Origin of the sequence: Kitasatospora sp. NPDC085895 (assembly GCF_040702125.1) — a bacterium.
In the GTDB taxonomy this organism is placed as follows: Bacteria; Actinomycetota; Actinomycetes; order Streptomycetales; family Streptomycetaceae; genus Kitasatospora; species Kitasatospora arboriphila.
The window spans coordinates 1-55963 of sequence record NZ_JBFBJY010000007.1; the positions used below are offsets into that span (position 1 = coordinate 1).

A 55963-nucleotide genomic window follows, 5' to 3' on the forward strand; every position below is an offset into this window, starting at 1 on the left:
GTCCTCGTACTGGACGTACTCGGACTTCCGTCCGGTGCGGCGAGAGTGCGTGCCGGGCGTCGCGACGGGGCGAAGGTTGCCTGACGCGGCACTAGTCCGGCGGTGGGGAGGTCGGGCGCCACCGACCGCTCCGGCCGCGCCGGTCCCGCCCCGAGCGGGCGGGACCGACGCGGCGGACGCTCCCGGCCGGACGGCCCGCGCGGCGCCGGCCGCACTCGCCGCGGCCACCTGCTACGGCCTCCTGCAGGCCTGGTGGGCGCTCGGTCACGCACCGTCCTTCGGCCGCTTCGGCACCGACCTGCTGGTCTTCCCGGCCTGGGGCGCCGTGGTGCTGCGCCGGGGCGCGCAGGCGTGCGCCTCCGGCACGGGCAGCCCGTCAGCGCGGGATGCCCGGGGTGCTCGTGGGGGTCGCGCCGCGCGTGTCGTCCTTCTTCCACGCGCCGACGGCGAGCCGCCCCGTGGTGCCCAGGTCGAGCTCCGGGATCACCGTCACGGGGTCGGCACCCGCCTTCGCCCGGACCCTCAGGTACGGCGCGTTCACCGACTCGCCCGTTACGGACTCCACGGTGTTGCGCCAGACCAGCCCGGCGTAGGCGTGCTCGCCGGGCGCCAGCGTGACCGGACCGGGCGGGTCGTCGGTACCGGTGCCGGTCGAGAGGGCGTTGCCGCCGTGCAGGATCTGCACGCTGCCGACGGGCCTGTGCTCCTCGTCGATGACCTGGAGTTCCGGATAGCCGTTCAGGTGGACGGTACCCAACCCGCAGTTCTCCAGGTGGAGGCCGACTGCGCGCAGCCCCATGGCGGCATCGCCCTCGTCGGCGTAGACCCTGGTCCCGGACGGCGGGCAGGCCCCCGACTCGGCCGACGCCTCCTTGCTCGGAACGCTGCGCACCTTGGTGATCCGCACTCGCCCGCCGTCCGCGGAGGCGGACGCACTCGCTCCGCCGGGTACGGCACCCGGCAGGTGCTGTTCGGTCAGGCGGGGCGAGGGCGATGCACTCGGCGCGACGGTGCCCGACACCGTCCGGCCGGGAGCGACGTCCGCCACCGTCCGCTTGCCGACCCACATCGCCTGCCCGGACGGTGACAGGTGGGTGAACGTGATCGTGTAGGTGCGGGCCTCGCTGCCCCGGTTGGTGACCTCGAACTCGGTGCAGAGCGGACCCGAGCCGGTGATCCGGACACCACCCACCTCCCGCTCGGCCGGACCACCGGCCGACGCCGACGCCGAAGGGCCCGTCGGAACGCCGCAGGCGGACGTGGCACCCGACGGGACGGGGGCCCGCGAACCGGTGACGGCCACCGAGCCGCACGCGGTGAGCACCAGGAGGCCCGCGGCCAGGAGGACCGGAGAGATGGTACGGGAACGACGCATCCCCAGAGCTGACCATGACCGGCCGTCAGGGGCCGTGACAGCGGTCACACTTCAGGCAACAGCCCTGTCACAGCCGCGGGTCCGCCCACCGACCGGCGCGGGATCAGGGTGCAGCAGCGCGCACGACCCCGACGCGGCCGGGCCGGTCCCGCCACGCGCGCCGGCGGCGCAGCAGGTCGGCCGCCGGGCGCGGCGGGGTGGCTACTGTGAGCCGCATGAGCCTGTGGTCACTGCGATCCGCCCTGCCGCGACTGAACGGAGCGCTGGTCGCGGGAGCGGCGGTGGGCGTCCTCGTCTGGCAGCTGCGCGACCTGTCGATGGGCGTTCTCGCCGGCATCACCGCGGCCCAGACCTTCTTCGTCGCGGCCGGGTGGATCGCGCTGTGGACCATGGACGCCGAGGCGACCCGCCGCAACGCCCGGCGCGAGGACTTCCGCCCCCTCCTGGAGGAGCTCGTCGTCGTCTCGGCGGCGATCGGCGGCCTCACCGGCATCGTGCTGCTGCTCCTGCTCGGCAGGTCCGGTGACAGCCACGCCGCCGCAGCGACCGCACTCGGCGGCGTCTTCATGGGATGGGCCTCGCTGCACCTGATGTACGCCGCCCGCTACGCCGAGCTCTACCTCGCACCCCCGACCGGCGGAATCGACTTCAACTCCGACGAGCCGCCCTCCTACAAGGACTTCCTCTACTTCAGCTACAACCTCGGCATGACCTACCAGGTGTCCGACACCAGCGTCACCACCACCGCGATCCGTGCCGTCGTGCTGCGCCACTGCCTGCTCTCCTACGTGTTCGGCACGAGCATCCTGGCCACCACCATCAACCTCGTCACGGGCATCGTGACCGGCTAGGAGAACTGCCGTCCGCGTCCGCCGATGACGGTGAGGGTGAGGGTGACGGTTCAGGGTGCGCCGCCGGTGCGGGTGGGGTGCCAGCGCCTCGCGGCCGGCAGGCAGAGGATCCGCGCCAGCAGGCGGACCGGCGGCAGGGCCAGAAGGCCTCCCGCGTAGGGCCACGCGCCGCCCGAGCGCATCAGCACGCGGGCAGCGGCCTCCGGGCCGCCGTAGACCTTGCCCGAGGGGGTGAGCCACAGCGGCCCGTGCTGGACGCGTTCCGCCGTCACCAGTCCGCGCCCGCCCGCACAGGCGTCCAGCGCGCGGAGGTCGACGAACTGGCAGGCGACCGCCTCCCACTCACCGGACGACCGGACCGCTCCCGGGTGGCGTTCCGCCCATGCCACCCAGCCGGTACACATCGCGCAGTCCCCGTCGAAGAGCAGCACGGGAACCCGGAGGACCTCCGCCATACTCCCGATTCTCCCCCCGAACCGGGCCGAGCGACCCGGGACGGGGGAACCGGATCGGCGGGAAGCGGGCCGGACGCAGCTGCTCAGGTGCGCAGGCCGAGGGTGGTGCTGGGCGTGGTGCCGTACGCCTCCCGGTAGTGGGCGGCGAACCGGCCCACGTGGGCGAAGCCCCAGCGCATCGCGATCCCGGTGACCGTCGCGGTGGCGGGATCGGCGGCCAGCAGCTCCCGGTGCGCGGCGTCCAGGCGCACCGTGCGCAGATGGGCGAGCGGGGTGGTGCCGAGGTGGCGGCGGAAGGCGTACTGCAGCGCCCTGGGGGTGACGCAGGCGGCGTCGGCGATCTCGGCGAGGGTGATGTCCCGGTCGGCGTGCGACGCGATGAACGCGGTCGCCCGCCGCACCGTCGCGGGGGTGGCGTCCGTCTCGTCGGCCGGTGCGGGGTCGGGCGCCACCTGGGCGGGGAAGGCGGCGAGCGCCGCGGCGGCGAGCAGCCGGGCGGTGTTGGAGACCAGCAGGGCCGGCAGCGTCTGGTCGCGGCCGAACTGGTCGGCGGCCAGGTCGACGGCGGCGCGCCACAGCCGGGCCGCGGCGGGCGTGGCGGGGGCGACCGGAGCGGCCGCGTACCGCAGTGGTGCGGTCCGCCCGCCGATCGGGACGCCGGCGGTGTCGCGGACGACCCCGGCGGCCAGGCTGGCGCTGTTGATCGTGCAGCTGTTGCTCTGCGCCGTGTACGGCACGCCCGCCGGGTTGAGGACCAGGCTCCCGGCGCCCGCGCGCTCCTCGCTGCCCTCGGAGTCGACCTCCAGCCGCCCGGCGCGGACGTCGTTGACGATCATCGCGTCCAGGGGCTCGCAGGCGAAGGACAGTGTCCCCGGCAGGGTGATCCGGTCCACCGTGAACAGGCCGGCGTCGATCCGCTCGTACCGCAGGCTCACTCCGCCGCCCAGGCCCGACAGGCGCAGGCTGGAGCCGTACGCGGCGTCGAGGAAGTCCCGCGCCTCGTCGGCGTCCCGCGTCGCGAAGGACGTGCGGAGGACCGGCACCGTGCCGCCCTCGACCGCGGAGGTCATCGTCCTCACCGCCCTCTCACTTCGGAACACCCGCCCTGTCCCCGCCGACCCTACGCGCCTACCCGGGAAACGCAGGCACGCACGGTCCCCGACACCCACCGGCCCACGAGCGGCCGGGCCCCTGCACCGGGACGCACACGGGCGGACCGGCACATCTTGAACGCGTTCAAATTCTGTGCCGGGCCGCTCCCGTCCGGCGGCGCTCCGCGTGCGACCCGCTCGGTCACCGCGCTGCGCGCGGTGTTCGGGCAGGGGCTGGGGCAGGGACTCGAACATGGGGGAACGTGGCAGAGGAACGGCTGGAGGGCGACGCCGCCGACGGCCCGGCCGGTGGCGCAGTCCTGCCGCAGCGGCGCCCGGAGCGGACTGAACCGGACAGGCCGAACCCGGACAGGCCGAACCCGGGCTCGGCCCGGGCGTCACCCGTCCGGCGGCGTGTCCCAGACGATCCGCTGGACAGCGCCCGCCGAGATCCACATCTCTCCCCCGTCGTGCGGCCGCACCCGCACCCACCGCCCGGTCACCCGCACCTGCCCGCCCACGTGCGCAGCCGCCGTCTCGATCCCCGCGACCGACCCGGGCCGGCAGTGCACCACCGCGGAGGCCCACCGCTTCTTCGTGCTTCCCATGTCCACCAGACTCGGTCCCCGCCCGGCCGTCCACCACCGCAGCGCGGCCGTTCCGCCGCCGTGTCGGAGGTCCACGACACAATCCGGACCGTGGACCCGAGACCCGAACCGATGCCCCCGTCCGTCAGCCGGCAGCGGTCGGACGAGCTCTGCCGCGCGATCTCCCGGATCTCCGACCTGGTGCTCTCCGGAGCCGGGAACGCGGACGAGGAGATCAGAGCCTTCAACGCGAGCACGGGCCACGACTACGGTGCCCCGGACTTCGCCGAGTACGACGGCAGCCGGAGTCTGCACGACTTCGCGCGGGAGGCCGCCAGGCCACCCCGGCCGCGGATCGCGGACATCACCGTGGACGAACTCGTCGGGATCGTCCGCAGGATCCTCCACGGCGATCCGGAGAGCGACCACTACCTGGCACTCTTCGAAGCCAACGTGCGGCATCCCCGGGCCAGGAGCCTGATCCACCAGCCCCCGGCCGAACTGCGCGGCGCGTCGGCCGAGGAGATCGTCGATGCGGCACTCGCCTACCGGCCGATCGCCCTCTGACCTCCGCCGGGCGGGGCCGACAGGCGCCCGCCGCCCACGCCCGTTGCGGGCCGGCCGGTCGGTGAACGGCGGCTGCGGCTCACCCGCCGCGTCGACGCGGGAGTTCGGGCGCGGTGAGGACCTCCGCGAGGGGGAGGCCGGTGCCGGCCGCGGCGGCGAGGCGCTCGCGGATCTCGCGCGGGGTGCGCGGCCGCCATCCGGGGCCGCCGCAGCAGGAGGAGTGGAAGGTGACGCCGGCGTTGAGCAGGGCGGTGAGGGTGCGCCAGGCGGCCGTGTCCGCGCGGCGGGGGACCTTGAGGTCCTGTCCGGCGTCGACGAGCCGGCCGCGGCAGCGCGGACAGACCGTGGTCGGCGTGCGGCGCTTGACGGAGGCACGGCACGGCAGGCACACGTAGTGCCGGTTCGGGGTACCGCCGCGGAAGCACATGACGGTCAGTATGGTGGCCGGCCCACCGGTGCCCCAGCGGATTTCGCCGCCCGGACCGGGAGATCGAATCGCAACCGTGCGGCACTGGACCGGGCCGTTGCGGTACGACCACAGTGGACCGGTCGGTTCGGGACGGGGGGACGGGGGGCGGCGTGGACCGGGTCAGGTACGTCGACTTCCTACGGGGAGCGGCGATCGTGATGGTGGTGCTCGGGCACTGGGTGATCACCGCGCTGGTGCGGCACCCGGACGGCACGATCGCGGCGCCCGAACTGCTCGCCACGGTGGGGTGGACGCAGTGGCTGACGCTGCTCTTCCAGATCATGCCGGTGTTCTTCCTGGCGGGCGGCCACGTGGCCGCCGGGTCCTGGCGGCGGCACCGGGAGGGCGGCGGCGGGGCGGCCGGATGGGTCCGCGCGCGGGCGGTGCGGCTGCTGCTGCCGACGGCCGCGTACGTGGGGACCGCGGTGCCGTGCCTGGCGGTCGGCCGGGCGGCCGGCGCGGATCCCGGGCTGCTGGGCATGGTGGGCTGGGCGCTGGCGATGCAGTTCTGGTTCCTGCCGGTCTACCTGGTCGTCAGCGCGCTGACGCCGTGGCTGTACGCGGCGTACCGGCGGTGGGGGCTCGCCTCCACCGCCGCGCTGGCCGGGCTGGCCGTGGTGGCGGGCCTGGTCGACCTGGCGGACCGCGGGAGTCCGGTCGGTGCGGCGGGCTACGTGCTGGTCTGGGCGGTGGCCTACCAGCTGGGTTTCGGCTGGGAGGACGGCCGGCTGCCGGGGCGCCGGCCGCTCCTGTGGGCGGTGGCCGGTGGCGGGGCCGCGGCGTTCGCAGGGCTGGTGGCGTTCGGGCCGTACCCGGTCAGCCTGATCCGGGTGAGCACCGAGGAGGTGAGCAACACCGACCCGCCGTCGCCGGCGATGCTCGCCTGGGTGCTCGCGCAGTGCGCGCTGTGCCTGCTCGCCGCACCCGCGATGGAACGGGCGCTGCGCGCGGAGTGGCTGTGGCGCCTGGTCCGCCCGCTCGGCCGGGTGTCGATGACGCTGTACCTGTGGCACATGGTGCCGGTGCTGGCGGCGGCTGCCGCGTTCTACCTGACGGACCTCGCGCCGGAGCCCGTGGTCGGTTCCGGCGGCTGGTGGGCGTGGCGGCCGGTGTGGATCGCCGTGCTGACGCTGTTCCTGTTCGGGCTGCTCGTGGCGCTGCGGCCGGTGGAACGGGGGCTGCTGCGGGTGGGCGGCGCGGTGCGTCCGCAGGCGGAGGTGCGGCAGCCGTACTCCGTGCTGGCGGGGCTGGCCGGACTCGCGGCCGCCGTCTGGACGCTGACGGTCTGGGCGGGCGAGGGGCTGGCCAGGACGGGCGCACCGGCGGGGTGGACGGTGGCGGGCTTCGCCGCGGGGACGGCGCTGGTGCTGCTGCCTCCGCCGCGTGCGGTGGTCGCGCCGGAAGCCTCCGAGGCGGGCTGAACCGGGCGGGCGATCCGGGGACCTGTCGGTTCCGGCACCGGACGAGGCCCGGGAGAGAGCCGGAAGGCCCGGCACCTGAGGTGCCGGGCCTTCCGGATGTGGTAGCGGGGACAGGATTTGAACCTGCGACCTCTGGGTTATGAGCCCAGCGAGCTACCGAGCTGCTCCACCCCGCGTCGGTGGACACGACTGTACGGCACTGCACCTGAGCTTGGGAAATCGGTTCCGACTCCGGTCCCCTGCGCGTGACCGGGCGGACCTCCCCGAGGGGCCGCTCAGGCCTCCAGGGCGGCCCGGACGAGACCGCGCAGCTCGTCGTCGGTGATGCCCGCCGCGTCCTTCGGCCGCAGCCGGACGGTCCCCCGGCCGCTGACGAGCTCGGGGTGCCGGGTGGTGAAGCCGCCGTCGCGGTCCTTCCCCCAGCCGTAGATCGAGATGCCGTGCTGCCAGGCGCCGACGTGGAGCCTGCGCTCGCCGACGCGGTAGGTCGGCATTCCGTACGACAGCGTCGGGCTCGTCTCCGGGAACGCCTCCAGGATCAGGCCGCTCACCCGGTCGAAGAGCGGGCGGTGTTCCGGGGCGATCGCGTCGACGTACTCCTGCACGGCGTCCATGCCGCCCATTCTGACCGTGCCCGGACCGGAGCGCCGCCTGCCGCGGCGGGTTCCCCCTGCTCGGGCGCGGGTGTCCGTCATGGCCGACGGGGCCGTCATGACCGTCATGACCGTCATGACCGGCGGGGCTCGCGGGTGAAGGTGAGCATCCTGCTGCTGAACGGGCCGGCGGGGAGGTCCGGGTCGATGCCGCGGGCCATGAGCGCCGCGCCCGAGGACAGGGTGTGCGGGCCGTCGGGGTGCGTGTCGTCGGTGACGCGGTAGAGGGCGTCGCGGTCGAGTCCGTGCAGGTCCAGCTCGGGGGTGGGGCAGGACGCGGGTGCGGATGCAGGTGCGGGAGTTTCGGCCGCCCCCACCTCGATCTCAAGATTTTTTCGCGCCCGGGAAGCATTCACCACAGCGCTATCCCCCCACCGCGACCTGGCGGACCGTCAGATGGTGCAGCCCGCCGCCATCACCGCGCCCGCGGATACTGCAGGCGCAGCGGTCCTGACAACTGGCGTGCAGTGAGGAGCAAGTGAATCCGTTTCACCGAATTGCCCCTGTGACAAATCTTTCAGCCCGGACACGGCGCCGCTACAAAGTTACCGCCGCGTCAAGGTGACGCGGGTAGACCGGTGGAGGTCCCATGCGGCCGCGCTTCGTCCTGTCCTTGTCCGGCACCGTCCTCCTGTTCGCTTCGAGCCTCTTCCTCGCCGCACCGCCCGCCGCGGCGGCGGCGGCGACCGGGAACTACGTCGCCCTCGGCGACTCGTACTCATCCGGCGAAGGAACCGGCGACTACATCGGCTCGGCAGGATCGTGCAACCGCAGCCTGCACGCCTACCCCGCGCTCTGGGCCTCCGCCCACTCCCCCGCCTCTTTCGCCTTCGTCGCCTGCTCCGGCGCCACCACCGCCGACGTCATCGACAAGCAGCTGTCCTCCGTCAACAGCGCGACCACACTGGTCAGCATCAGCGTCGGCGGCAACGACGCCGGCTTCGCGAGCGCCATGCAGACCTGCGTCCTCAACGGCACCAACGCCTGCCTGACCGCCGTGAACAACTCCAAGAACTTCGCCACCAGCAAGCTCCCCGCCCTGCTCGACCAGGTCTACGCGGGCATCCGCAACCGCGCCCCGTCGGCCCGTGTCGTCGTCCTCGGCTACCCCCACCTCTACAAGATCGGCGGAAGCTGCACCTTCGGCATCAGCGACACCAGCCGCAACGCCATCAACGGCGCCGCCGACACCATCGACTCCGTCATCGCCGGCAGAGCCGGCGCAGCCGGATTCGCCTTCGGCGACGTACGCCCGGTGTTCACCGACCACGAGATCTGCTCGTCCGACTGGTGGCTCAACAGCACCCGCGTCATCGTCCACGAGAGCTACCACCCGAACGCGACCGGCCACGCCAACGGCTACCTGCCCACGTTCAGCGCCAGAGCCTGATCCCCCCCTCCCCGCGCCGGCCCCGTCCGACCGCGAGCACGGTCGGACGGGGCACGGTCCGCGCCGGACAATCATGGTTCGTGTCGCAACAGATCCGACGATCCGACGGCCGCCCGCAATGCCACCACCACGGCCGGACGGAATGCGTTCGCCCCGACGACGGCGAGACCGAATGCATCACTCCGGAGGAGCAGCAGTGGTCGCCGGGGTCCGCAGACGGTTTCGCGCGCAGGCTCCGCGGCCGGATGCCGCTCGACCGTCGGCAACGGCTGCGCCGTCTCCCTCTGACCTTGTCGGATCGGCGTGCGGCTCCCCCGGCCTCCGGCGGATCACACGCACGCCTGATCCGCCGGACATACCCTGGAGGATCCGTTCCCAGGGGTGCCTGCGGAGGGTGTGGGGTGGGCGGTCAGGCGTCGGGGTCGACTTCGGGGTGTGTGAACCGCACGGGCTTGCCCAGCGACCGGGCGTAGGCGATTTCGGCCCGGGTGCTGTCTCCGATGTAGTCACCGACCACGAGCACCTCGTCGGCGAGCCGGATCTTCGCCCGGTGCAGATCGTCGAGTCGCGCCTTCAGCGCCTCGGCCTCGACGGGATCGGACCAGAGTTCGTGCGGCGACTTCATGTCGCAGCCCGGCTTGACGACGATCCTTCCGGCTTCGGTCTCCCGCAGATCGGCCTCGGCCATCTCGGCCATGAAACGGGTGGAGCCGCAGATCACGACGATGCGCGGGAGGCGCAGTTGCCCCTTCGCGTCGGCGAGTTTCTCCTCGGGGGTGAGCGGTTGCGGGTGGGACACCGGTTCCTCCTGGTGGTGTGGGCCCGATCCAGGCCCTCTCCTTCGGATCTTGTCGGATCAGTGCGCGGCGGTGGGTGCTGATCCGACAAGATCCGAAGGAGAGGGCCTAAGCGGGCGCGCCGTCCTCGTCGGCCCGGATCTCGGTGCCGAACCGCCAGGCCTCGATGTCGCGGTAGCGGATCGGCCCGGGGCCGCGGCCGATGTTGCTGCCCACCAGGTGGAGGCGCTCGGCGTGCCACGGCCGGCCCACGAAGCCGGAGAGTCCGGCCGCGGCCTGCGGCACGCTGGTGGGATCGTCGCGGCGGGCCCGCGCCAGTGTCAGGTGGGGGCGCAGCGGGCGGTTGTTGAACTCGATCCCGCAGGACCCGACCAGTTCCCGGACGTCGGCGGCGAGGAGGTGCAGTCCGTCCAGGTCCCCGTCGATCCCGCTCCACAGCAGTCGCTCGTCGAAGTGGCCGCCGCCGCGCAGGCCCAGGTGCAGGGCGGGGTGCGACGCCGCCCGGCCGGCCAGCACGGAGCGCAGCAACGGCACGGCCGTGGCGGGCAGTTCACCGAGGAAGGCCAGGGTGATGTGCCAGTCCTCGATCCGGTTCCACCGCAGCCGCGGGTAGCGGGCGTAGGCGGGTTGCAGCGCCCGGGCCAGCTCGTCCTTGGCCTCGTCGGGTGGAGCCAGCGCCACGAAGACGCGCAGGGTCGAGGGCTCGGGGTCGTCGTTCACCAGGGATTTCTAGCACGGGCGGCTGATTCCCGGCCGGGCCGAGGGTGGCATGATCCGGGCATGAGCCTCACCGGGCGGCAGCTCGCACTGGCCGTGCTGGAGCGTCAGTTCCTGCTCGAGCGCCGGCGCCTCGACGTGGCGGAGGCGGTTCGCCGGCTCTGCGCTCTGCAGGCGCAGGAACCGGCTTCGCCGTACCTGGCGCTGTGGAACCGGGTGCAGGACTTCGCGCCGGAGGATCTCGACGCGGCGTTCACGGACGGCCGGGTCGTGAAGTCGACGCTGATGCGGCTCACCCTGCACGTCGTCCATGCCGAGGACCACGAGCCCTACCGCGCCGCCATGCTGAGCACGCTGCGGGCGTCACGGCTGTACGACCGCCGGTTCACCGCAACGGGGCTGGCCCCCGCCGACGCCGATGCGCTGCTGCCGGAGCTCGCCCGGTTCCTGCAGCAGCCGCGCACGGGCGCACGGGTGGAGCAGGAGGTCGCACGGAGGCACGGCGAGCACGCCCACCGCGTGTGGTGGGCGCTGCGCACGTTCGCGCCGGTGCACCATGCACCGACCGGCGGCCCGTGGTCGTTCGCCCGGCCGAACAGCTACCGTGCCGCCCCGGCGGCCGCGGCGGTCGAACCGCGGGAGGCCGGCGCCGGGGTCCGGCGTCTGCTGCTCTCGTACTTGCGCGCGTTCGGGCCCGCGTCGGCCCAGGACTTCGCCCGGTTCACCCTGCTGACGCGCACCCCGACGGCGGAGGCCCTGCGGGCGCTCGGCGACCGGGTGGTGCGGGTGCAGGGGCCCGGCCGCACCGCCCTGTTCGACCTGGCCGACGCCACCGTGCCCGACGACGACACCCCGGCGCCGCCCAGGCTGCTGCCGATGTGGGACAGCACGCTGCTGGCGCACGCCGTCCCCGGACGGCTCGTGCTGGCCGAGTACCGGCCGCTGGTCGTCCGGCGCAACGGCGACGTGCTGCCCTGTCTGCTCGTCGACGGACAGGTCGTCGGCGTGTGGCGGGCCGTCGACGGCGGACTGGAACTGACCGCCTTCCGCAGGCTCGGCAGGGTTGCGTGGCAGGGCCTGACCGAGGAGGCGGCGCGGCTGTCGGTGCTGCTCGCCGACCGCGATCCGGCCGTCCACCGGCGCTACGGGCACTGGTGGGACAAGGGGTTTCCCGCGGTCGAGCGGACGGTCGTCAAGGGCTGACCGGGCCCTGCACGTTCGGCCTGCGGACCGGGCCGACGGGCGTGGGCGCAGGGCGCGGGCCGGAGGAGGATACCGCCCGCAGCCGGTCTGCGGGTGCCGACCCTTGGGATTCCCCTGATCCCGGGCGACGGCCTTCCCGCGGGGTGGCGCGTGGCCTATCGTCGCGTCCGCCCGCCCGCCCTGCGGCAGCCACCCGGGACCGCCGGGGCCGCCGGTCGCGTTCGGTGCCCTTCGTCCCCACCGACTCGGTCGCCCCGTCAGGAGCGCCGGGTCGGCCACCGTTTGGAGAACGACAGCAACGTGAAGAAGACCCTCAGCGCACTGGCCCTCGCCGCCGTTCTGGCCCTGGCCGGCTGCACACCGGAGGACACCCCCACCACCCGCACCGCCGCCCCGGCGGCCTCGGCGGCCGTCGCCTCGGCCGTGAACTCGCCGTCCCCTGAGGCGGTGTCACCGACCCCCATAGCCAGCCAGGACACGGCCACGGCCACCCCGACGGCCGCCCCCACGCCCGTCGGCACGGTCGCGGCGGCCACCCGCACGCCCTCCAGCCCCGCCGTCCGGCACACGACCTCCACTCCCACCGTCCGGCGCACCACCGCCGCCCCGGTTCGCACGACCGCGGCACCGACCGGCTGCCACCCCCTCTCCAACGCGGGCAACTGCTACCAGGCCGGTCAGTACTGCCGGAACTCCGACCACGGCGTCCACGGGACGGACGCGGCCGGCCGGGAGATCGTCTGCACGGACAACAACGGTTGGCGCTGGAAGCTCGTCTGACGTCCACCCGGCTCGGCCCGGTCCACCACCGACCCCGCCGATGCGGCCGGCCCCCACGGGAACGTGCGGGCCGGCCGCCGTCGCACGGACCGGCGGCGCCGATCACGGCACCAGCCGGCGCCGGCGGGGCCGGACAGGACGACTGCCGCACGGGTCTCCAGCAACCGCCGCGCCGTGGCGAGTTCCCCCCGCACGCCCGACCAGGCCGTGCTCACCCACAGCGGAACCCCTTGGTGCACGTCACGCCCAGGCCGCACAACGCTGGCCACCCGGAGTTCCGAAGGCAAACCCACCCCGCGGGCCCGGCCGCGACGGGGTCGGCCGCAGCGGGAGCGGACCGGTCGTCGATCTCGCCGTCGACGCCGCCCTCCCGGTCGACGACGGCCCGGCGGGCGTCCGGCCGCCGCAGCCGTGATCAAGCGGACCCGGGCGCGCCGGAGGGGATGCCCGGCGGGAACCCGCACGAGTCGATCAACTCGAAGACCAGGTCCTCGACGAACGGGTCGGCCCGCCGGACCAGGATCTCCGCGAGCGCCGCCGGGTCGGCGCCGCAGCCGGCCTCGGCCGCCCGGCGGGCGATGAGCGCGGCGGCTCCGGGAGGCGGCTCGGGGATTCCGTGGTCGGCGGCCATGACCGGGTCCAGGTAGGTCGACCAGCGGAGCCCGGACGGCGCCGGACCACGGACCTGGCACACGTCACTGTCCATCACGCTCGCGAACAGGACCGGGGCACCGGTGGTCTCCACCAGCTCCGCCAACGCCCGGCGCGAGTCGTCCCGGACGCCGTGATGGACCTGCGGGGTCTGCCAGCCGCCGGGACGCGGCCAGCAGGGGGTGACACATTCGGCGTGCCCCTCAGCGCAGCCCGCCGCGAACGCTGCCAGTTCGCGCAGCGGTCGTCCACTACGTGCCAGGACGAAGTCCCCTGTGAAGCCCACGGCCCCTCCTCGTGATCGGCCAGAGGCTATGCGGTGACAGTCCGCCCCGTCGGCGCTCCCGGCCCGTGAGCTGGAGCATCGCCACGCGCTACCGGGCCGCTACTGCGGCGATACGGCCCGAGGCGAGGATCGGCACACGAACGGCGCCCCGGTTCCCTCGGGGGTCGCCTTCGCGCACCACGCGGTTCCTGCTCCACCCGCAGGGGGGTTGGGCCCTCCCTGCAAACGGACGCCGGACGTTCCGGCGCCGTCGAAGGAAGGAACGACATGCGCGTCAAGAAGTTCGTCGCCGCGGCCGCCGTGGCCGGAAGCGTCCTCGCCGTCGGGCTGTCCACCGCGGCACCGGCGATGGCCGCGCCCGCACAGGACTGCACCTACGGCCAGGTCTGTCTGTACTACAACTCCAGCAGCTACGGCTACGGCGCGGTCTACATCCAGACCGGCGACGTCTCCAACTACGCCGGCAAGTACTTCAGCGGCGGTGCGAACGGCTCCAGCGGCTCCGGCGTCGAGGTGAAGAACCACGCCGCCGCGGTGGACAGCTGGATCGCCAGCAACTTCCGCGTCTACTACAACAGCGGCTACGACTGCAGCGTCGCCTGCCAGACCGTCGCCCCGTACGCGAGCGTGAACCTCAACTCCTCGCTGAAGAACAACAACGCGTCCGGCCGGGTCGTCTGACCCCGCCCGGCAACGCTCGATCGTTCTCGTCGGTCCCCGGCCCGGTGCACCCGGCCGGGGACCGGCGCGGCTCCCCGCCCGCCCAGCCCGCCCCGCCGACCAGGAAGGCCCTCGCTCCCGTGTCCAGCCGCCGGCGCCGCCGCCCCGCCGCTCTCCTGATCGCCCTGCCGCTGCTCCTGGCCGGCTGCGCGAGCGCCGCAGCCTCGAACCCCGGCGTGGACGGACCGCCGACCGCGCCGGTGACGCCGCCGCCGGTCTCCGCGACACCGACCCTCACGTCGGCGAACGACAAGCCCCTGCCGCTGGACGCCTACCTGCTGAACCCGCAGCAGGCGTCCGAGGTCGCCAAGGCGCAGCAGGAGCTGGTGTCCCGTTGCATGAAGCGGTTCGGGTTCACGTACACGCCTCCCGGCTCGGCCGACCAGCAGCGCGACAGCGACGCCCCCGCCAGCCGGGTGGACGGGCGCTACGGGCACCAGAGCGCCGCGTTGATGGCGAAGTGGGGGTACCACCCGGAGGGCGGGATCCGCGCCACCCCCGACGTACCGGGCGGCGGCTGGACGACCACGCCGGAGATGGCCGCCGCCGAGCGCGGCGTGTCCGACCCCAAGCAGCGGCTCGGTCCCGGCGGGCAGGTGGTGAACGGGCAGACGGTGCCGGAGCACGGCTGCGTCGGGGAGTCGGTGAAGCAGCTGACCGGGGCCGTCAACGGCCGGGTGGGCGACGCGCAGACCGCCGACGACATCAAGTTCTCGACCCTGAAGAACTCCCAGGAGGACGCCCGGACACGGGCGGTGTTCGCCCGGTGGTCGCAGTGCATGAAGGGCAGCGGGTACGACTACCCGGACCCGCTGGCGGCGGTCGGCGATCCGGAGTGGCGGAGGACCGCGCTGCCCACCGAGCGCGAGGTGCGGGTGGCGACCGCGGACGCGGCCTGCCGGGCGGAGTACAACGTGGTCGGCGTCTGGTACGCGGTCGACTACGCCTACCAGGAGCAGGCGATCAAGGCCAACGCCCCGGCCATGGCTGCCGCCAGGACGGCCCTGGAGACCCAGGTCCGGGCGGCCGCCCGGGCGCTGGCCGGCTGACGTCCCCGGACCCCGGACCCGCGGCTGTCGGCGCCCCCACTGCCGACAGCCCGGTCCACGCCGGCGGTCCTCGGCCGTCGTCCTCGACGGTGCGACGTTCTGCGGCGCGTGGTCAGTCCCAGGCCTCGGGGTCGCCGGGGCTTGGCGGGGGTCCGTTGCGGAAGGCGTCGATGCCGAGGGCGGTGCTGACGAGGCCCATCAGTGCGAAGACGGCGGGGACGAGCAGCCGGGACCAGCCGAGCCGGCTCGGGAGCAGCGCTGGCCGGGGCGGCCGAGGACGGTGACGGTGTCGCCCGGGACGAGGCCGTCGGGGGCGGAGCCGAGGTCGTCGAGGGGGACGGGGTCCGGGGCGGCGACGGTGACGACGCGGGCCGTGGTGCCGCGGGCCGTGCGGTCGTAGGCGGCCACCAGGACGGTCGCCCGGACGTGCGGGGCTCCGGCGTACTCGACGTGGGCCGCGATGCCCGAACCGCCCACGAGGACGGCGGCCAGGAGGAAGACCGGGCCGAGCACGATGTGGAGCTTCGGATCCTTGGCCGTGTGCACGGTCCCCCCTGACTCCTCCGGTTCCCGCGTGGTCCGGGCCGCCCGCGCCCACGCGGCGGAGCCGCCGGTCGACGGAGTCCCCGGTCCCCGTCCCGGGCGGTGGCGTCCCGGCGCCCACGGTGCGTCCCGCGCTACGACGGCGCTACCGGGGCGATACGGGCCGTCCCCATGATGGGGCCGCAACCGCCCGGAGACCACAGACGGGACCGCTCTGACCGAACGCCGGAGGTGCCGGCGTCGCAAGGAGGAACGAGATGCGCATCAGGAAGCTCCTCGCCGCGGCCGGCGTGGCCGCCGCCGTCGCCACGACCGGCCTGGCCACGGCGGACACCGCCTCGGCGATCAACTACGACTGCAACGGCGAGACCCACGCCGTCTGCCTCTACTACAACTCCAGCGCCTACGGCTACGGCGCCTACTTCCAGCAGGGCGGTGACATCCACGACTACGGGGCCTACTGGTTCCAGCCCGGCCTCAACGGCAGCAACGGTGTCGGCAACACGGTGAAGAACCACGCCGCGGCCGTGGACAGCTGGTACGGCGGCAACTTCGTCGTCTACTACAACAGCTGGTACGACTGCCGGTACGCCTGCCAGACCATCCCGGCCTGGAAGACCGTGGACCTCAACAGCACGCTGAAGAACAACAACGCCTCGGGCGCCTTCCACTGAGCCCGTCCGAGCCCGCCCGGGTCCGTGTCCGGGCCCGGGCGGCTCCCGCGGTGGTCCCCGGCCGTCCCCACCGGCCGGGGACCACCGCGGCCGCCGATCCGCCGAGTCCTCCTCGCGAGAGAGATCCCACCCGTGTCACGACGCCCGCGCCGCACCGCCCTGCTGATCGCCCTGCCGCTCCTGCTGGCCGGTTGCGCGGGCGCGGTTGCGGAGCCGAAGCCCGGCACCGCCTCCCCGTCGCGCACGGACCCCGTTCCCTCGGTCTCCGCCGTGCCGGCGCTCGACTCGGCCAACGACAAGCCGCTGCCCCTCGACGGCTACCTGCTCAACTACGAGCAGCAGACCCAGGTCGAGCAGGCGCAGGCCAAGCTGGTCACCGCCTGCATGACCCGGCTCGGGTTCACCTTCGCCTTCCCCGCGTCGCCCGGGGAACTGCGCGGCAGCGACGCTCCCACCACCCGGATCGACGGCCGCTACGGCCCGCAGAACGCCGCGACGATGGCGATCTGGGGCTACCACCCGGAGGGCGGCGTCCCCGCCGAGAAGATGCAGCCCCGGTCGGCCCCGGCGCCGACGTCACGGGAGGAGACGATCGCGGAGACCGGCTCCTCGGACCCGAAGCAACGGTTCGGCCCGGGAGGCCAGCTCGTCAACGGCCGCAAGGTGCCCGACCACGGCTGCTTCGGCGAGGCCAACCAGCGGCTCACCGGTGCTGCGGACGGGCAGATCGGCGACCCGCAGACGGCCGTCACCCTCAAGTTCCGCACGCTGAGCGAGTCCCAGCAGGACACGCGCACCCGGGCCGCGTTCGCCCGGTGGTCGCAGTGCATGAAGGGGAACGGCTTCGACTACCCGGATCCGGTGGCGGCGATGGGCGACCCGGAGTGGAACAGGACGCCCATGCCCACCCCGCACGAGATCCGGGTGGCGAAGGCGGACGCGGCCTGCCGGCACGAGCACAACGTGGTGGGCGTCTGGTACGCGGTGGACTACGCCTACCAGCTGGAGGCGATCGCCGCCGAGGGGAAGGCGATGGCCGAGGCCAAGGCCGGCCTGGAGACCCAGGTCCGGGCCGCCCGCCAGGTCCTGACCTCCTGAGGAGCCGTCCCATCGGGGCGTGCGGGCTGCTCGTGTGACGGTCGTGGATCGCCCGGTGCCGGACGGGTCGCGGAAGTCGTTCCGGGGATGACTTCCCGGGGGACGTCGGGGACGTCGTTCCCGGCCGGGGCCCGGGGCCGCCGCGCCGGGGCGGCGCCGGGAGACCCGGTCACCGCCCCGGTGGCGGTCAGACGGTCGCCACGCCGTTCGAGTAGCCCTTCATGAAGTAGGTGCCGAATCCGTTCTGCACGGGATCGCCGCTGTTGTTGACGCAGTGCAGGATGCCTCCGCCGCCGGGGCCGTTGAGGCACACGGTCATCAGGTCGGTGAGGACGACACCGGGGGTGTCGGGAACCTCGTAGGCCCGGTCGGCGTAGATGTCGGCCTGCAGGTTGAAGAAGCAGTAGCTGCCCAGGCCCCAGGCCCGGTGGTCGGTGACGGAGTCGGCGACCTTGTACGCGGCGTAGCCGCGGGTGCCGTGGTGGACCCAGGCGGACTGGGTGGGGACGTCGTAGGGGTGCTCGTTCTGGAAGAAGTAGGTGCGGCCGTGGTTGCCGTTCCAGAGCACCTCGTACTTCTGGAAGTGCTCGGCGAACAGGCCGTAGGTGGTGACCCGGTCGCCGTTGACGAGGAAGCCGGTGCCGGCGGGGTTGACCGACCAGCCGACGCTGCCGTCGAGGCCGTGGTCCGCGCGCCAGACCCAGATGTGGTCGACGATCACGTCGTTGCTGTCGATCCGGATGGCGACCTCGGTGCCGCCGGCCACGACGCCGCCGATCCGGGCGAAGACGTCGAAGAGCGCGGTGGGGCGGCCGGAGTGGTTCCGGCGGCTGCGGCCCTCCCCGACCCGGAGCAGCACCGGGGAGCCGGCCGAAGCGGCCTCCAGGAGCAGGCCCGCGACGGTGACGTCGTCCACGTCGGCGACCTCGACCAGCGAGTTCCCGTTGACGGCCTGCAGGGTGGCCAGGCCCAGGCCGAGCACGACCGTCCCGGGCCGGGTCACCCGCAGCGGGGCGGAGAGCGGGTAGATGCCCGGGGTGAACAGCAGGTGCCGTCCCTGGGAGAGGGCGCGGTTGAGGGTTCTGGCGGAGTCGCCGGGCCGGGCCACGTGGAACGCGGACAGCGGGATGCCGTGTCCGGCGGTCTTGCCGGAGGCCCAGGTCGTCCCGGTGGAGTCGCGGCGCAGGGCGGGGACGAAGACGTGGTACGAGCCGTGGGCGTCCACGGTGAGGAAGGGCTTCTCCCGGACGACGGGGGTCCGGTCGACGGTGGTCATCGGCGGGCTGGGGAAGCTCTGGGCGGGAGCGCCCTGGGTGCCGACGAAGACCATGTTCCAGTTGGCGCCCGTCCAGCTGCCGAAGGTGTCGTTGCGGGACAGCCACTGCTGCTGCGAACCCGACTCGACCTGGCCGTCCACCACGCTGTCGGCGAGGAAGCCGCCGCTGGACCAGCGGTTGCCGGGCGGGCTGGGCCACAGGGTCATGTTGCCCTTGACGTGGGTGCGGCGCATCGGGGCCGCCTGCGAGACCGCCCACCGCTCCAGGCCGTCCGGCGGGACGATGCAGAGGTTCTCGGCGGCCCGCCAGAAGTTCTGGGTGCCGTTGCCCTGGAACCACTGCGCGTCGGCGGTGACGTGCCCGTTGATGACGACGTCGTCGGGGCTCTGGCCGAGGCCCAGCACGTGCGTGTAGAAGCCGACGTTGATGTCGACGTTGTAGGTGCCCGGCTTGAAGGCGAGGGCGTACCGCTCCGTGCCGAACTGGTTGGACTCCTGGATCTTGAACACGGCGTCGACCCGGGCCTGGATCGCCGCGTCGCCCATGGAGGGGTCGAAGACCAGGACGTTGGTGCCCAGGTCGGTGGTGCCGCGGGCGTCCGGCGCCGCGGAGGCCGGGCCGGTCGCGAGAGTGCCGGCCACGGGCAGTGCGGCGGCGACCGCTGCACCGCGGAGCACGGTCCGGCGGGTCGGGGTGACAGACATGACTCTCCCTGGCGTGGATGGGTGGGGAGGGGTCCGGGACCGGCCCCCGATGCCGTGAGAGCGCTCTCTCACTCGCGGTGGAGAGTGAAGCACCGGGGCGATGCGGCGTCAATAGGCGGCATTCGTGGGACGGTTCGGACGTGGAGGTGCCCGTGGGACGGGACCGGCGGTCGCTCGGGGCGGCCGCTCGCCCCGGTGCCGGCCCACCGGCAGCGGGTGCGCCCGCGCCGGGTTGCGGCGGACGCGGGGCCGGGGCGTCATGTCAGGAGGGCCACGCCGACCGTCGCAGGAGGTGCGGCGCCGTTCCGTGGCGACTCGAGAATGTCGGAGACCTTCGTGCAGACCGTACGCACCTCGCAGCAGATCACCCAGGACGTCATCGCCTACATGGAGCCCGCCCTGCGGGCGGCGGTGGCCCGGCTCGACGAGCCGGTCCGGCGGATGACGGAGTACCACTTCGGCTGGGTCGACGCCGAGGGCCGGCCGACGTCACCGGTCGGGTTCCGGCGGCGGCCCGCGCTGGTCGCCCTGCTGTGCGCGGGCAGCACCCCGCAGGCGTGGGACGCCGCCCGGACGGCGGCCCTCGCCGGCACCCTGATGTCGGCCGCCGGGACCGTCCACGACGACATCGTCGACCGGGAGATGCTCCGCAAGGGCCGGCCCACCCTCTGGGCGGCCTTCGGCGCACCGGCCGCGATCCAGGCCGGGGTCGCCGTGCACTGCCTCGCGTTCGAGCTGCTCGCCGAGGTGGGCGACCGGGTCTCCACCGAGCTGATCGGCCGGGCCGCCCGCGCGATCCGGGAGTGCTGCTCGGGACAGGTCCGCGACCTTGAGTCCGAGGGCACCTCGCGGATGAGCCCGGACCTCGCCGTCGAACTGCTGGAGAAGACGATCGCCCTGCCCACCGCCGGGGTCTGCCTCGCCGGCGCCCTGGTGCGCGGCGCCGGTGGGGACGAGCTCGCCGCCGCCGAGCGGTTCGGCTACCACGCCGGGATGGCGATGGCCTTCTTCGACGACTGGGAGGGCGTCTGGGGGACCTCCCGCGACGCCCTCGAGGACCCGCTGGCCGACCTGCGGCGACGCAAGTCCCGGGCCTTCGTCGCCGTCGCCCTCCAGGCCGACGGGCCGGCCCGCGACCAACTGGCCGCCTTCTACGACGACACCGCCGAGCCCACCCTCGACCGGCTCCGGCACGTCGCCGACCTCGTCGAGGAGTGCGGGGGCCGTGCCTGGCTGGAGGAGCGGATCCGGGAGCACGTCCGGCTGGCCCACGCGGCCCTGCCGCAGGCCGTGCCGGACCCGGTCGCGCAGGCCGAGCTCGCCGCGTTCGTCGCCGCCCTCACTGACGAGCTGACCTGACCGGTCGCCGCCGACGGCCCCGGCACCACCGGGGTCGGCCGGCCGCACCGGTGCCGGTGCCGGGTGGCACGCCGGCACCGCGTCCAGGAAGGCGAGCACCCGGGGCCAGCCGGCGGCCTGGGCGGCGGCGTTGCCCGCCCGGGTGCCGCCGAGCAGGTCGATTCGGCCGCTGGTCGGGTTGACGAACTGCGTGGGGGCGGGCAGGTACGGGAAGGTGCCGACTCCGTGGCCGGCGTCCGGGTACACCAGCGCCTGCCGGGGCTTCGCGCCGGGCATCGCCGCGCCGATCGCCCGTGCCCAGCCCGGCGCCGGCCAGAGCTGGTCGGACTCGCCCGCGACGGCGAAGATCGGGCCGCTGACCCGGTCCAGCGGGATCGGCTGCCGCGGCACGGCCCGGCCCTCGACCGTCCAGGCGTCGCCGCCGTTCGGCAGGCCGGGATTGACCTGCGCGGAGGGCGAGTGGACCACGGCGCCCCGGACGAGGTCGGGGTAGTCCTGGGCGAGCAGCAGGGCGGCCTCGCTGCCGCGCGAGTACCCCATCACGACCACGGGCGCCGACGCCGCCGCGGGCTGCGCGGCGAGCAGGCGCGCGGCCGTCCGGAAGTACTCGAGCGGCACGTCGTGCAGGGTGGCCGGCAGCCCCGGCTCGGCGAAGTAGGCGACCGCGAGGGCCGGATGGCCGTGCGAGGCGAGCAGCGCCGCCGTGTACCGCTGGCTGTCGCCGCCCCCCGAGCCGCCGAAGACCAGCACCGCCGACTTCACCGGGGTGCCCGGCGGCGGGAGGAACAGCCGGCCGTCGACGTGGTCACGGGCCACGGTCAGCCGTTCGGTGGACACCCCGGCGCCCGTCCACTGCCGGGTGAGCGTCCGGCCGGCCGGTTCCCAACCGTGCACCGTCACGGTGATCCGCACGTCGAAGGAGGGCCGTGTCTCGGGGAGGAGCGGCAGGAATCCCGTGCGGTCGGCGGGCCGGCCGACCGGGTCCATCGACCAGAACAGCCCCATGCCGTCGGCGGCGGCGTACGACCCGCCGGCGAGCGGGGCCGCCGTGTCGAGCGCCACGGTGCCGTGCCGGCCGGCGCGGAACACCGCGTGGGCCTGCCACTGCTGCCCGCGGTGGTCGTCGGCGGACGAGGTGACGGTGACCTGCTCGCCCCCGGCGAGGCCGGTGATCCGCAGGTGCACCGGCGCGTCGGCGAGGGTCACCGCCTCGGCCTCGACACCGGCGTACCGGTCCGCGCCCGCGGAACAGCCGGCCGCCACCGGCCCGAACAGCACGGCCAGCGCCACGGCGGCGGTTCGCACCGTTGCCTTCATCCGCCCCCGAACGAGTGATGGTCACTCATTCTCGGCCCCGGGAACCGCCGTTGGTCAAGGGATCGGCCGAGCCGACCGCGGACCACCGGGCCGGCGGAACCCGGCCGTGCTCCCCGGGCGGAAGACGACGATCCGGGCGGGAGTACTCCGCGGCCGTGCGGGCACGTCCTGCAGCAGACGTCGGTTCACGCCGGCTGCCGATCACGACCGCATCCACCGGTCGGGAGGGGAGCTCCGGTGGACATCCGCAGCACCGCCCACGCGACCACCGCCCGGGGCCCGCAGCGACGCGTCCGCGCCCGGATCGGGCTGCCGCTCGCGGCGGCCGGGGCCGGCATCGGACTCGCGTCCCTCCAGGGCTGTGCCGGCAGCGTCCCGGAACCGAGGGCGCCGGCCGCGTCCACCGCCCCGGCACCGGGCACGCCTGCGCCGTCCGACGCCCCGGAGTCCGGACTGCCAGGAGTACCGGGAGTACCCGGTCTCCCGAACCCGCTCGACAACGTCGGCACGGCGGGCAACACCCTCGCCGTGAAGATCGACAACGTCGGCGCCCGGGCCCAGTCGATCCAGCAGGGACTCGCCCGCGCCGACGTCGTGTACTGGATCCAGGTCGAGGGGGGCCTCTCCCGGTTCCTCGCCGTGTACGACGCGAACCATCTGCCCGCCCTGATCGGCCCGGTGCGCTCCGCCCGGCAGACCGACATCCCGCTCCTGCAGCAGTACGGGCACCTGGACTTCGCCTACAGCGGCGCCATCGGCGGCCTCCTTCCGCTCCTGGAGCGGGCCGACGTGCAGAACGTCACCCCGTCGAACGACCCCGGCGCGTTCACCCACGACGCCGTGGACCCCGCCTTCCTCGACCCGCACCAGGCCCTCGCCCGGTTCCCGTCCGTACCCGCCCGCTCCCCCGGTTTCGTGTTCGGCGCCGCACCGGACGGCGGCAGAACGCTCGACGCCATGACCTGGCACCTGCCCTCCGCGTTCATCGGCGTGCGCTTCGACGGCAGCACGTACGGCGTCGCGGTGGACGGCCACCCGGCCTGGTCCGGGACGGCGACCGTCGTCGTCCAGCACGTCAGCACGGTGCCCGGCCTCTTCACCGACTTCAACGCCGGTCATCCCGACAACGAGGTGTTCACCCGGACCACCGGCGCGGGCCGGGCGGAGGTGCTGCGCGACGGCCGGGTGTGGGACGTCCACTGGAGCCGCCCGGACCCCGCCGCGGGCACGTCGTTCACCCTGCCCGGCGGCGGCGCGATGACGTTCGCCACCGGTCCCGTCCTGGTGCTGCTGGTACCGTGAGCGGCCCACAACGGCCGGCCGACCCGCGCCGCGGTCGGCGGCGGCAGTTTTTCCGTGAACATTCGCGCGATTTCCGTTATCCCCGGCCCGGATGAGGGTCTCCTGTCCGGAAGGGCAGTCGACCGGTCGACGGAGGAGAGCAGATGACGGAGTACCCGAGCGGGGAGCCTGCGGACCGGCACGGGCCCGGCCCGTCCACGCGCCGGGCGGGCGGCGGGTCGCACCGGCGGGCGGTGCCCGGCAGGCACCGGGCCGGGTCCGGGTCTGCCGCCAAGCCCCTGCTCGCGGTGGTCGCCGTGGCAGCAACGGCCACCACCGCGGTGGTCGGCGGCAGGATGGCGCTCTCCTCCGGCCCGCAGGACACCACGACGGCGGCCGCACCGGAACCGCAGCTGCCGACCGTCGACACGGCGGGGACGCCGAGCCGGTCGGCCGTGCCGTCGGCGGCCGCGTCCCCGCAGACCACCACCGGCCCGACCCGCCTGCCCGGCGCGTCCGCCATCCCCACCGTCCCCGTCCAGCAGCGCGTCACGGCCACGGCGGCCCCGACCAGGACCCGGGCGGCCGCTCCCCCGACAAGGACGGCCCAGCCCACCACCACCGGCTCCGGTTCGGGTTCGGGCTCCGGCTCGGGTTCCGGCTCGGGCTCGGCCGCGGACGCAGGGGCGAACCAGGTGCTCAACCTGATCAACCAGGCGCGTGCCGCCCAGGGCGTCGCCCCGCTGCAGATGCTCGCCGGTCTGCAGACCAGCGCGAACGCCCACAACCACACCATGGCGGCCGGCTGCGGCCTCCAGCACCAGTGCCCGGGGGAGGCCGCCTTCGGAGACCGCGAACACGCCGGCGGCGTGCAGTGGAGCACCGCGGGCGAGAACATCGGCGACGGCGGCCCGGTGGCCGACACCACCGACGGCATGGCCGGCATGGCACTCGGCCTCACCAACGACATGCTCGCCGAACAGCCGCCCAACGACGGCCACCGCCGGAACATCCTCAACCCGGCCTTCCACCACGTCGGGATCGAGCTCCTCCGCGACTCCTCCGGCACCGTGTGGATGACCCAGGACTTCTCCGACTGACCCCGTACGCGGACCCCGCACCGGCCGGCGGCACGCCCGCACCCCGGCCGGTGCGGGCGTGCCGTGCTGCTTGACACGGCACCGTCGTGGCGACAGAGTTCCGATGCGCGCAACAACCCTTCTCCTCAAGGGAGTTCACCGCACGCCGCGTATCGCGGACGCTGCGGTCCACGCCGGTGCCGCAGGCCGAGGACGGACCGCCGCCGTCAGCCGGTGAGAGCGTCTCCCCCGGCCCGACAGGCCGCTCCCCCGGAGGAGTTCACCGCACCCTGCGCAGCGCGGGTGGCGCGGTCCCCACCGGTGCCGCAGGCGGCCCACCCGGTCACGGCCGCCACAGCCGCCCGGACGGACACCGCCGAACCGCCCCGCGCAGGAACAGCGCTCCGGGGACGGCACCCTCCGGCAGCCCGGCGGCGACACCCGCCTGCTCACCGGCGCGGGTGCATGCCGACAACGGCACCGAGGCGACGCCGTCGCTCTTTGCGGACATCCTCGGCGACCGGCGCGAGGAGATGGCCTGGCCCACCACCGACAACACCGCCCTGCGGATCTGCTCCACGGCCGGTGCACCGATCGGGCCGTCCCGCGCGTCGCCGCGTTCCGCAGGCGGTCCTCCCGGGGCCGGGCCTGCCGGGTCCGGGCCGGGACGGAGTCGGCAGGCCGCGGGGTCTAGCCGGCAGCCCCGGTGCGCGGGCGCCCGCCGGTGGCCGGGCCCGCCGCCGTCCCCAGGCCGGCGCGGGCCCGTACCAACAGGGCCACGGCGCAGCGCAGGTGGCGGTTGACGACGGGCAGGAGGGTGCCGCGGAAGCGGTCGGCCGCGCGCAGTTCGGCGGCGACATCCTGCAGGAGGGTCGCCGCGCGGCGGATCCCCTCGCCCCGGTCGCTCGTCCGGTACTCGCCCGCCAGGGCGGCCGCGGTACGGGCGAGTTCGCCGGTGCCGGGATCCTCCAGCGGGTCCGCACCGAAGTACACCAGCAGGACTGTCAGTTGGGCCAGCAGATCGTCCCTGCGCCCCACCCACCATACGCTCACGCTGCGATCATCGCCCATCACGCAGGGTGCAGGGTCGAGAACCGGCCACCCGGGGCGATGCCGCTCCCGGCGCCGGCCGGGTGACGACCGGCAGCGCGGGGCGGTTCGACGTCCGGCGGTCACGCTCCTCGACGGGTCGGGCCGGCCGCCGTGAGTGGGGCACCCGCCCCGGAGGCCCGATGGCCGGCTCCGTGATCTGACGTGATTTCGGCGCCCGCGCCGTGGACGGCGGCGGTGGACGGCTGCAGGCCGGCTCGCCCGCTTCCGTCCCGTGTCGGGCCCGTCAGTCGCAGTCGCCGGCCGACGGGTTGCACGGCTTCACGTCGTGGATGCGGGGAAGGGCGCCGATCCGCTCGCGCAGGATGCCGAGTTCGGCGCGCGGGGTGCCCGGGGAGAACTGGACGGTCATCCACCCCTCCCGCCTGCCGCCCTCCTCGTGGAAGAAGACGGCGGTCGCGCCGTGGCCCAGCGCTGGGATCCCGGTCAGGGCGCCGTCGCGTTCCCGGGCGACGACCGGCGGGGGCGCCGTCCGCGGTGGCCGTGAAGGCGGCGGGCTCGCGGAAGTGCGGAGCCACCACCTGCTCGAAGAGCATGGTGCCGAAGCCGGCGAGGGTGAGGAACGCGACCGCGCCCCCGAGGACGGTCGACAGGCACTCCGGGCGGAGGCCGGACCGGGCGCCCGCAGCCAGCAGGACCAGGGCCGGCGGCACTAGCAGGAACCAGCCGAGCAGGACGCCCACCACCGAGGCCGCGAGCAGCAGTCCGGCGAACAGCCGGCAGGCCCAGCGGAAGTCGCGTGCCCGGGTGGCGAGCCGGGGCAGCAGGGTGAAGAGCGTGCCCATCACCAGCCCGCCGTCGAGGCCCGCGCCGACCGACGTCCACCAGGCGGCGAAGGGCAGTGCGCAGGCCGTGGCCAGTCCGGCCGGCACCCGCGCGCCCGCCGGCACCGGCGCGTCGTTGACGGCCACCCGCTCCATGACGCCCCCCTCGCCCGACCAGGACTAATTGAACGCGTTCAAACAATGGCGCGCAGAGATCCGCCGGTCCACCCCGGGGCCCGGGGTGCGATCCCCTCGCACCCCGGGCCCTTGACGGTGGATCAGAAGCGGCGCGTCATTCCCCCGGCGCGGCAGCCAGGAGGTCCTCCAGGGCCGCGACCACCATCGGCCATGCCGCGGAGCGGGGGTCGACGAGGTCGAAGTGGCCGCAGTTCCCGGGGGTGAGGAGACGGGCACCGGCGGTCTCGGCGTAACGCCGGGCCATCCCCACGGGCAGGTTCTCGTCCTGCTCGCCGTGCACCACCACCGTCGGCACCTCGACCCCACCCAGGGCGGCCGGGTCGGCCGCGGCGTAGCGTTCGGCGAACTGCGCGGGACCGCCGCCGAGCAGGTCGGCCACGGCTCCGCGACCGGAACCGAGGTCATGGGCCCACCGCAGGTCCGCGGCCGGAGCCAGGGCCACCACGCCGGTGAGCCGGGGCACGTCGGCGGTGTGGCCCGGCGATCCCTCGGGCAGGCGGTGGCGCAGGCCCGCCCACAGGGCCAGGTGTCCGCCCGCCGAGTGCCCGAGCAGCAGCACGCGGCCGGTGTCCACCGTCCCGCCGGCGATGCGGCCGACCTCCTCGGGCAGCACGTCGACGGCTCGGGCGACGTCGAGGAACGTCGTCGGCCAGCCGCCGTCCCCGCCCACCCGCCGGTACTCCACGTTGGCCGCCGCCCAGCCGCGCGAGGCCAGGTCCGCGGCCAGCGGCGACAGTTCGGCACGGCCGTACGGCTCGCGCCAGAAGCCGCCGTGCAGCAGCAGGACCAGTGGTGCCGGCGCCCCGCCCCGGCCGGCCGGTGGCAGGTGGAGGTCCGCCACCCGGTCCGGGTGCGCTCCGTACGCGACGGTCGTCATGACCGGCTCTCCGTTCGTCGAGGAGGATGCAACCAGGCCATGGTCGTCCAACACGGCGCCGCGGGCCGCCGGTTCGCGATCACCCGCTCAGTGGGCCCTTTCCCGACGTACCGTCACAGTCCCTGGCGGGTGGCGAACCGCCGTTGACCGGTGATCGGCCCCGGGCGGATCGGAAGCTGCGCATGACGTCACTTGCGACCGCCGGGCAGCCGGACGGGGTCCTGCTCGGGTGGAGCCTGTTGGCGAGACACCCCGCCGGGTCCGGCGCGGGGCATGAGCGCCCTGTTCGCCGTCCTCGGCCTGGCCCTCCGAGCCTGACGGCCGGGCGTCGAAGGGCGCCGCCCGGCCGTCCGTCTCCGCCCGGGGCGACTCACATCATCCGCTCGGCCGTCTCCGCCCGTGCCCGCAGCGCCGCCGCTTCCGCGTGCGCGCCGCGGGCGTCGAGGAGGCGGGCCCGGTACTCCATGGCGTAGGCATCGCCCAGTGACTCGGCGCGCAGGAAGGCCTGCACGGCCCGGTCGGGGTCGCCGTGGTCCCGGAAGGCCACGCCCAGGGCGGTGACGGGGTAGGCCTCGTCCTGGTCGAGGATGAGCGGGGCCCAGCGGTCGACGGTCGCCCGGTCGCCGCGGTCGAGTGCCTGGCGGACCAGGCCGAGCATCGCGTCGGGGTCGCCCAGGGCGGCGCTGCGTTCCCAGATCACCTGGGCGCGGTTGGTGTCTCCGGCCAGCGAGTGCAGGGTGCCGAGGTTGAAGCCGGCGCCGACGTTGCCGGCGTCCCAGGCCCTGGTCAGCCAGGTGAGTGCCCGGGCGCGGTCGACCGCGATCAGGGCCGCGCCGAGGTTCGCCATCGCCAGGACGTCGCCCGACTCGGCCTCCGTCTCCAGCTCGGCCAGTTCGGCGGGGACGGGCCGTCCCACCGAGGCCATCGGGATCCGGCGCGAGACGATCTCCTCGCCCCTGCCGCCCTCGGTGCCGCGACGACGGCGGAACCGGCCGAGCATCAGCGACCGCCCGGCAGGTGGGGCAGGACCGGCCCGCGGAGGTCGCGCACAGGGGGAATCGTCATGGGCCGATCGTGCCATCCCGGCCGTGGGGGCCCCGCAGTCGGGTGGGGGTCCGGGCATCCAGTGCTGTTTCGGACCCGTCGTCGGTTCGCGGCCGGGACGGGGCTCGCCTCCGCGCGGTCACCACGACCGCCGTCTCGGCGAGGAAGAAGCGTCCCCGGTCCGCGGCGAGCCGGATCGCGTCGTGCCAGGCTTCGACCTCCGCGAGGGACACGGCACCGCGGCCCTGCGATGCGGCACTTGTCAGTGCCCGCCGCATGCCGTCGATCCGGCGGGCGGCGTGGCCGCTCGGTTCGGTCGAGCTCGTCACCCAGGGGTGGGCCCGTTCCAGCGACAGCCGTGAGGATTTCACCAGGCCGGGCAGCTTCCGTCCGATCCTCCCGTCCGCGTGGTCCGTCCAGGGCTGCCGGTCGTCGGTGAAGGCGTGGCAGATCCGCCGGTCCAGCTCCCGGCCCGCGCCCGCGACCACCAGGGAGTCGAAGTCGACGTGCGCCACCACTGCCCGACCGTCCGGCCGGAGCACACGGGCCGCCTCCACGAGGAACGCGGCCGGGTCCGGCAGGCACTCGAGGACGTTGTACGAAACCACGGCGTCGACGCTGCCGTCCGGAAGCGGGAGCCGGCCTGACAGGTCCGCCACGGCGACCGCGGCGCCGCCCGGATGGTCCGCCAACAGCTCCCGGGCGGCCCCGACAGCCGCAGCCGACCGGTCGAGGCCGATCAGCCGGGCACCCGGGAACCGGCGGGCGAAGGCCGCCAGCGTGGGGCCCCTGCCGCAGCCCAGGTCGGCGACGCGGCCGTCGGGCCGCAACGCCGCCGAGTCCACCAGGTGGTCGTGGACCGGTTCGTCGGCCTCCGACATTCGTTCTCCTCCCTGCCCGCTCGACGTCGTCACCGGCCCCGCCCCGTGCCCCGGCTCCGTACCCGGGGCACGGGGCGGGGCGCGGGTCCGGGCCTCAGCCCGCCCGGCCCGGCCGGGCCTGGGCGGGAAGCTTCTCCGCCCTGACCCGGGCCCAGTGGAACAGCCCCACCGCCACGACCGCGCCGACCGCGGCCGCCCGGCCCAGCGAGTCCACCGTCCCGCCGCGCAGTGCCGCGGAGAACGGCAGCGCCAGCAGCGGCACGGCCACGGCGGGGCCCGTCGCGTACCAGGCCGCGAACGCCACGATGTTGCCGGCGCCGCCACCGGTCGCCTGCGCCGGGCGGTACAGCAGGTCGCGGCGGGCCGCGCCCCGGCAGGCGTTCACCAGGCCAGCGCCGACCAGTGCGGGAACGGCGGCCGGTGCCAGCCAGGCCGCCGGACCGGCACCGCAGAGCACCGCCACCGTGCTCCCCGCCGCGCCGAGCAGCGCGCCGAGCACGGCGGGGACGACGGCGTGGCGCAGCATCAGGCCGGCGAACGGGAACGGCGTCCAGGAGGCGCGGCGCACGTCGTCCGTGTCGATCCGGGCGGGCTCCAGCAGCTGGGCGACGGCGAGGTGGCCGAAGACCAGGGCGAGTCCGGTGGCGGCCAGCGAGACGTTCCACCGGGCGGCGTGGGCGGGCACGGCGCACAGCAGTGCCGGCACGGTCAGCAGCACCGCCCGGCCGAGCCGCGCGGGCGAGCGGAGGAGGGCGAGCGTGTCCCGCCAGTACACGACGAGCCAGGCCCTGCGGGGCGCGGGCAGCCGGACCTTCAGCCGGCGGTCACCGCCGGTGGCGGCGTTCACGGCGAGCCGTGCGGCGCGCGGTTCGACCGTCCGCAGGGCGGCGAGGACGCTCGCGGCGTTCCTGGCCCGTTCCCGCAGCAGGGTCAGCGAGACGGTTCCGGCGGCACGGTCGGCCCGCACCAGGCAGACGCCGGTCGACACGATCAGCAGGGCGGCGGCCACTCCGCTCCCCGGGACGGCGGCGGGCGTCGGCGCGAGGGCGGCGATCCCCGCCCAGCCCCACGGACCCGACCACAGCACGACCCGGTCCAGCCAGTGGACGGAGTGCCCCGCGGCGGCCAGGGCGCTCTGCGCGGCAAACCCGAGGACCAGCACGGTGGCGTACGGGGCGAGCCGGCGCGCCAGGAGGGCGGCCCGCTCGCTGCGCTCCACCGACAGCGCGGCGCAGACACCGAGCAGCGGCAGGCACGTCCCGCCGATCAGGCACCAGGCGAGGGCGGCGGGCAGCCCGGCCCGGACGGTCAGTCCGAGCACGACCATGGCGCCCGCGGACGCCACGATCCCGGGGAACACCGCGAGCCCGCAGGACAGCCGGAACCAGGGCCGCAGCACCGGCCCGGGGCGGACCGGGTGGACGAGCAGCCAGTCGATGGTGGCCCGCGGCGGCACGACCGGGCCGCGCCAGAGCCCGTCGCGCACGGCGAGCAGCAGGACGGCCAGCCCGACGGCCGCGACGCCGCCCGGCAGGGCGGCCAGCAGCGCCGGGCCGCCACCGGTGTAGTCGGCGCCCATCGCGGCCTGCAGGAACAGGCCCAGGCTCGGCACGCCTCCCCAGACGACCAGGATCAGCACGGTGCAGTAGAGCGCGTACGCGACCTGGCGCACCCGGTTGAGACGGTGCGGGGTCCGCAGGGAGCGCAGCAGGGCCAGCGCCTCGTCGGTCCAGTCGTCGTCGTCGCTCCACTCGGCGGGCGGGGCGTCGGCCGCGAGGGCCGGTTCCTCGGGCCCGTCCTCCGCGGCGACCGCCGGGCCGTCCGTGGCGCTCACCGGCCCTCCCCGCCGTGCACGTCGTCTGCGGACCCGGCGGACCCCGCGGACCCGGCGGCCGGGAGCTGCGCGAGCAGCAGTTCCGCGGCCAGCATCGCCTCGGGGACGCCCTGCCGGACGACGCGGCCCTCCTCCAGCACCACGACCCGGTCGGCCACCGCGAGGGCGAGGTCGGCGTGGTGGGTGACCAGCAGCACCGCCACGCCGTCCGCGAGTTCCGCCTTGAGCAGGTCGGCGAGGCGTCGGCGCGCGCCGGGGTCGAGGCGCTGCTCGGGCTCGTCCAGGAGCAGCAGGTCCCGCGGCCGGACGAGTGCGCAGGCCAGCAGCAGGGACTGCATCTGCCCGGAGGACAGGGCGGAGGTCAGCGCGTCCGCCCGCTCGTCGAGCATCCGGTCCTCCAGCACCTGCTGGACCCACGCGGCGGCGTCGGCGATCCCGTGCGCGACCGCGACCAGCAGCAGGTGCTCGCGCACCGTGAGGTCGGGGTAGCAGGCGACGGTGTCGCCGACGACCGCCACCCGGGCCCTGATCCGCGGGTCGTTCTCGTCCATCGCCAGGCCGTCGAACCGGACGGTGCCCCGGCTCGGCAGGTCACGGCCGGCCGCGAGCCGCAGCAGCGTCGACTTGCCCGACCCGTTGTGGCCGACCAGCGCCACGCACTCACCCGCGGCCACCGACAGGTGGACCGGTTGCAGGACCTCCCGGTCGCCGTACGAGCGGCTCACCCCGGTCAGTTGCAGCAGCGCCGGCCGCGTGGTGGCGTGCGGCTCGGCCGCGTTCTGAACCATGGTGGGCACCTCTCGACGATCGACCGGATCACAGTACCGACCGGCCGCCGGTGCCCGTGGGCCGCGGCCCCGTCGGCCCGGTTCCCGGTCGTGACGGCGGCCGGCGCATACCGTTGGTCGGGTCGGGTCGGGTCGGGGCGGGTCGGGGCGGGTCGGCCGAGGCGGACGTGGAGGTGGCGCGGATGAGGGTCGTGTTCGTGCACGGGGCGTGCGTGCGGGACGGGTCGTGGTGGTGGCACCGCACGGCTGAGCTGCTGCGGGAACGAGGGGTGCGGAGCGTGGCTCCGGCGCTGCCGAGCTGCGGCGAGGCGGGCACGCCCGGAGGCACCGGCGGTCCGGGGCTCTCCGAGGACGTCGCGGCGGTACGGCGGGCCCTGCTGGACGGCGACGAACCCACCGTGGTGGTCGCCCACAGCTACGGCGGCATCGTCACCGCGGAGGCCGCCGCCGGTGTCGGGGCGGTGCGCCACCTGGTGCTGGTCTCCAGCTACCTCCCCGAAGTGGGGCAGAGCCTGTCGGACTTCGGGGACGGCACGCCTGCCCCGTTCCTCGACGTCGACCCTGCCGCCGGCACCTTCGGCGTCCGCCCCGACCTGCTCGTGGACACGTTCCTCCAGGACTGCGACCCGGACGTCCGGGCGCAGGCCGCGGACCACCTCGCCCGGCAGAGCGTCCGGGTGCTCGGACAACCGGTCGGCGCGGCCGCCTGGCAGCAGCTGCCCTCCACCTACCTCGTCTGCACCCGCGACCGCGGCACCCCGCCGCCCCTGCAACGCGAATTCGCCCGCCGCGCCGACGACGTCGTCGAACTCGACGCCGGCCACCACCCGTTCCTGTCCCGACCCGCAGCCGTCCGCGACCTGCTGCTGAGCCTGTGACGGCGCCCCTCGATCTCGGCGGCGAGCCCGCCCGGAAGGGGGCGTCAGCAGACCCTGACCTCCTGGTTGAAGCCGCCCGCGTCCACGCGGTGGGTGGTGAGGTTGACGAGGGCCGCCGAGACGTAGATGCAGCCGGGCGCCCAGACCTGGTAGGTCCACTGGTATCCGTACTCGCGCAGACGGGCCGTCACCTTGCCTCCGCCGCCCGCCTGGTCGCGGCGGATGGTGAGGTACGACTCGTGGGTGCCCGTGGCGTAGGGGTTCCAGACCCGTACCCAGTTCGTTCCGCAGGAGGGCGAGTAGCGGACCTCCAGGTGGGTGACGACCGGTCCGCCGTACTCCGGGGTCATCGGCAGGCTCGCGATGGTCCTGGCGTCGCCGGAGCACCGGATCATCGGATCGGTGTTGTCGTCCCACACGCTCGCGGACGCCGTTGACGGCACCGCGCAGGCCATCGTGAGCGCGGCCCCAGCACCGCCGCACCCCGGCGCACCCGCTTCCAGGCATTCGTCATGGTCCGTCTCCCCCGTGCAAGCCGCCGCGCCGGGACGGGCGGCGGACCGAGGCGGGAAGCTACCCCTCGGCGGCCGCGCCACACCGGCCGCCGGGACGGTGACCACGGCTCCGGACCGTTCCCGGGCGAACGGCACAGCACGGCCGCATCCCGCACCGGGCCGCCTTCGGAATGTGCCGGGGGCGCGCAGGAGACCGCACGCGCCCCTCACATCGGACACACGGACGAAGCGCCGCGGTTCCGCGCCCGCCCACCCGTCGACGCCCTCGGGAGGAGCAGCGGGGCGTCGTCCGACCGGTGGCGCCCGACCGGCGGTGCGCGGCGGGCCACCCTATCGTTCGTGGACGGGGGACCGAGCGGACTCAAGGTGTGCATGATGCCGAGACACCCAGGCCGGACGACCGCCGCCGTGCTGCTGGCCGTGGTCGCGGCCCTCACCGCGTCGGCCGCCCCCGGGTACGCGGCCGCCGACCCGACCGCGCTCTGTGCGTTGGCGCAGCAGTCGCTGGAGGCCGGCCACCTGGCGCAGGCCACCGCGCTCTACACCCAGACGGAGGACGGCAACCCGCTGCCCTGCGCGTCGCTCGGTCTCACGCTGGTCGCCGCGCACCACCAGGTCGCGGCCCAGGCGACCGCCGCCGGGCAGGAGTTCCTCCAGGCGGGTGACCTCGCGGCAGCCGAAAGGAAGTTCCGGGAGGCGCTGGGCAACGACGCCGAGAACGCCGAGGCGGCGGCCGGCCTCGACGCGATCACGGCCCGCCAGCAGGATCTGGCCCTCTCCCGCTGGGACCTGTTCTACGACCGCTGGGTCCTGCCGATGACCCAGCTGTTCACGGCCGCCGCCATCCTGCTCCTCGCCCTGGTGGCGCTGAGCGGGCTGCTCACGGGCGTCGTGGTGAAGGTCGACTCGATCGCCTGGCCCAGGCCGTGGCGGATCTCGCTGGGCATCGCCGGCTACTTCCTGCTGATCGGGTCGGCCCTGATGTTCACGGTCTACCAGATGTTCCACCCCTTCGACCCGGGCGAGCTCAGCGACTGGCCGGCCGACCTGACGGTGCTGGTCGTCCTCCCCACGGCGGTCACCCTCGCGGCCGCCTGGACCCACGGCCGCTACCGGTTCGCCTCCGAGCGGGAGTCGCGCCGGCAGACGCTCGGGCGACTGTTCCGCTCCTGGCGGCCCACCCTGGCGGGGGCGTTCACCTACTGGGGGCGGCTGCTGGTCCCGCTCCTGGCCGTCGGCGGCCTCGGTCTGCTGCTGCGCACGGTCGTCCTGGACGACCCGGGCCGACGGCTCCTCACCACCTACGCGGTGCTCGCGCTCGACGGGATCCTGCTCACCGCGGCGACCTTCGGCCAGAACCTCCGCGTCCAGGTGTCGGTGCAGTCCCCGGACGGGGAGAACGACGCGGTGGCCACCGACTACCTGCTGGCCCGGGTCCAGGACCTCGGCATCGACACCCCACCGATGCGGCTGCGGGCGATCACCAGCTCCATGCACCTGAGCACGATCAAGACCGAGGACCTCAGCGCCCTGCCGAACGGGAAGATCGCCGCGGCCCTCTCCGGCCTCTTCTTCGCCGTCCGGCCGGACCTCACCTGGCGGGTGCGGGCCGCCATCATGGACGACAACCGGATCACCGTGACCCTCTCCCGCAACGGCCGCCACGCCGAGAGCGACATCTTCAGCCGCGCCGAGCTGTTCCTCCCGCTGAGCAGGAGCGAGGACGCCCGGGAGCGTGCGAAGGCCCAGCTGCTCACCGGCGCCGCCGCGGTGACGCTGCTGCGGCTGAGCCGGGCGCACCCCCGGCTCAGGAACCAGCTCTGCGGCGCCACCAACTGGCGGAGCGTCACCCTGCAGGTGATCGCGACCAGTCGCTCGCTCATCGACGATCCCGGCCTGCGGACGGCGCTGCTGGCCAGGGCCGTCGACGAGGACCCGGGCAACATCCTCGCCCGCGTCGACCACCTCTGGGCCCTCCAGGACGCGACGCGGCACGACAGCTACGCCTACCGGCAGCTGGCCGACGCGGCGGACGAGCAGCTGGCCGTCGTCAAGGCGCTCTGCCCCGACGTCCTGGTGATCCGTGCGCTGTACCGCAGCGCCTCCCAGTGGATCAACCGCTGTGCGGCCACCGGCGGCCGGGACATGGACGCCTCGAGCAAGGCCAAGAGGGCGGTCGAGGAACTGGCGCGCAAGTGCGTGGAGACCGACACGGACGACGTGGAGCACATGACCCTCGCCCGGCAGATCCGCCCCGTCGCCGAGGCCATGGAGCACGAGATCGCGGCGCTCTCCGGCGTGTGGTCGGCCCGCCGCCCCTTCATGAGGTCCGCGCCCCCGCCGCGGCTGGCCTACGAGTACGCCCGCCTCGCCGGCCTCGACCCGCGGCGCCCCCGGGTGTCCGACCGCACCGCCATCCACTACCTGCGCATCGCCCTGCCGACCGAGGCGCTCAGGGCCGAGGCCCGCAAGGACCCCTGCCTCGCCGGGCTGCACGACAGCAAGGAGTACCAGGAGCTCACGGCCGCCGCCTCGACCTTCCTCGACCTCCCGGTCTTCGACTCCTGCCGGCCGGCGCTCGTCGAGGCCGGGCTCAGCGCCCCGACGGACTTCCTGCTCCGCACCGCGACCGCCCGTCAGCGCGCCGTCCTGGCCGAGTACCTCGACGTCTCGCCGGTGCTGGTCGAACGGTTCGTCCAGATCGCCCAGCTGACCCAGCTCCACGACCGCCTCGACTGCGCCGCCACCCTGGGCCTGCTGGTGGAGTGCGGCATCGACTCCCCGGCCCGACTGCTCGCGGAGTTCGCCCGGGACAAGGACAGGTTGTTCGAGGCCATCGGGGACGCGAACCGGGAAGGCCCGCGCATCCCGGAGGTCGACGACGTGGCGTCCTGGCTGCCGGACGCGGTCTCCACCGCCGCGGCCGCCCACCGCTCCCGGCGGGGCCGACGGGCGGCGGACCGGCTCGGCCGGATCGGCTAGGGCCTCCGGGCAGCGCATGCCGACGACCCGTGGCCGGAGCCGTGCGGCCCCGGACGGTGCGGGGCACGGGGTCGGAGGGGACGATCCGTCAAGTCCGGCCGGGTGGAACGGCCCGGGGGGGCCGGGCCGGGGTGGTCAGTGGGGCGTGCGACGATCCGGGTCATGATCGCCTCGCTCGAATCCCTGCTGCCCACCGCCGGGCCGCACCGCTCGACCACGTACCCCGACTGGGTCGCCGCGCACGACCCGGACGCGGCGGCCGCCGCACGTGACCTGGCCGCCCTGATGGCCGACCGGCTGAACCGGTCCTGGCACAAGCCCGGCGCGTTCGTGGACACGATGGCCCGCCAGGCGCGGCAGCTCCCGCCGGCCCATCTGCCGTGGTTCTGGGACACCGTCGGGCACCGGCTGATCGGCACCGGCGGCCGGGCCGCCGGGCGGGCCTACGCGGCCGCCCGCGCGGCGGAGGCCGAGCACGGCCTGCCGGTGGACGTCGGCTACCGGCGGGCCAACGCGCTGCTGTTCGCGGCGGCCGGGGCCATGCCGGCCAAGGAGCTGGCGGCGCACCAGCGGTTCCTCGCCGAGACGCTGGAGCCGGCCGCCGCGCACGCGGCCCTCGACCGGCTGCTGACCGCGTGGGCCGGCTCCTCCGCCGACCTGCCGGCCGATCTGGTCCGCCGGGCGCGGGCCTCGGCGAAGGCCGCCGGGCTCGGGGACGACGAGGTGGCGCGGCTGGTCGGCGCGGTCCTGGCGGTCACCCGCGACAAGGCGGTGCCGGACGCGCTGCTGAACGCCGCCGCTCAGCTCCTGACGGCCCATCCGCCCGAGCACCCGCTCCTGGCCGCTCTGGTCGGGATCTTCCCCGACGGCACCACGGACGGCGGCGCCTGGCTGCGGCTGCTGATCGGCTGCGGCGCCGCCGACGCCATGGCGGACGGCCGGGTGGAACCCGAGGGCGGCCTGCCCCGCTGGCTGGGGCGCTTCGTCCACATGTACCAGTACGCGGCGCAGCCCGGCGGCGGCGTGGGACGGCAGCAGCTCCCGGCCGAACTCCTCGATCTGGTAGGACGTTTGGCGCCCCGCCTGCGGGCGGCTGGCACCCCGGTCGAGCTGCACACCACCCGCCACCACTGGCAGGGGCTGGACGCCGACCTGCTGGACGCGTGCCTCGCCGCCGACGTCGCCGTCCTCGACCCCGGCGCGCAGATCCGGATGCACTTCTGGGGCGAGCGGTCCCGGCGGGACCTCGCCGCCCTCGCCGCCGATCCGGTGTTCGGCCCCCGGCTGGAGGGCACCGTCCACGCCGGCCTGCTGCCGCAGTGGGGGCCCTCCCGTGCGCGCCGCGCCGGCACCGCGGTGACGCTGCTGCCCGGCAACGACGGCATCGCCCAGGCGGTCGCCGCGCGGGTCGGCAGGCTCGTCGACACCCTCGCCGGCGGCGGCATGGCCGGCGCCGAGGAGGCCGTCGCCGAACTGGCGACCCTGCTGGACCGGCCGACCGTGACGGCCCTCGGCGGCATCGCCGACGCCCTCGCCGAGGCCGGCGCCGCCGGTTCGCTGCACCGCTCGCTGCGGGCCGGCCTCCCGGAGGAACTCGCCTGGCCCGCCCTGGAGTCGGTGTACGCCGAGCTCGCGGCCGACGCCGCCGACGCCGCAGCGGACTCCCGGGCGGCGGAGGACGAGGACGGCCCGCTCCCCGGCGTGTCCGGGGTGACCTCCACCTGGCCGGTGCTGACGGTGTTCGGACGCACCCGCGCCGTCGCCGTCGCCCCGGACGGCGTCCGGGCCTCCTGCCGGTTCGCCGTGCCCGACGACGCCACCATGTTCGCGGTCCACTACGTCGGCGGCTCCTTCCTGGTCAGCTGGACCGTCAAGGACCGCCCTTACCACTGCGACACCGCCGTCTGGGCCGACCGCCCCGACGAGCCGTTCACCCCGGACGACCTCGGCGGCCTGGTGCCGTACGACGGCAGCCTGGACGGGGCGTTCGGCTTCCAGTTCGAGACCGTGGACGGCGGCGGACGGCACGGCGGCGAACGGGTGCTGCGCCCCGGCGGCACCGAGGGCATCGACCGCTACGAGCTGCAGCTCTCCGACGGGTCACGGACCTGGGCCAACGGCGTCTTCCGGCGCCGGCCGTGGGAGCTGCTGAACCCGGTCACCGGCGAGTCCCGCGGGGTCGTGGAGCTGCCGGACTTCCCGGGCCGCCCCGTGAACACCGACCCGGCCGCCGAGCCGTCCGAGATCGGCATGGCCCTGGACGTGGAGGCGCTGCAGCTGGCGCCGCTGCCGGCCGGAACGACCGACTCGCCGCTGGGCAGCCGGGACGGGCTGGTCGGCACCCGAGTGCTGTACCGCACCCCCCACCGCAACGCCGCGCCCGACCACTACCTGCTGGAGAGCGTCGACGGGCGCACCGCCCGCTTCGACGTCGACCGCCAGGGCCAGCAGCCGTGGGGGCTGTGGGCACCGCCCCAGGGCGCGGTGGAGGACGTCGTCCTCGCCGAGGCCGAGACCCGCACCGGCGTCCGCGCCTACACCGCGGACGGCAGCCTGCTGTGGGAACTGGAGGGCCACCGCTCACCCGCCAGCAGGTGGGCGAAGCGCGCCCGGCGCGCCACCGTCTCCAACGGCGTCGCCCTGCCGCCCGCCTTCTGGTACCTGCTGCGCACCCGGGACGAGGCCGGGTCGCGGGCGCTGCGCGGCGTCGGGCGCACCGGCGCGGAGGCGCTGCTCGCGGCCGCCCGCGGCGGCGCCGGGGAGCTGCGCACGGCGATCGCCCGCGAACTGCCCGAGGTCACCGACCCGGTGCTGGTCGAGGCCGTCGCTGCGGTGGCCGTCCGGGCCGTCCGGGTCGAGGACCGCCGGCTCGCCCTGCACCACCGGGTCACCCTGCTCACCCAGGCGCCGCCGGTCCTGCCGGGCCGGTCCGCACCGGACACCGAGCTGGTGCCCGCCCTGTTCGGGCTGGTCGGGACCGGCGGCCGGGACCCGTGGCGGCGCGCTCCGGACGTGCCGCTGCCGGCCACCCTGTCCGCGCTCGCGGCCGACGGCGCCTGCCTGGCCGGCACCCTCGCCGAGGAGGTGCGGCGCCTCTCGCCCCCGGCGCCGCCGCACGACTGGACGCAGTTGCTCGGCGCGATCGACGCCGCCGCCTGGCGGGCGGCCGTGGCGGCGACCGCGGACCCGTCGCGAGCCGCCCTGCTGGCGCTCCTGGACACCTGGGCGCACCAGCCGTTCGCCGCCGCCGGCAGCCGGTGGTGGGTGGGCCGGGCCCCCGCCGCGGCCCTGGACGCACTGCGCGAGGACGGGACGGCGGTGGCCTCCGCCGCGGTGCAGGCCGGATCGTCGGAGCACTGGTTCGCCGCGCCCGCGTCCGGCACCGAGAACGCCCGGCACGCCGAGCCCACCGAGGGCGACCCGGTGGCGAAGGCCGTTCCGGAGGCCCGGCTCGTCGTCGTCGCACGGGACGACGCCGCGCGGCTGCGGGCCCTGCTCGCCGCGATCGACGCCCACGGTCCGCTCCCCCTCCCGGAGACCGCGGCCGCCCGGTTCGCCGAACTGACCGGCGTCCGGCGGGCGGTGGCCCGGCTCGTGGTGGCCGGCCTGGTCGCCGGGTCCGACCGCGAGGACCACCGCAGCCTGCTGCGCAAGGCCCCCTACCGGGCGACGCCCATGACCGTCGACGCCTACGACCGGCTGCGCGCACGGCTCGGCGGCGACGGCCGGCGGGCCGTCCTGGCGGCCGCGCTGCCCGACGACCCGGCCGAACTGTGGCAGCCCGGCGGGGTCGACGCCGCCGTCGAACGGATGGCCGCCGCCTGGTGCGCGCGCCTCGGCGCTCAGCCCGCCGTCCACGACGAGGCCGCCGACGCGCTGGAGGCCGAGCTGGGCCTGTCCGAGGTCTGGGCCCGCCGGCTCGCCGGCGGCTACGAGGCCGCCACCGACGCGACCGTGGAGGCCGCGGGCTGGGAGCTGACGGCCACCCCGTACAGCACGGGGGTCGACGTCCGGGCCGTCCCGGCGGCCGGTGTCGAACCGCGGTACGGCACCCCGGTCGGGCTGCCCCTGCAGGTGATCGCGAGCGCCCTGGTGTGGGCGTGCACGGACCGGCCCGTCGGCGACCCGGCCGTGGCCGGCGCGGCCGCGCTCCACGACCGGCTGCGCGCCGAACTCGCCCGCCCGGAGCTGCTGCTGGATCTCGCCGGCGGATCCGTCCGGGACACCCCGGAGGGCATCGAGCAGCGCTTCGGACCGGCGCGGGTACCGGTCGCGCGCGACCGCCGCAAGGAGGAGGGCCCGCTGCCGCAGACCGCCTACGACTCGGGGCCGCTGGTCGTCTGCGCGCCCGGCGGCGGCGCGTTCCTGCGTCCCGCGGCGGCGGCCGACCCGCAGGTGTGGCGCACGCTCCGCGGGATCACCGGGCTGACCCGCGAACTCGACCGGGTGGCTCCCCTGCTGCCCGGCGGCGGCCTGGAACGCATGCTCGACCGGGCCCGCTCCGGCGCCGTCCCCGCCGGCGCGTACGAGGCCGACCCGCGGCAGTCCTGCCCGGAGCTGGTCGCCCGGGTGTGCGACCGGCTCGCGGTCGGCGCCGACGCCGCGGCACTGTACCTCCAGCTCGCGACGCTCGCCGCGCCCACCGACCGCAACGTCCGCCGCTGGAACGGCTGGGCGGCCAAGCAGCACACCGCGGCGCGCGAGGAACTCCTCGCCACCGGAGCGGTGGTCGAGGCCAAGCGTGCCAGGGCGGGCCGGACGCTCTTCCTGCCCGGCGACTGGACCGAACTGAAGGCCCCGCACCTCCCGTTGGAGACCGTCAAGCTCGCGGCCCACACCGTGACCCCGCTCTGGGGCAACACCGTCCGCTCCCCCTTCGGCCGGGTGCTGCCGGTCGCCCCGCTGCACGAGATGTTCGCCGCGGCCTGGCAGCGGGAGCACGGCGACGCTCCGGCGGCCTCCGACGGCTGACAGCCGGACACCGTTGCCTGCCGGGTCCGGTCCCGCCACCACCGGGACCGGACCCGGTCAGCCTGGTTACGGCCGACCCTCACGGGTGCTCCCGTCGTGGACGCCGGGGCTGTCAGGTCACCCGGCGGCGGATCCACCAGACGCAGAACCCGGTCAAGGCCAGGGCGAGGCCGAGGTAGAGCCCGGTCTCGGCCCATTGGAGGGCCCAGAAGTTGCCGGCGGGCTGGTAGGTCACCTGCTGCTTGTAGCCCAGGGCGCCGAGGTCGGCGACGCAGCGGTCGACCTGCTGCAGGGTGGGCGGGCCCGACTCGATGCGCAGGCAGTCGGCGAAGGACGGCGGCACGGGGGCCGGCTGCCCGGCGGCGTTCAGTGTCTGCTGGGAGGTGACCCAGGCCCCGGGCACTTGTTCGAGGTGCGCGACGATCTGCTTGGCGCCGTCCTGGATGCCGAGGGGGGCGCCGTCGGGCTCGATCGGCAGGACGGTCCGGTCCGCGGCGGCCAGGTGGGACCGGATCCACATCGGCACGGCGATCTGAGCGGCGGTGTAGAGGACGACCGTGGTGGCCATCGCGGGCAGGGTACGGCGGATGACCAGGCCGAGGGCAACGCCCAGGACGAAGGCGAAGGCGGCGTGGGCCATGGGGACGACGCCCCGTGCGGCGAAGGCCACGGGGTCGAGCCGGGGGAAGTACGTGTCCGTTGCGCCGCCGCCGTCGACGGCCCGGTCGATGGGGCTGCTCCACCAGCTCACCGCGAGGCTGGTCAGCCCCGCAGCGGCCATGGAGACCGCCGCACCGAGGCCCAGTTTGGTCACCAGCCAGCGGGTGCGGGTGACGCCCTGGTTCCACGCGAGGTAGTGGGTACCGGTCTCCAGTTCATGGGAGACCAGCGGGGCGCCCCAGAACATCCCGATGACCGCCGGGACGGCGAGCACGACCAGCAGTCCGGTGTAGTAGAGGGTCCGGTCCGAACTGGCGGCCTGGTCCACCAGGCTGCTGCCGGCGGCCCGGTAGAGGTCGGCCAGCTGTGGGCCGGTGGCCGCCAGGGCGGCGGCGAGGGCGGCCACCGCGGCGAACACCACGGCGGCCTGGGTGCGGAACTGGCGCCAGGTCAGCCAGATCATCGGAGTACCTCCAGCGCGGGTCGGGTGTCACGTACCGCATCGGCGGGCCGGGTCATGTAGGCCAGGACGATGTCTTCCAGGCCGAGCGGGCCGACGGCCCAGGACGGATCGTGGACCGCGGTGTCGGCGCGCACCAGGAGGGTGGTCTGCCGGTCGGTGTGGCTGGCGGTGATGACGTGCTGACCGGCCGGGAGTGTGTCCGGGTCCCGGCGAGGGCCGGTGAGCCGGTGGTGACGGGCGACCAGGTCGTCGATGTCGCCGGCCACCTGTACCCGGGAGTCGACCAGGACGATGACGTAGTCGCAGGTCCGTTCCACGTCGGAGACCAGGTGGGAGGAGAGCACGACGCTCAGCTCGTGCTCGGCGACGGCCTCCATCAGGTCCTGCATGAACTCCCGCCGGGCGAGCGGGTCCAGAGCCGCGACCGGCTCGTCCAGGAGTAGCAGCTCCGGCCGCTTGGCGATGCCCAGGGTGAGAGCGAGCTGCGCACGCTGGCCGCCGGACAGTCGGCCGGCCCGCTGCTTGGGGTCCAGACCGAGGCGGCGGATCCGGTCGTGCGCCACGGCGTCGTCCCAGCCCGGGTTGAGGCGCCTGCCGAAGTCGAGGTGGTCGGCGACGCTCAGTGCGGCGTAGACCGGGGTGTCCTGGGCGACGAAGCCGACCTTGGCCAGCTGTTCCACACCTGAGGCAGGACGGCCACCGCACACCTCGATGCTGCCGGCCGTCGGGGTCAGCATGCCGGAGGCCAGGTTCAATAAGGTCGACTTGCCGGCGCCGTTGGGGCCGACCAGGCCCACCACCCGGCCGGCGGGGACGTCCAGGTCGCAGTTCTGCAGCGCCCAGCGCTGCTTGTACCTCTTGCCCAGGCCCTGGGCTCGCAAGACGGCGCTCACGCTACGTCCTCTCCGGTGGCGTTGCGAAACGTGTTCAGGAACAGCGCCTCGATGCTCTCGTCGTCGAGCCCGGCCAGGCGGGCCTTGGTCAGCCAGCGCTGCAGGTCCTTGCGCAGCGGTCCCTGCGCGGCGAGCGTGTCGTCGGCCAGCGTCCGGGTCACGAACGTCCCGACGCCGGGACGGGCTGCCACCAGGCCGTCGTGCTCCAGCTCCCGGTACGCCTTGAGCACCGTGTTCGGGTTGACCGCCGTCTGCCTCGCCACGTCCTTGACCGTCGGCAGCCGGTCCCCCTCCTTCAGCAGGCCCAGGCGCAGTGCGTGCCGGACCTGCTGGACCAGCTGCTGGTACGGGGACAGGCCGGACCGGCTGTTCAGGTGGAACTCAATCACCGGCTCCTCCATTTATCTAGTTGCCTAGTACTATAGCTCTCCATGTCGACCAATCGGCAAGATGCGCACCGCGGGCGCCAGTCCCCGAGGGGGCCCGGCCGAACATGATCGGCACTCGCCGGACCTCGCTCGGGCATCGAGAAACGATCGTTTGGCGACAGGCGGCCAGCGCCTCCAATGAACCCGGACATACCGGGGCATCAAGGCGACACCGATCCCATCGGATCCGATGGCGGTTGCCGACAGGGTTTGACGGCAGACAGGGTCTCGACCCTCCGCACGGAAGGCCCTCGGTGGCGGAGCTGGTCCGCAAGTGGGTCTCGACCGACCGGCAGTCGACCGCCCGGCAGAACTTCGTCCTGGACGAGGCCGGCATCGAGGGCCCGGTCGCCTTCGAGGAGCCCCCGGGCACCTCCAGCCGACTCCACCCTCTCCAGCGGCCGAAGTTCGGTGAGCTGCTGGCGCCCGTGCGGCCGGGTGACACCGTGCACATCTCCGAGATGTTCCGCCTCGTGCGCGGCACCGGGCGCATCCTCGACGTGCTCGACGTCCTCCACCAGGGCCGCCTCGCGCTGCGCATCACTGCCGCCCCTGCGATCCACCGCCGGCCACTCACTCACTGCCAGCCGCTCGACGGCGGCCAGGGCGTCCCGGCGGTCCCGGCCCAGCGCAGGGCCCGCCGCGAGTACGAGAGCCGCGTCAGCGCCCTCACACCGATCGAACCATGATCGTTCTCGGCGCCAACCACGGTTCCGTCGATCCCCGAGACCGGGCACGTACTCCGACGCGCACTCCGTCGCAGACCAATCCTTCATCGTATGCACCCTGTGCGAACACAAACATGCTGGCGAAAAAGATCATCACTTCGAGGCAATGCGGCGGGCGCGTCGGGCCAACTGGCCGCCCCGGCGGCTAGTTTGCTCCTGGAGGTCAGCGGCCTGCGCGGACGATCGCTCTGTTCGCCCCGGCCACGTACGACGTGGACCGTGCCGGTCGCCGCTGTTACTGAAGGAGAGCCTGCTCGATGACGGTGGACACCAGCCAGCCGGCGCAGTCGGAGCCGACTGGGCGGAGCAGCCTGGGCACGGCCGCTGCCCGGAACCTCGCCACCACGACCAAGTCCGCGCCGCAGATGCAGGAGATCACCTCCCGCTGGCTGCTGCGGATGCTCCCGTGGGTGGAGGTCGAGGGCGGGACCTACCGGGTCAACCGGCGGCTGACCTACACCGTCGGGGACGGGCGCGTCGAGTTCGTCCAGGACGGCGCACGGGTCGGGGTGATCCCGCGCGAGTTGGGCGAACTCGCGGTGCTGCGCGGCTTCGACGACGTGGCCGTGCTGACCGCGCTCGCCGGCCGCTGCGTCCAGCGCGACTTCCGCGCGGGTGAGGTGCTGGTGGAGCGCGGCACGCCCGCCGAGCGGATCCACCTGATCGCCCACGGCCGGGTCGCCCAGAGCTCCGAGGGCCGGTACGGCGAGGCGGTGTCCGTGGCCGTCCTGGCCGACGGCGACCACTTCGGCGAGCACGCCCTGCTGGAGACCGGGGCGACCTGGGACTGCACCGCCACGGCCGAGACCGCCGGCACCCTGCTGACGCTCTCGCGGGCGGACTTCCACGCCGTGCTGGAGGCGGCTCCGGGCCTCCGGGCGCACGTCGACCGGTTCTCGGCGATCCCGCTCCAGCGGCAGAACCGGCACGGCGAGGCCGAGATCGCGATGTCGGCCGGCCACACCGGCGAGTTCGAGCTGCCCGGTTCGTTCGTCGACTACGAGCTCGAACCGCGCGAGTACGAGCTGTCGGTCGCCCAGACCGTGCTGCGGGTCCACTCCAGGGTCGCCGACCTCTACAACGAGCCGATGAACCAGACCGAGGAGCAACTCAGGCTCACCGTCGAGGCGCTGCGCGAGCGCCAGGAGTTCGAGCTGGTCAACAACCGCGAGTTCGGCCTGCTCCACAACGCCGCGTTCAAGCAGCGGATCCAGAGCCGCTCCGGTTCGCCGACGCCCGACGACCTGGACGAACTGCTCTGTCGCCGGCGCGGTTCCCGGTTCTTCCTCGCGCACCCCCGGGCGATCGCCGCCATCGGCCGCGAGTTCAACGCCCGCGGGCTGTACCCGGACCACGTCGACCTCGGCGGGCAGCAGGTCCCGGCGTGGCGCGGCGTTCCGATCCTGCCGTGCAGCAAGATCCCGATCAGCAGGGAGAACACCACCTCGATCCTCGTGATGCGGACGGGGGAGGACAAGCAGGGCGTCATCGGTCTGCGCCGGACGGGGCTGGTGGACGAGTACGAGCCGGGCCTGTCGGTGCGGTTCATGGGCATCGACGAACGGGCGGTCATCTCCTACCTCGTCAGCACCTACTACTCCGCGGCGATCCTGGTGCCCGACGCGCTCGGCGTACTGGAGAACGTACAGATCGGCCGCCGGGACGGCTAGCGCCGCCGACCGGGCCGACCGGCCTCGCCGAACCACGTCGGCCCGGCGGCCGGCGAACGGCCTGCTCCCGCACACCGCCCCCTGGCGGAAGCCGGACGCAGGACCTGAACAACCGCTGCGCCGGTCCGGCATGACCCGACACTGCCCCGGCACTGCCCCGACACCTCCGGACGGGACGGCCACGGCCGCCCTGCCCGCCGGCACCCCCAGCACGCACCCCCCTCGGCCCCGCCCGACGTGCCCGGATCCGGGACGTTCCCACCCTTCACCAAGGAGCTACGGATGCCTGTCCCTGTGCCTCTGCCCGGCAGGGCGAGCCCGCCGTCCGCCACGTCCGGCGGCGGGGCCGGCCGGCTGCCCGGACCGCCTGCGGCCTTCCCGCCGGTCCCGGGGAGCGGGCCCGTGCCCGCTCCGGTCGCCGACCCGGTCGGCGGGACCGTGCCGCAGGGCGCCGCCGCAGCGTCGGCATCCGGACCGGTGCAGGCATCCGGCTCGGTGCGGGCACCCCACCCGGTGCGGGCACCGGGTCCGGCGCCGACGCCCGGCCCTGCGCCGGCAGCGAGCCCGGTGCTGCAGCAGATCCTGCGCGGGCCGAGCGGCCTGGGCACGGCGGGGCTGTACCTGCCCCCTCTCCAGGCGCCGACCGGACCGTCCGGCCCGTCCGCGTCCGCCGAACCGGCCGAGCCTGCGGCGGGCAGGCCCGTCCCGGGTCTCTACCACCACCCGGTCCCGGAGCCGGACGCCCACCGGGTGGAGGAGGTCAGCCGCAGGATCAAGGCGTGGGCGGTGGAGGAGGTCGAACTCTTCCCCCCGGACTGGGAGGACCAGTTCGACGGGTTCTCGCTGGGCCGCTACATGGTCGCGTGCCATCCCGACGCCCCGACCGTCGAGCACCTGATGATCGCCACCCGGCTGATGGCGGCCGAGAACGCCCTCGACGACTGCTACTGCGAGGACCACGGCGGCTCGCCCGTCGGCCTCGGCGGCCGGCTGCTGCTGGCGCACACCGCGCTCGACCCGCTCCACACGACGGCCGAGTACCAGCCGGACTGGGCGGAGTCGCTGCACGCGGACGCGCCGCGGCGCGCCTACCGCTCGGCCATGCAGTACTTCGTCCAGCAGGCCGGCCACTCCCAGGCCGACCGGTACCGGCACGACATGGCCCGGCTGCACCTGGGGTACCTCGCGGAGGCGGCCTGGGCCGAGACGGACTACGTGCCGGAGGTGTGGGAGTACCTGGCGATGCGCCAGTTCAACAACTTCCGTCCCTGCCCGACCATCACCGACACCGTGGGCGGCTACGAACTCCCGGCGGACCTGCACGCCCTGCCCGCCATGCAGCGGGTCATCGCGCTCGCGGGGAACGCGACCACGATCGTCAACGACCTGTACTCGTACACCAAGGAGCTGGCCGGCCCCGGCCGACACCTGAACCTGCCCGTGGTGATCGCCGAGCGCGAGGACTGCTCCGTCCGCGAGGCCTACCTGAAGGCCGTCGAGGTCCACAACGACCTGATGCACGCCTTCGAGGCCGCGGCCGCCGACCTCGCCGCCGAGGTCCCCCATCCCGTGGTGCTGCGCTTCCTGCGCGGCGTCGCCGCCTGGGTCGACGGCAACCACTACTGGCACCAGACCAACACCTACCGCTACAGCCTGCCCGATTTCTGGTAAGAACCGGTAAGAACGGAATCATCTGTGACCAACACTCAGCTCGCCGCCGCCCCCGCCACGGCCGTGATCCCCGGCCCGGCGACTCCCTACCAGGGCGACATCGCGCGCTACTGGGACCACGAGGCCCGGCCCGTGAACCTTCGCCTGGGCGACGTCGACGGTCTCTACCACCACCACTACGGCATCGGTGACGTCGACCACGCCGCCCTCGGCGACCCCGAGGACAGCACGTACGAGAAGAAGCTGATCGCCGAGCTGCACCGCCTGGAGTCGGCGCAGACCGACGTCCTCCTGGACCACCTCGGCGCCGTCGGGGCGGACGGGACCCTCGTGGACGCCGGCTGCGGCCGCGGCGGCTCGATGGTGATGGCCCACCAGCGCTTCGGGTGCAAGGTCGAGGGCGTCACCCTGTCGGCCAAGCAGGCCGAGTTCGCGAACGGACGCGCCCGTGACCTGGGCATCGGCGACCACGTCCGCGCCCGCGTGTGCAACATGCTCGACATGCCGTTCGAGGCCGGGCAGGTCTCGGCCTCGTGGAACAACGAGTCGAGCATGTACGTCGACCTCCACGACCTCTTCGCCGAGCACTCGCGGATCCTCGGCGTCGGCGGACGGTACGTCACCATCACCGGCTGCTGGAACCCCCGGTACGGCCAGCCCTCGAAGTGGGTCTCCCAGATCAACGCGCACTTCGAGTGCAACATCCACTCCCGCCGGGAGTACATGCAGGCCATGGCCGACAACCGGCTCGTCCCGCAGGCCGTCGTCGACCTGACCCCGGCGACCCTGCCGTACTGGGAGCTGCGGGCCACGTCCTCGCTGGTCACCGGCATCGAGGAGGCGTTCATCAACTCCTACAAGGACGGCTCGTTCCAGTACGTGCTGATCGCGGCCGACCGCGTCTGAACCCGCTGAGCGGGCGGGGCCGGCGGTCCGCCGCGGCTCCGTGACGGCACCGAGAGGCTGCCACTCCCCCAGGGGGTGGCGGCCTCGACCGGTGCAGCGGCGGGAGGAGCCGACGGGCGCCGGACGGATCACCCGTTCGGCCCCCTCGCCCGAGGGCCCGGCACGCGCCCCGCACCGCACGCGGAAAGGATGGTCGCGCGGCGGCCCCTCCCGGGCCGCCCGACGACCTTACGGAGGCCCCCATGGCCACGACCTCCCGCCCGGCCGCCCCGGTCCTGGAACCGGCCGCCACCGATCTGGCGAAGGCCACCGACCCGCACCCGCGCATCTACGAACTCGCCCCGGCCGAAGGCCGCGACGCCCTGGCCGGCCTGCAGACCGGCGCCGGCGTCGACAAGCCCTCGGTCGACGAGGAGTGGCTCGACGTCGACGCCGGTGCGCACGGCACCGTCCGCACCCGCATCGTCCGGCCGGCCGGCGTCACCGGCGTGCTGCCGGTGATCTTCTACATCCACGGCGCGGGCTGGGTCTTCGGGGACGAGAACACCCACGACCGCCTCGTGCGCGAACTCGCCGTCCGCGCGAACGCCGCCGTCGTCTTCCCCGTCTACACCCGCGCGCCCGAGGCCAAGTACCCGACCCAGATCGAGCAGAACTACGCCGTCGGCCAGTGGCTCAAGGACCACGGCCCGGCCAAGGACCTCGACCCCGGCACCGTGGCGGTCTGCGGCGACTCGGTCGGCGGCAACATGTCGACCGTCTTCGCGATGATGAACGCCGAACGCGGCGGGCTGCGCCTCGCCTGCCAGGTGCTGCTCTACCCGGTCACCGACGCCGCCTTCGACACCCCCTCCTACCTGCAGTTCGCCGAGGGCTACTTCCTCACCCGCGAAGGCATGCAGTGGTTCTGGGACCAGTACACCACCGACCCCGCCGAGCGCGCCGACCTGCACGCCTCACCGCTGCGCGCCTCCGCGGAACAGCTCCGGGCGATGCCGCCGACCCTGATCATCACCGACGAGGCCGACGTGCTGCGCGACGAGGGGGAGGCCTACGCCGCGAAGCTGCGTGCCGCCGGGGTCCAGGTCACCGCGGTCCGCGTGCTGGGCATGGTGCACGACTTCATGATGCTCGACAGCCTGCGCGACACCGCCGCCAACAACGTCGCCCTGAGACTCGCCGGAGACACCCTGCGCGACGCCCTCCACGGGTGGTGAGCCGCCCCCTCGCCCGAGGGACCCCGGGCTCGCCGACGGCACCGACCGCACCGCCCTCTTCCGGTTCAGCCGACCCGGCGGCCCCGGCCACCTCGCACGGGTTCCAGCCGCAGCCGCCGCGCCGGCCAGGGCGGCGGCTCGGCCGGGCCGAACCAGACCCGGACGTCCTCGCCGGTGCGGACGGGCAGGCGGGGGAAGTCGTTCCCGGCGTGTTCGGTGCGGTGCAGCGCATGGGCCGGGCCGAGGTGCCGGGCGGCGTAGGCGTCGAAGGCGGCCGGGTCGGCGGGGTGGCAGACGGTCGCGAGCACCGTGCGGGCGGCCGGTTCGGGGGTGTAGCCGCGGCCGTTCAGCAGGAGGACGTCGTCGCTGTCGACCATGGTGGCGTTGGCCGCGTCGCGGTGCTCCCGCCAGACCGGGCCGCCGTAGAAGGCCTCCAGCGAGCGGCGCCGACGGTCCATGTCGGGGAAGGCCCGCAGCCAGACGAAGCGGTCCGGGTCGTCGAGGTCGCGGAACCGGCCGCCGACGGTGATGCCGACCGCCTGCTGGCCGGTCACGAACTCGCGTTCGAACAGCTCGATCAGGGTCTCCCGGGCGCCCGGGTGCAGGGTGTACTGGCGCAGCTCCACGATGCTCATGCGCCGCAGGCTAGGGGCACTCCCCTGACATCCCCCGTCAGGGGATACTGACCGGCATGCGTGCGAGTCGGCTGGTCTCCCTGCTCCTGTTGCTCCAGAACCGGGGACGGCTGACGGCCGAACAACTCGCCGAGGAGCTGGAGGTGTCCGTCCGCACCGTCTACCGGGACGTCCAGGCGCTCGCCGCCGCCGGGATCCCGCTGTACGGCGAGGCCGGGCACGAGGGCGGCTACCGGCTGGTGGACGGGTACCGGACCCGGCTCACCGGGCTGACGGCCGAGGAGGCGCAGGCCGCCTTCCTCGCCGCGCTCCCCGGCGCCGCCGCCGACCTCGGCCTCGGCGAGGCGCTCGCCGCCGCCCGGCTGAAGCTGCACGCCGCCCTTCCGGCGGAGGTGCGCGAGCACGCCGGGCGGGTCCAGGAGCGCTTCCTGCTCGACGCCCCGGGCTGGTACGGCGATCCGGACGACACCCCGCACCTCGCGGCCGTCGCCGCCGCGGTGTGGGCGCGGCGGGCGGTGGTCCTGCGGTACCGGCGCTGGCGGGCACCGGAGGAGATCGAGCGGCGGGTCGAACCGTACGGGCTCGTGCTCAAGGCGGGCCGCTGGTACCTGGTCGCGGGCGGGCCGACCGGGATCCGCACGTACCGGATCGACCAGATCGTCGGACTCCGCACGCTGGAGGAGGAGTTCGCGGTGCCGGACGGGTTCGACCTGGGCGGGTACTGGGCGGCCTACCTGGCGGACTTCCGGGGCCGGCTGCACACCGGCGAGGCGCTGGTCCGGCTCACCCCGGAGGGTGCCCGCCGGCTCGGGGTGCCGCGGGCGGGCGACGGCTGGACGGAGGCCCGCGTCCCCATCGAGTCGGTCGACCACGCCCACGGAGAGTTCCTGCGGCTGGGCGCCGACGTGGTGGTCATCGCACCGGCGGAACTGCGCGACCGCATCGCCGGGACGGTCCGGGCCCTGGCCGCGCAGTACGTCGGGTCCCCGGACGTGGCCGGGTGAACCGCCGGGGTGCCGTGCTGCCGGCCGGTGCGTGGAAGGCGCGGAGGGGGGCAGACGGCCGGCGGTGACCGCCCGGCCGTCGGGCGGGCCGGGAAGGGGTGGTCGGGATGGTGTCTGCCGTCCGCGGTGCGGCGGTCCGAGGCGGCCTCGGGGGCCGGGTGCTGCGCGGGGCCGGCCGTGCGGGCTTCGTCGCCAGGGGCGTGGTCTACGTCCTGGTGGGAGTCCTGGCGTTGCAGATCGCCGGGGACCGCGGCGGTGCGGAGGCCGACCGCCGGGGTGCGCTCCACCGGATCGCGGAGCAGCCCTTCGGGGCGGTCGTGCTGTGGGCACTGGTCGTCGGCTTCGCCGGAATGGCGCTGTGGCGGGCCTCGACGGCGGTGTTCGGTGAAGCCGGGGAGACGCGTACCGCCGGCCGGGTGCTCTGCGCGGGCCGGGCCGTGTTCTACGCCTTCGTCTGCTCGGGGACGCTGAGGTTCGCAGCCGGTGCCGGCGAGGGTTCGAGCAGTGACGCGGCCTCTCGTGACTGGACGGCGGCCGTGATGAGCCGTCCCGGTGGGCGGTACGTGGTGGCCGGCGCCGGTGTCGTGCTCCTGGCCGCCGGAGTCGCCATCGCCGTCCGCGCGGTGCAGCGCCGCTTCCTCAAGAAGCTGGACACCGGTTCGATGGACCGGCGCGTGCGGTCGGCGGTGACCGCGACCGGAGTCGTCGGCAATGTCGCCCGCGGGGCGGTCTTCGGGGCTGCCGGGGTCTTCGTGCTCGTGGCCGCGGTCCGCTTCGATCCGGGGCGGGCGAAGGGGATGGACGACACCCTCCGCTCCTTCGCGGACGGCGCGGCCGGTCCTTGGCTGCTCGTGGCCGTGGCAGCGGGCCTGGTCCTGTTCGGCGTGTTCTCCTTCGCCTCGGCCAGGTGGCGGCGGCTGTGAGCGACGCCCGAGGGCGCTCGCCACCGGCTTCGCGTGCCGGTGGCGGCCGTCCGAGAGGGAGCGGATCGCCCGGCACGACCTCGTGGAGGGCTCCGCGACGGTCGGGAGCGCCGGCCGCCGTGTGCCGATCCGCCCCGGTCGGCCGCGCGGTGCATCGACCGCCGCCGACTGGGCATGCGCTCCCCGCGGCCCCCGGCAGCGGGGTCCGCAGCCGGGGCCGCCCATCGGGTGACGTGCCCGCCGTCGGCGGCTCCGGGCACGGTCATCTCCTCGGACGGAGGCGGACTCCCATGGCCTGGATCCTGTTCCTGGTGCTCCTCGCGATCGTGCTCGGCCTCATCGGCGTGGCCGCGCACGGTCTGCTGTACCTCCTGTTCATCGGCATCGTCGTCCTCCTCGTCGCGGTGGCCCTCGGGGGCGCGCGCTTCCGCAGGAGCGGCCGGCGTCCCAGCCGGTAGGCGACGCACCCGGTGGACGGCCCTCCCGGCCGAAAAGCCGCTGGCGCGCGGCACGGAGATCGGCGAGGCTCGCCGGCATGGTCTCGGTGGTGCAGAACGTGGCGGTCGACTGTGCGGATGCCCACGGTCTGGCCCGGTTCTGGAGCAGGGTGACCGGCCGTCCGCTGCATCCCGACGACCGGCCGGGCGATCCGGAGGTCCGGGTCATGCTCGCCGAGGGCCCGGTCCTGTACTTCAACCAGGTGCCCGAGGCCAGGACGGTCAAGAACCGGCTCCCCCTCTGCCTGCGCCCGGAGACCTCGCGCGACCGGGAGGTCGAACGGCTCCTGGGCCTCGGCGCCACCCTCGTCGCCGACCGCCGCGATCCCGACGGCTCCGGCTGGGCGGTCCTCGCCGATCCCGAGGGCAACGAGTTCTGCGTGTTGCGCAGCGAGTCCGACCGGGCCGCGACGGCGTCCTGAGGCCCCCGACGGGCAGTGGTTGCCGAGCGTCGGGGCGGGCAGACGCTACCCGTCGCGGGGCCGCCCCGCGGCGGAGCGCGGAACTCGACGGACCGGAGGCCACCGATGATCCAGCTCGCAGACGTCCGCGAGTGGCGCCAGCACGACGTCGTCGACCAGGACGCCAAGAAGATCGGTGTCCTGGAGTCGGTCTACGTCGACACGGCGACCGACGAACCGTCCTTCGCCACGGTCACCGTCGGTCTGCCGACCCGCCACCGGCTCGTCTTCGTCCCGCTCGACGGCGCCGTCGCCGGACCCGGCTACCTGAAGGTCGCCCATCCGAAGGCCCTGGTGAAGGACGCGCCGTCGATCGACACCGACGGCGTCCTGGCCGCCGACCAGGAACCGGCCGTCTTCGCCCACTACCAGCTCGACTACTCGCCCGGGGCCGGCGGCGAACGCCGCCTCGCCCGGGGGTGACGGACCGGCCGGTGCCCCCGCGGAAACAGCGGACGGCGCGCCGCGCAGGCCGGGTGGATCGCCCGGGTGAGCGATCCGACCGGAGGAACCGGAGGCATCGGCCCGCGGACCGTCCTCGCGGGGCCGGCCCTGCGGCCGTTGCGGGAGTCCGTGAGCCGGCGGCGGCCGCGGCGCTGCGCCGTGCCGGCATCCTGAGCCGGTCGGCCGGCCTCGGCCGGTCAGCTGCCGTACGCCCGGGGCGTCGAGTGGGAGGCCGGGTCGTACCGGCTGCGCGAGCGCTCGGATCGGGGGCCTTCGCCGACGCGGCGGGCCCGCAGTCCTCGATCCGGTCGGGCTCCTCGTCCACGGGCCGGTCGGCGCGCAGGTCGCCCGGGGTCTCGGCGGAGCACGACCCGGCGCCGCGGCCCCGCGAGGGCGCACGGCCGGGTGGCACGGCCCCGGCGGTCACCGAGCGGTCATCCGGGAGCGACAACCGCCCACCGCCTGCCGATACTGACCAGGACGACTCGAACGCCCAGGTACACCCTCGACCGGGGACACCGCACGGATGACCTTCTTCGACAGGCTCGGTCCGCACCGGGAGAGCCACGCCGCCGGCCGGGCCGGGTGGCTGCGGGCCGCCGTGCTCGGCGCCAACGACGGTCTGGTCTCCGTCGCCAGTCTGATGGTCGGCCTCGCCGCCAGTGGGGCGAGCACCTCCACCGTCGTCACCGGCGGCCTGGCGGGCCTCTCCGCCGGGGCGATGTCGATGGCCGCCGGCGAGTACGTCTCCGTCAGCTCCCAGGTCGACGTCGAGACCGCCGACCGGGCCAAGGAGGCCCGCGAACTCGCCGAAGCCCCCGAGGCGGAACTCGACGAACTCACCGCCATCTACGAAGGCCGCGGCGTCCCGCGCGACCTCGCCCGGCAGGTCGCCGAGGCCCTGCACGAGGCCGACCCGCTCCAGGCCCATCTGCGCGACGAGCTCGGCCAGAGCGAACACACCGCCGCCCGTCCCGTCCAGGCCGCGCTCGCCTCCGCCGCCAGCTTCCTCACCGGCGGACTCGTCCCCTTCCTCGGCCTGCTCGCAGGATCGGCCGGCGCACGCCTGTGGCTGATCGTCGCCGTCACCCTCTGCGGCCTCGCCTTGGCGGGCGTGCTCGCCGCCCTCGCCGCCGGCACGGCCGTCCTCCGCCCGACCCTGCGCGTCGTCATCGGCGGCGGACTCGCGATGGCCGTCACCGCAGCCGTCGGCCAGCTCGCCCAGGTGTCCGGCGTGTGAGCCCCCGGGCACCACACGGCGAGAGCAGCCGACCGGCCGGGGGCGGCCCCGAGCGCCGACCACCTCCTGGCCGGGGCGGTGCCGGTCGACGTGCCGCCGCCCTCACCACCCGACCGACGACCGGGCCCACAGCCACTCGGGGACGGTGGGGGCTGGGCGGCGGACCACCGGAGCGGTGGTGACCGTACTGCGCGGACGGTGGTTGCCACCCGCAGTGTTCGTCGTCGCCGTGGCCACGCTCATCGCCTCCCTGACGTGGGTCACCGGTGGCACCGGCGCCTCCCCGTGGCGGGCCGGCCCGGGCATGATGACTGGTCCCGCGTCCACGGGCAGCCCCGTGCGCTCGTTCGCCGACGCCGACCGGGCCGCCGAGCGGCACCGCACCGACCGCGCTGTCACCGGCTCGCCGGTCCGCGACCGGATCCCCGAAGCACGGCTCGTCCGACCCCCTGTGGTGCAGCGCCACGCCCGCCTCCGTTGCCCGCCTTCGACAGCGATGGAACGGCCCGGTGCCCGGCGGTCGGCGCCACGCCCCGGTGGTCGCCAGGACGGGCCTCACCCTCGCAGCCGGGTCGGGCCCGTGGAGGGATGCGGGATGCGGCCGTCCGGGCGTATCCCGTGGTGTCCGGCGGCGGCCTCCCGCTCGTGGGAACCGATCTGTGCGACAGATGGAAGCGGACGGCGGCCGAGGAGGGCACACGACATGACGGCGCGCAGCGGTGCCCCTCGCCCGGCGGCCGAAGGCGGTGTCATCGGCATCGACGGCCTGGCGGCCCTGGTGGACGTGCTGCTGGACCGGGGCTTCACGGTGGTGGGGCCGACCGTGCGGGACGGGGCGATCGTCCTCGACGAGCTGGCCTCCGCCGATCAGCTGCCCTACGGCTGGG

General features: G+C 74.7%; 54 protein-coding genes, 1 tRNA gene and 1 pseudogene (1 of these 56 cut by a window edge). 30 read left to right on the forward strand and 26 right to left on the reverse strand.

Features of this window, described 5'->3' with window-relative positions; all coding sequences use genetic code 11:
• Positions 1 to 376 precede the first annotated feature (376 nt).
• Positions 377 to 1375, reverse strand: a complete 999-nt coding sequence (locus tag AB0442_RS06160) for a DUF4232 domain-containing protein (protein WP_366160913.1) — start codon at positions 1373 to 1375, stop codon at positions 377 to 379.
• 215 nt (positions 1376 to 1590) lie between these two features.
• Here AB0442_RS06160 and AB0442_RS06165 point away from each other — a divergent pair, with 215 nt between their 5' ends.
• Positions 1591 to 2226: a DUF1345 domain-containing protein gene (locus tag AB0442_RS06165; RefSeq protein WP_366160914.1), complete on the forward strand. Its 636-nt coding sequence runs from the start codon at positions 1591 to 1593 to the stop codon at positions 2224 to 2226.
• Between the two features lie 50 nt (positions 2227 to 2276).
• Here the strand turns inward: AB0442_RS06165 and AB0442_RS06170 are convergent, their stop codons facing one another.
• From AB0442_RS06170 to AB0442_RS06180, 3 genes are all read right to left on the reverse strand, one after another.
• The gene (locus AB0442_RS06170) at positions 2277 to 2681 is read right to left on the reverse strand and encodes a DCC1-like thiol-disulfide oxidoreductase family protein (protein ID WP_366160915.1); all 405 of its coding nucleotides are present in this window, start codon (positions 2679 to 2681) and stop codon (positions 2277 to 2279) included.
• Positions 2682 to 2764: 83 nt separating this feature from the next.
• Complete coding sequence (locus AB0442_RS06175) at positions 2765 to 3751, reverse strand: helix-turn-helix transcriptional regulator (protein ID WP_366161210.1); 987 nt, start codon at positions 3749 to 3751, stop codon at positions 2765 to 2767.
• Between the two features lie 419 nt (positions 3752 to 4170).
• A complete protein-coding gene (locus AB0442_RS06180) occupies positions 4171 to 4380 on the reverse strand; it encodes a hypothetical protein (protein WP_366160917.1) in 210 nt (69 codons plus the stop codon).
• 90 nt (positions 4381 to 4470) lie between these two features.
• Here AB0442_RS06180 and AB0442_RS06185 point away from each other — a divergent pair, with 90 nt between their 5' ends.
• A complete protein-coding gene (locus AB0442_RS06185; RefSeq protein WP_366160919.1) occupies positions 4471 to 4926 on the forward strand; it encodes a hypothetical protein in 456 nt (151 codons plus the stop codon).
• A 79-nt stretch (positions 4927 to 5005) separates the two neighbouring features.
• Here the strand turns inward: AB0442_RS06185 and AB0442_RS06190 are convergent, their stop codons facing one another.
• Positions 5006 to 5353, reverse strand: coding sequence for a hypothetical protein (locus AB0442_RS06190; RefSeq protein WP_366160920.1), 348 nt, complete (start codon positions 5351 to 5353; stop codon positions 5006 to 5008).
• 152 nt (positions 5354 to 5505) lie between these two features.
• On the opposite strand from AB0442_RS06190, the gene AB0442_RS06195 reads away from it, so the two are divergent.
• Complete coding sequence (locus AB0442_RS06195; protein ID WP_366160922.1) at positions 5506 to 6816, forward strand: acyltransferase; 1311 nt, start codon at positions 5506 to 5508, stop codon at positions 6814 to 6816.
• 99 nt (positions 6817 to 6915) lie between these two features.
• Here AB0442_RS06195 and AB0442_RS06200 read toward each other — a convergent pair.
• From AB0442_RS06200 to AB0442_RS06210, 3 genes are all read right to left on the reverse strand, one after another.
• A tRNA-Met gene (locus AB0442_RS06200) sits at positions 6916 to 6992 on the reverse strand.
• A gap of 99 nt (positions 6993 to 7091) precedes the next feature.
• Positions 7092 to 7430 carry a DUF1801 domain-containing protein gene (locus AB0442_RS06205; protein WP_366160923.1) on the reverse strand — a complete coding sequence of 113 codons (339 nt, stop codon included), beginning with the start codon at positions 7428 to 7430 and terminating at the stop codon, positions 7092 to 7094.
• 113 nt (positions 7431 to 7543) lie between these two features.
• Positions 7544 to 7828 (reverse strand): GH36 C-terminal domain-containing protein, encoded by a 285-nt coding sequence (locus tag AB0442_RS06210; RefSeq protein WP_366160925.1) that lies wholly within the window; start codon positions 7826 to 7828, stop codon positions 7544 to 7546.
• A gap of 230 nt (positions 7829 to 8058) precedes the next feature.
• Between AB0442_RS06210 and AB0442_RS06215 the strand changes: the two genes are divergently transcribed.
• Positions 8059 to 8859: an SGNH/GDSL hydrolase family protein gene (locus AB0442_RS06215; protein ID WP_366160927.1), complete on the forward strand. Its 801-nt coding sequence runs from the start codon at positions 8059 to 8061 to the stop codon at positions 8857 to 8859.
• A gap of 409 nt (positions 8860 to 9268) precedes the next feature.
• Here the strand turns inward: AB0442_RS06215 and AB0442_RS06220 are convergent, their stop codons facing one another.
• Complete coding sequence (locus AB0442_RS06220) at positions 9269 to 9658, reverse strand: hypothetical protein (protein ID WP_366160928.1); 390 nt, start codon at positions 9656 to 9658, stop codon at positions 9269 to 9271.
• A 106-nt stretch (positions 9659 to 9764) separates the two neighbouring features.
• Positions 9765 to 10376, reverse strand: coding sequence for an RNA 2',3'-cyclic phosphodiesterase (gene thpR / locus AB0442_RS06225; protein WP_366160929.1), 612 nt, complete (start codon positions 10374 to 10376; stop codon positions 9765 to 9767).
• Between the two features lie 60 nt (positions 10377 to 10436).
• Here thpR and AB0442_RS06230 point away from each other — a divergent pair, with 60 nt between their 5' ends.
• Positions 10437 to 11576, forward strand: coding sequence for a winged helix DNA-binding domain-containing protein (locus AB0442_RS06230; protein WP_366160931.1), 1140 nt, complete (start codon positions 10437 to 10439; stop codon positions 11574 to 11576).
• Between the two features lie 300 nt (positions 11577 to 11876).
• Positions 11877 to 12356 (forward strand): hypothetical protein, encoded by a 480-nt coding sequence (locus tag AB0442_RS06235; protein WP_366160932.1) that lies wholly within the window; start codon positions 11877 to 11879, stop codon positions 12354 to 12356.
• A 415-nt stretch (positions 12357 to 12771) separates the two neighbouring features.
• Here the strand turns inward: AB0442_RS06235 and AB0442_RS06240 are convergent, their stop codons facing one another.
• Positions 12772 to 13101, reverse strand: coding sequence for a hypothetical protein (locus AB0442_RS06240; RefSeq protein ID WP_366160933.1), 330 nt, complete (start codon positions 13099 to 13101; stop codon positions 12772 to 12774).
• A gap of 459 nt (positions 13102 to 13560) precedes the next feature.
• Here AB0442_RS06240 and AB0442_RS06245 point away from each other — a divergent pair, with 459 nt between their 5' ends.
• Entirely contained in the window at positions 13561 to 13974 is a 414-nt protein-coding gene (locus AB0442_RS06245; protein ID WP_363545429.1) for a hypothetical protein, read from the forward strand.
• Positions 13975 to 14093: 119 nt separating this feature from the next.
• Positions 14094 to 15062 (forward strand): hypothetical protein, encoded by a 969-nt coding sequence (locus AB0442_RS06250; protein WP_366160935.1) that lies wholly within the window; start codon positions 14094 to 14096, stop codon positions 15060 to 15062.
• 198 nt (positions 15063 to 15260) lie between these two features.
• On the opposite strand, the gene AB0442_RS06255 is transcribed toward AB0442_RS06250, so the two are convergent.
• On the reverse strand, positions 15261 to 15608 hold the full coding sequence (locus tag AB0442_RS06255) for a hypothetical protein (RefSeq protein ID WP_366160936.1): 348 nt from the start codon (positions 15606 to 15608) through the stop codon (positions 15261 to 15263).
• Positions 15609 to 15862: 254 nt separating this feature from the next.
• Here AB0442_RS06255 and AB0442_RS06260 point away from each other — a divergent pair, with 254 nt between their 5' ends.
• A complete protein-coding gene (locus tag AB0442_RS06260; RefSeq protein WP_363545422.1) occupies positions 15863 to 16279 on the forward strand; it encodes a hypothetical protein in 417 nt (138 codons plus the stop codon).
• A gap of 132 nt (positions 16280 to 16411) precedes the next feature.
• Positions 16412 to 17377 (forward strand): hypothetical protein, encoded by a 966-nt coding sequence (locus tag AB0442_RS06265; protein WP_366160937.1) that lies wholly within the window; start codon positions 16412 to 16414, stop codon positions 17375 to 17377.
• 187 nt (positions 17378 to 17564) lie between these two features.
• Here AB0442_RS06265 and AB0442_RS06270 read toward each other — a convergent pair whose 3' ends face one another.
• Positions 17565 to 19358, reverse strand: coding sequence for an adenylyl cyclase (locus AB0442_RS06270; RefSeq protein ID WP_366160939.1), 1794 nt, complete (start codon positions 19356 to 19358; stop codon positions 17565 to 17567).
• Positions 19359 to 19694: 336 nt separating this feature from the next.
• Here AB0442_RS06270 and AB0442_RS06275 point away from each other — a divergent pair, with 336 nt between their 5' ends.
• Positions 19695 to 20717: a polyprenyl synthetase family protein gene (locus AB0442_RS06275; protein WP_366160940.1), complete on the forward strand. Its 1023-nt coding sequence runs from the start codon at positions 19695 to 19697 to the stop codon at positions 20715 to 20717.
• Positions 20718 to 20858: 141 nt separating this feature from the next.
• Here the strand turns inward: AB0442_RS06275 and AB0442_RS06280 are convergent.
• Positions 20859 to 22034 (reverse strand): annotated as a pseudogene (locus AB0442_RS06280) (acyl-CoA thioesterase/BAAT N-terminal domain-containing protein); the annotation flags it as partial.
• Positions 22035 to 22271: 237 nt separating this feature from the next.
• Here AB0442_RS06280 and AB0442_RS06285 point away from each other — a divergent pair.
• The 3 genes from AB0442_RS06285 to AB0442_RS06295 all read left to right on the forward strand — a co-directional run bounded on the left by AB0442_RS06285 (position 22272) and on the right by AB0442_RS06295 (position 25197).
• The gene (locus AB0442_RS06285; protein ID WP_366160941.1) at positions 22272 to 23336 is read left to right on the forward strand and encodes a DUF3048 domain-containing protein; all 1065 of its coding nucleotides are present in this window, start codon (positions 22272 to 22274) and stop codon (positions 23334 to 23336) included.
• 143 nt (positions 23337 to 23479) lie between these two features.
• Positions 23480 to 24415: a CAP domain-containing protein gene (locus AB0442_RS06290; protein ID WP_366160942.1), complete on the forward strand. Its 936-nt coding sequence runs from the start codon at positions 23480 to 23482 to the stop codon at positions 24413 to 24415.
• 440 nt (positions 24416 to 24855) lie between these two features.
• Positions 24856 to 25197: a hypothetical protein gene (locus AB0442_RS06295; RefSeq protein WP_366160943.1), complete on the forward strand. Its 342-nt coding sequence runs from the start codon at positions 24856 to 24858 to the stop codon at positions 25195 to 25197.
• Here AB0442_RS06295 and AB0442_RS06300 read toward each other — a convergent pair.
• Both AB0442_RS06300 and AB0442_RS06305 read right to left on the reverse strand, forming a co-directional pair.
• Entirely contained in the window at positions 25085 to 25447 is a 363-nt protein-coding gene (locus AB0442_RS06300; RefSeq protein WP_366161218.1) for a hypothetical protein, read from the reverse strand. The genes AB0442_RS06295 and AB0442_RS06300 overlap by 113 nt on opposite strands.
• Before the next feature lie 283 nt (positions 25448 to 25730).
• The gene (locus tag AB0442_RS06305; RefSeq protein WP_366160944.1) at positions 25731 to 25856 is read right to left on the reverse strand and encodes a hypothetical protein; all 126 of its coding nucleotides are present in this window, start codon (positions 25854 to 25856) and stop codon (positions 25731 to 25733) included.
• A 425-nt stretch (positions 25857 to 26281) separates the two neighbouring features.
• Between AB0442_RS06305 and AB0442_RS06310 the strand changes: the two genes are divergently transcribed.
• Positions 26282 to 26452: a hypothetical protein gene (locus AB0442_RS06310; RefSeq protein ID WP_366160945.1), complete on the forward strand. Its 171-nt coding sequence runs from the start codon at positions 26282 to 26284 to the stop codon at positions 26450 to 26452.
• A gap of 108 nt (positions 26453 to 26560) precedes the next feature.
• Here AB0442_RS06310 and AB0442_RS06315 read toward each other — a convergent pair whose 3' ends face one another.
• The 5 genes from AB0442_RS06315 to AB0442_RS06335 all read right to left on the reverse strand — a co-directional run bounded on the left by AB0442_RS06315 (position 26561) and on the right by AB0442_RS06335 (position 31890).
• Positions 26561 to 27343 (reverse strand): alpha/beta hydrolase, encoded by a 783-nt coding sequence (locus AB0442_RS06315; RefSeq protein WP_366160947.1) that lies wholly within the window; start codon positions 27341 to 27343, stop codon positions 26561 to 26563.
• A gap of 370 nt (positions 27344 to 27713) precedes the next feature.
• On the reverse strand, positions 27714 to 28343 hold the full coding sequence (locus AB0442_RS06320) for a hypothetical protein (protein ID WP_366160949.1): 630 nt from the start codon (positions 28341 to 28343) through the stop codon (positions 27714 to 27716).
• Between the two features lie 61 nt (positions 28344 to 28404).
• Complete coding sequence (locus AB0442_RS06325) at positions 28405 to 29268, reverse strand: methyltransferase domain-containing protein (protein ID WP_366160951.1); 864 nt, start codon at positions 29266 to 29268, stop codon at positions 28405 to 28407.
• A gap of 94 nt (positions 29269 to 29362) precedes the next feature.
• Entirely contained in the window at positions 29363 to 31102 is a 1740-nt protein-coding gene (locus tag AB0442_RS06330) for a hypothetical protein (protein WP_366160953.1), read from the reverse strand.
• Positions 31099 to 31890, reverse strand: a complete 792-nt coding sequence (locus tag AB0442_RS06335; protein ID WP_366160955.1) for an ABC transporter ATP-binding protein — start codon at positions 31888 to 31890, stop codon at positions 31099 to 31101. Before AB0442_RS06335 ends, AB0442_RS06330 begins: the two co-directional genes overlap by 4 nt.
• Before the next feature lie 182 nt (positions 31891 to 32072).
• On the opposite strand from AB0442_RS06335, the gene AB0442_RS06340 reads away from it, so the two are divergent.
• Positions 32073 to 32768, forward strand: coding sequence for an alpha/beta hydrolase (locus AB0442_RS06340; protein WP_366160957.1), 696 nt, complete (start codon positions 32073 to 32075; stop codon positions 32766 to 32768).
• 44 nt (positions 32769 to 32812) lie between these two features.
• Here AB0442_RS06340 and AB0442_RS06345 read toward each other — a convergent pair whose 3' ends face one another.
• Positions 32813 to 33211 (reverse strand): DUF2690 domain-containing protein, encoded by a 399-nt coding sequence (locus tag AB0442_RS06345; RefSeq protein WP_366160959.1) that lies wholly within the window; start codon positions 33209 to 33211, stop codon positions 32813 to 32815.
• A 447-nt stretch (positions 33212 to 33658) separates the two neighbouring features.
• Between AB0442_RS06345 and AB0442_RS06350 the strand changes: the two genes are divergently transcribed.
• A complete protein-coding gene (locus AB0442_RS06350) occupies positions 33659 to 36265 on the forward strand; it encodes a hypothetical protein (protein WP_366160961.1) in 2607 nt (868 codons plus the stop codon).
• 162 nt (positions 36266 to 36427) lie between these two features.
• On the forward strand, positions 36428 to 41236 hold the full coding sequence (locus tag AB0442_RS06355) for a hypothetical protein (RefSeq protein ID WP_366160963.1): 4809 nt from the start codon (positions 36428 to 36430) through the stop codon (positions 41234 to 41236).
• A 112-nt stretch (positions 41237 to 41348) separates the two neighbouring features.
• On the opposite strand, the gene AB0442_RS06360 is transcribed toward AB0442_RS06355, so the two are convergent.
• Genes AB0442_RS06360 through AB0442_RS06370 form a run of 3 tightly spaced genes read right to left on the reverse strand, consistent with a single transcriptional unit; the run spans position 41349 to position 43653 of the window.
• Positions 41349 to 42359, reverse strand: a complete 1011-nt coding sequence (locus tag AB0442_RS06360) for a transporter (protein ID WP_366160965.1) — start codon at positions 42357 to 42359, stop codon at positions 41349 to 41351.
• Positions 42356 to 43252 carry an ABC transporter ATP-binding protein gene (locus AB0442_RS06365; protein ID WP_366160966.1) on the reverse strand — a complete coding sequence of 299 codons (897 nt, stop codon included), beginning with the start codon at positions 43250 to 43252 and terminating at the stop codon, positions 42356 to 42358. The genes AB0442_RS06360 and AB0442_RS06365 overlap by 4 nt, the downstream gene beginning before the upstream one ends.
• Entirely contained in the window at positions 43249 to 43653 is a 405-nt protein-coding gene (locus AB0442_RS06370) for a GntR family transcriptional regulator (RefSeq protein WP_366160968.1), read from the reverse strand. The genes AB0442_RS06365 and AB0442_RS06370 overlap by 4 nt, the downstream gene beginning before the upstream one ends.
• Before the next feature lie 281 nt (positions 43654 to 43934).
• Here AB0442_RS06370 and AB0442_RS06375 point away from each other — a divergent pair, with 281 nt between their 5' ends.
• The 5 genes from AB0442_RS06375 (at position 43935) to AB0442_RS06395 (ending at position 49872) form a co-directional block, all read left to right on the forward strand.
• The gene (locus tag AB0442_RS06375; protein WP_366160970.1) at positions 43935 to 44369 is read left to right on the forward strand and encodes a recombinase family protein; all 435 of its coding nucleotides are present in this window, start codon (positions 43935 to 43937) and stop codon (positions 44367 to 44369) included.
• 296 nt (positions 44370 to 44665) lie between these two features.
• Positions 44666 to 46078, forward strand: coding sequence for a family 2B encapsulin nanocompartment shell protein (locus tag AB0442_RS06380; RefSeq protein WP_366160972.1), 1413 nt, complete (start codon positions 44666 to 44668; stop codon positions 46076 to 46078).
• Positions 46079 to 46360: 282 nt separating this feature from the next.
• Complete coding sequence (locus AB0442_RS06385; RefSeq protein ID WP_366160974.1) at positions 46361 to 47749, forward strand: family 2 encapsulin nanocompartment cargo protein terpene cyclase; 1389 nt, start codon at positions 46361 to 46363, stop codon at positions 47747 to 47749.
• Between the two features lie 24 nt (positions 47750 to 47773).
• A complete protein-coding gene (locus tag AB0442_RS06390; RefSeq protein WP_366160976.1) occupies positions 47774 to 48655 on the forward strand; it encodes a geranyl diphosphate 2-C-methyltransferase in 882 nt (293 codons plus the stop codon).
• 242 nt (positions 48656 to 48897) lie between these two features.
• Positions 48898 to 49872, forward strand: a complete 975-nt coding sequence (locus tag AB0442_RS06395; RefSeq protein WP_366160978.1) for an alpha/beta hydrolase — start codon at positions 48898 to 48900, stop codon at positions 49870 to 49872.
• 65 nt (positions 49873 to 49937) lie between these two features.
• On the opposite strand, the gene AB0442_RS06400 is transcribed toward AB0442_RS06395, so the two are convergent.
• Positions 49938 to 50507 (reverse strand): NIPSNAP family protein, encoded by a 570-nt coding sequence (locus AB0442_RS06400; protein WP_366160980.1) that lies wholly within the window; start codon positions 50505 to 50507, stop codon positions 49938 to 49940.
• A gap of 56 nt (positions 50508 to 50563) precedes the next feature.
• On the opposite strand from AB0442_RS06400, the gene AB0442_RS06405 reads away from it, so the two are divergent.
• The 7 genes from AB0442_RS06405 to AB0442_RS06435 all read left to right on the forward strand — a co-directional run.
• Positions 50564 to 51511: a YafY family protein gene (locus AB0442_RS06405; protein ID WP_366160982.1), complete on the forward strand. Its 948-nt coding sequence runs from the start codon at positions 50564 to 50566 to the stop codon at positions 51509 to 51511.
• Between the two features lie 107 nt (positions 51512 to 51618).
• Positions 51619 to 52434 carry a DUF1206 domain-containing protein gene (locus AB0442_RS06410; RefSeq protein ID WP_366160984.1) on the forward strand — a complete coding sequence of 272 codons (816 nt, stop codon included), beginning with the start codon at positions 51619 to 51621 and terminating at the stop codon, positions 52432 to 52434.
• Between the two features lie 290 nt (positions 52435 to 52724).
• Complete coding sequence (locus AB0442_RS06415) at positions 52725 to 52892, forward strand: hypothetical protein (protein WP_363545353.1); 168 nt, start codon at positions 52725 to 52727, stop codon at positions 52890 to 52892.
• Between the two features lie 77 nt (positions 52893 to 52969).
• Positions 52970 to 53353, forward strand: a complete 384-nt coding sequence (locus AB0442_RS06420; RefSeq protein WP_366160986.1) for a VOC family protein — start codon at positions 52970 to 52972, stop codon at positions 53351 to 53353.
• Between the two features lie 105 nt (positions 53354 to 53458).
• A complete protein-coding gene (locus AB0442_RS06425; RefSeq protein WP_366160988.1) occupies positions 53459 to 53815 on the forward strand; it encodes a PRC-barrel domain-containing protein in 357 nt (118 codons plus the stop codon).
• A gap of 547 nt (positions 53816 to 54362) precedes the next feature.
• A complete protein-coding gene (locus tag AB0442_RS06430; protein WP_366160990.1) occupies positions 54363 to 55076 on the forward strand; it encodes a VIT family protein in 714 nt (237 codons plus the stop codon).
• A 703-nt stretch (positions 55077 to 55779) separates the two neighbouring features.
• Positions 55780 to 55963: the 5' end (the start) of a 4Fe-4S dicluster domain-containing protein gene (locus tag AB0442_RS06435; RefSeq protein ID WP_366160992.1), read on the forward strand. The gene runs 998 nt beyond the window's last position; only the first 184 of its 1182 coding nucleotides appear in the window; the start codon lies at positions 55780 to 55782; the stop codon falls past the right edge of the window.

Bases quoted from the DNA above. Each gene is read 5' to 3' on its own strand.
- AB0442_RS06370 (WP_366160968.1), bottom strand. From the start codon at position 43,653: ATGGAGGAGCCGGTGATTGAGTTCCACCTGAACAGCCGGTCCGGCCTG.
- AB0442_RS06395 (WP_366160978.1), top strand. From the start codon at position 48,898: ATGGCCACGACCTCCCGCCCGGCCGCCCCGGTCCTGGAACCGGCCGCC.
- AB0442_RS06355 (WP_366160963.1), top strand. From the start codon at position 36,428: ATGATCGCCTCGCTCGAATCCCTGCTGCCCACCGCCGGGCCGCACCGC.
- AB0442_RS06315 (WP_366160947.1), bottom strand. From the start codon at position 27,343: ATGACGACCGTCGCGTACGGAGCGCACCCGGACCGGGTGGCGGACCTC.
- AB0442_RS06190 (WP_366160920.1), bottom strand. From the start codon at position 5,353: ATGTGCTTCCGCGGCGGTACCCCGAACCGGCACTACGTGTGCCTGCCG.
- AB0442_RS06325 (WP_366160951.1), bottom strand. From the start codon at position 29,268: ATGTCGGAGGCCGACGAACCGGTCCACGACCACCTGGTGGACTCGGCG.
- AB0442_RS06170 (WP_366160915.1), bottom strand. From the start codon at position 2,681: ATGGCGGAGGTCCTCCGGGTTCCCGTGCTGCTCTTCGACGGGGACTGC.
- AB0442_RS06245 (WP_363545429.1), top strand. From the start codon at position 13,561: ATGCGCGTCAAGAAGTTCGTCGCCGCGGCCGCCGTGGCCGGAAGCGTC.
- AB0442_RS06385 (WP_366160974.1), top strand. From the start codon at position 46,361: ATGCCTGTCCCTGTGCCTCTGCCCGGCAGGGCGAGCCCGCCGTCCGCC.
- AB0442_RS06270 (WP_366160939.1), bottom strand. From the start codon at position 19,358: ATGTCTGTCACCCCGACCCGCCGGACCGTGCTCCGCGGTGCAGCGGTC.
- AB0442_RS06360 (WP_366160965.1), bottom strand. From the start codon at position 42,359: ATGATCTGGCTGACCTGGCGCCAGTTCCGCACCCAGGCCGCCGTGGTG.
- AB0442_RS06400 (WP_366160980.1), bottom strand. From the start codon at position 50,507: ATGAGCATCGTGGAGCTGCGCCAGTACACCCTGCACCCGGGCGCCCGG.
- AB0442_RS06340 (WP_366160957.1), top strand. From the start codon at position 32,073: ATGAGGGTCGTGTTCGTGCACGGGGCGTGCGTGCGGGACGGGTCGTGG.
- AB0442_RS06425 (WP_366160988.1), top strand. From the start codon at position 53,459: ATGATCCAGCTCGCAGACGTCCGCGAGTGGCGCCAGCACGACGTCGTC.
- AB0442_RS06335 (WP_366160955.1), bottom strand. From the start codon at position 31,890: ATGGTTCAGAACGCGGCCGAGCCGCACGCCACCACGCGGCCGGCGCTG.
- AB0442_RS06165 (WP_366160914.1), top strand. From the start codon at position 1,591: ATGAGCCTGTGGTCACTGCGATCCGCCCTGCCGCGACTGAACGGAGCG.
- AB0442_RS06290 (WP_366160942.1), top strand. From the start codon at position 23,480: ATGACGGAGTACCCGAGCGGGGAGCCTGCGGACCGGCACGGGCCCGGC.
- AB0442_RS06305 (WP_366160944.1), bottom strand. From the start codon at position 25,856: ATGACCGTCCAGTTCTCCCCGGGCACCCCGCGCGCCGAACTCGGCATC.
- AB0442_RS06430 (WP_366160990.1), top strand. From the start codon at position 54,363: ATGACCTTCTTCGACAGGCTCGGTCCGCACCGGGAGAGCCACGCCGCC.
- AB0442_RS06180 (WP_366160917.1), bottom strand. From the start codon at position 4,380: ATGGGAAGCACGAAGAAGCGGTGGGCCTCCGCGGTGGTGCACTGCCGG.
- AB0442_RS06175 (WP_366161210.1), bottom strand. From the start codon at position 3,751: ATGACCTCCGCGGTCGAGGGCGGCACGGTGCCGGTCCTCCGCACGTCC.
- AB0442_RS06205 (WP_366160923.1), bottom strand. From the start codon at position 7,430: ATGGACGCCGTGCAGGAGTACGTCGACGCGATCGCCCCGGAACACCGC.
- AB0442_RS06260 (WP_363545422.1), top strand. From the start codon at position 15,863: ATGCGCATCAGGAAGCTCCTCGCCGCGGCCGGCGTGGCCGCCGCCGTC.
- AB0442_RS06380 (WP_366160972.1), top strand. From the start codon at position 44,666: ATGACGGTGGACACCAGCCAGCCGGCGCAGTCGGAGCCGACTGGGCGG.
- AB0442_RS06350 (WP_366160961.1), top strand. From the start codon at position 33,659: ATGCCGAGACACCCAGGCCGGACGACCGCCGCCGTGCTGCTGGCCGTG.
- AB0442_RS06420 (WP_366160986.1), top strand. From the start codon at position 52,970: ATGGTCTCGGTGGTGCAGAACGTGGCGGTCGACTGTGCGGATGCCCAC.
- AB0442_RS06215 (WP_366160927.1), top strand. From the start codon at position 8,059: ATGCGGCCGCGCTTCGTCCTGTCCTTGTCCGGCACCGTCCTCCTGTTC.
- AB0442_RS06415 (WP_363545353.1), top strand. From the start codon at position 52,725: ATGGCCTGGATCCTGTTCCTGGTGCTCCTCGCGATCGTGCTCGGCCTC.
- AB0442_RS06320 (WP_366160949.1), bottom strand. From the start codon at position 28,343: ATGCTCGGCCGGTTCCGCCGTCGTCGCGGCACCGAGGGCGGCAGGGGC.
- AB0442_RS06230 (WP_366160931.1), top strand. From the start codon at position 10,437: ATGAGCCTCACCGGGCGGCAGCTCGCACTGGCCGTGCTGGAGCGTCAG.
- AB0442_RS06410 (WP_366160984.1), top strand. From the start codon at position 51,619: ATGGTGTCTGCCGTCCGCGGTGCGGCGGTCCGAGGCGGCCTCGGGGGC.
- AB0442_RS06405 (WP_366160982.1), top strand. From the start codon at position 50,564: ATGCGTGCGAGTCGGCTGGTCTCCCTGCTCCTGTTGCTCCAGAACCGG.
- AB0442_RS06160 (WP_366160913.1), bottom strand. From the start codon at position 1,375: ATGCGTCGTTCCCGTACCATCTCTCCGGTCCTCCTGGCCGCGGGCCTC.